The following is a 56,872-nucleotide window of genomic DNA, read 5'->3' on the forward strand; positions in this document are numbered from 1 at the left end:
AAGCCGGTCTGGGTGTCGAAGAAGGTGGTGCCGGCGGCGGGCGGGCCGGCGGAGGGGATCAGCTGGGCCTCGAAGGTGGCGAGGCCCAGCTCCGTGCGGAGCACTCCCTGGCAGTACTGGTCCACCAGGGGCGGCGTTTCGATCATCCGGGCATCCCGTTGCGGACGTGAGGAAGGGGCTTCCACACGTCCTAACGGGTGCGCGGGGTGTGAGGTGTTGCTCGCGCTGTTGACCGAGCGGGTGACGCGGAAGCGATCCGGCCAATGATCAGGCCAATGATCGACCGGGTCAGGCGGCCGGGTTCGCGGCTCCGCCGAGCTGCATGCCGGCCATCCGGGACCACTCGTACGGCCCCGTCCGCACCCGCGCGGCGAACTCTCCGTCGAACTCCTCGTGGAGGGTCAGCCCGGCCTTCTCCGCCGCGAGCCGCGCGGTGTCGTACGTCGGGGCCACCAGGTCGCCCCAGCTGCCGTCGGTGCCGACGAGGACGATCCGGGTGCCCGCCTGGCCGATGTGCGCGAGGTTGCCCTCGGCGCCGCCGTGCTGCTTGGCGAACGCGCCGATCTGCTTGGCCAGCTTGGCGGCCGTACGGTCCTGCTTCTTGTCCGCCGTGGCGGCGGTCCCCTCGGTGTCTGCCATGGGCAGCATGCTACCGGCCGGTAATGAACGAAGGAAGCATGAACGAGGGAGGCATCAGCGGAGGAAGGGATCCACGGCGACGGCGACGAAGAGGAGCGACACATAGGTGATCGACCAGTGGAACAGCCGCATCTCCTTGAGCTTCGCGCCCGTCAGGCCCGACTTGGCGCGCGCGTTGAGCCCGTGCGCCTCCCACAGCCACCAGCCGCCGGCCACCAGGGCGACCGAGGTGTAGAACCAGCCGGTGTACCCCAGCGGGGTCAGCAGCAGCGAGACGGCGACCATCACCCAGCTGTAGAGGACGATCTGCTTGGCCACGGCCCTGTTGCCCGCGACGACCGGCAGCATCGGCACGCCGACGCGCGCGTAGTCGTCCTTCACCTTCATCGACAGCGGCCAGTAGTGCGGCGGCGTCCAGAAGAAGATGACGAGGAAGAGGATGACCGCGGCCCAGGAGACCTCGTTCTTCACCGCCGACCAGCCGATGAGCACCGGCATGCAGCCCGCGATGCCGCCCCACACGATGTTCTGCGAGGTGCGCCGCTTCAACAGCATCGTGTAGACGACGACATAGAAGAGGAGCGCGCCGAGCGCGAGGGCGGCCGACAGCCAGTTGATCAGCAGCCCGAAGAACAGGGTCGACGCGATCCCGAGGGTGATGCCGAAGACCAGGCACTCGCGCGGGCTGACCATGCCGGTCACCAGCGGGCGTCCCGAGGTCCGGTCCATCAGCGCGTCGATGTCGCGGTCGATGTACATGTTCAGCGCGTTGGCGCCGCCCGCGGACAGGTACCCGCCGAAGCAGGTGGCGAGGACCAGCCACAGCGGGGGCACGCCCTGCTCGGCGAGGAACATCACCGGCACGGTCGTAATGAGCAGAAGCTCGATGATCCGCGGCTTGGTCAGTGCCACGAAAGCCATGGCCCGGGCCCCGAACGGCCGGTGGTTGGGGCTCGTCCCGAGCACCCCCGCTGGACGGGATTCGACGGCCGTCACGCACACCCCTGACAGAGAATCCAGCAAGCTCCGACGTGAACCCTTTTAAACATGAAGGTCCCGTAAAGGCTTGCGCGTACCACGCCACTCTAGACGTAGCCATTGGCTCGTCCCGCGCGGGGGTCGCCCCGTGTTGGTCCGATCAGTACCGAGACGTCACGAGCGGACCGCGGGTACTCGAATAGCTGCACGCTGTGGCGGGGGTAGGCTCGGAATCGCTCCGGTGCACCGTTCGTCACCGGGAACCAGACATGTGGAGAGGAGCCCTGACCCACGGTGAGCACCAAGCCGACGACCACAGAGCTCGACTGGACCGAACTGGACCAGCGTGCTGTCGACACCGCCCGGATCCTGGCCGCCGACGCGGTCCAGAAGGTCGGTAACGGCCACCCCGGCACTGCGATGAGCCTGGCCCCCGCCGCGTACACCCTCTTCCAGAAGGTGATGCGGCACGACCCGGCGGACCCGGAGTGGGTCGGCCGCGACCGTTTCGTGCTCTCCGCGGGCCACTCCTCGCTGACCCTCTACACCCAGCTGTACCTGGGTGGGTTCGGGCTCGAGCTGGACGACCTGAAGGCCTTCCGCACCTGGGGCTCCAAGACCCCCGGCCACCCGGAGTACGGCCACACCGCGGGCGTCGAGACCACCACCGGCCCGCTGGGCCAGGGCATCGCCAACGCGGTGGGCATGGCCATGGCCGCCCGCTACGAGCGCGGCCTGTTCGACCCCGAGGCCCCCGCGGGAGCCTCCCCGTTCGACCACATGATCTACGCGATCGCGGGCGACGGCTGCCTCCAGGAGGGCATCTCCCACGAGGCGTCCGCGCTGGCCGGCCACCAGAAGCTCGGCAACCTGGTGCTGCTGTGGGACGACAACCACATCTCCATCGAGGGCGACACGGAGACGGCCGTCTCCGAGGACACCCTGAAGCGCTACGAGGCCTACGGCTGGCACGTCCAGCGCGTCGCGCAGCAGGAGAACGGCGACCTCGACCCGAAGGCGCTGTTCGCCGCGCTGCAGGCCGCCAAGGCCGAGACGGAGCGCCCCTCCTTCATCGCGGCCCGTTCGATCATCGCCTGGCCGGCCCCGCACGCCCAGGGCACCGAGGCCTCGCACGGCTCGGCCCTCGGCAACGACGAGGTCGCCGCCACCAAGCGCGTGCTCGGCTTCGACCCGGAGCAGACCTTCGAGGTCTCCGACGAGGTCATCGCGCACACCCGCTCCCTCGGCGACCGGGGCCGCGAGGCCCGCGCCGCCTGGGAGAAGGAGTTCTCCGCCTGGCGCACCGCCAACACCGAGCGCGCCGCCGAGTTCGACCGCATCAACGCCAACGAGCTGCCCGCGGGCTGGGAGGACAAGCTCCCCGTCTTCGAAGCCGGCAAGGGCGTCGCCACCCGCGCCGCCTCGGGCAAGGTGCTCGAAGCGCTCGGCGCGGTCATCCCGGAGCTGTGGGGCGGCTCGGCCGACCTCGCCGGCTCCAACAACACCACCATCGACAAGAACTCCTCGTTCCTGCCGGTGGGCAACCCGCTGCCGGAGGCCGACCCGTACGGCCGCACCATCCACTTCGGCATCCGCGAGCACGCCATGGCCGCGGCCATGAACGGCATCGCCCTGCACGGCCACACCCGCATCTACGGCGGCACCTTCCTGGTGTTCTCCGACTACATGCGCAACGCCGTGCGCCTTTCCGCCCTGATGCACGTGCCGGTCACCTACGTGTGGACGCACGACTCCATCGGCCTCGGCGAGGACGGCCCGACCCACCAGCCGGTCGAGCACGTCGCCGCGCTGCGCGCCATCCCGGGCCTGAACGTGGTCCGCCCGGCCGACGCCAACGAGACCGCCGTCGCCTGGCGCGAGATCCTCAAGCGCCACACCAAGGTCTTCGGCAAGGGCGCCCCGCACGGACTGGCGCTGACCCGCCAGGGCGTGCCGACCTACGAGCGCAACGAGGACGCCGCCAAGGGCGGGTACGTGCTCTTCGAGGCGACGGGCCCCGACGGGCAGAGCGCGGCCGCTCAGGTCGTCCTCATCGGCACCGGCTCCGAGGTCCAGCTCGCCGTCGCCGCGCGCGAGGCCCTGCAGGCCGAGGGCGTCCCGGCGCGCGTCGTCTCGATGCCGTCCGTCGAGTGGTTCGAGGAGCAGTCCCAGGAGTACAAGGACAGCGTCCTGCCGCCTTCGGTCAAGGCGCGTGTCGCGGTCGAGGCCGGCATCGGCCTGACCTGGCACCGCTACGTCGGCGACGCCGGCCGGATCGTCTCGCTGGAGCACTTCGGTGCCTCGGCCGACGGCGCCGTGCTGTACCGCGAGTTCGGCCTGACCGCCGAAGCCGTGACCGCCGCCGCCCGCGCGTCGCTCGCCGCCGCCGCGCGCTGACTCCCGCACCCAGACCAGTAGGAGATGCAATTCTCATGACAGACGCACTGAAGCGCCTTTCCGACGAGGGCGTGGCGATCTGGCTGGACGACCTGTCCCGCAAGCGGATCACGTCCGGCAACCTGGCCGAGCTCATCGACCAGCAGCACGTGGTGGGTGTCACCACCAACCCGGCGATCTTCCAGAAGGCGATCAGCGGCGGCGAGGGGTACGGGCAGCAGCTCGCCGACCTGGCCGCCCGCAAGGTCACCGTCGAAGAGGCGATCCGCATGATCACCACGGCGGACGTCCGCGACGCCGCCGACATCCTGCGCCCGGTCTACGACTCGACCGAGGGCCAGGACGGCCGCGTCTCGATCGAGGTCGACCCGCGCCTGGCCCACGACACCGCGGCGACCATCGCCGAGGCCAAGCAGCTCGCGTGGCTGGTGGACCGTCCGAACACGCTCATCAAGATCCCGGCGACCAAGGCCGGCCTGCCGGCGATCACCGAGGTCATCGGCAGGGGCATCAGCGTCAACGTCACGCTGATCTTCTCGCTGGAGCGCTACCGCGAGGTCATGGACGCGTACCTGGCGGGCCTGGAGAAGGCGAAGGCCGCCGGCCTGGACCTCTCCAAGATCCACTCGGTCGCCTCCTTCTTCGTGTCCCGCGTGGACTCCGAGATCGACCAGCGCCTGGACGCCCTCGGCACCGACGAGGCCAAGGCCCTCAAGGGCAAGGCGGCGCTCGCGAACGCCCGTCTGGCCTACGAGGCCTTCGAAGAGGTCTTCTCCACCGAGCGCTGGGCCGCCCTGGACAAGGCGCACGCCAACAAGCAGCGCCCGCTCTGGGCCTCGACCGGCGTCAAGGACCCGGCGTACAAGGACACCCTGTACGTGGTGGACCTGGTCGCCCCCGGCACCGTGAACACCATGCCCGAGGGCACCCTCGAGGCCACCGCCGACCACGGCGTGGTCGAGGGCGACACCATCCGCGGCACGTACGAGCAGTCGCGCGCCGAGCTCGCAGCGGTCGCGAAGCTGGGCATTTCGTACGACGATGTGGTGCAGCTGCTCGAAGAAGAGGGCGTCGAGAAGTTCGCGGTGTCCTGGAACGACCTGCTGAAGTCGACCGAGGCGGAGCTTGAGCGCCTCGCCCCCACGGAGGCCTGAACACTTTGTCTGTAAACGGAGCGAACCCGCTTCGTGACGCACAGGACCGGCGGCTCCCGCGCATCGCGGGGCCGTCCGGCCTGGTCATTTTCGGCGTTACGGGTGACCTGTCGCGCAAGAAGCTGATGCCTGCCGTCTACGACCTCGCCAACCGCGGCCTGCTCCCGCCGGGCTTCTCGCTGATCGGTTTCGCCCGACGCGAGTGGCAGGACGAGGACTTCGCGCAGGAGGTTCACGACGCGGTCAAGCAGCACGCGCGCACCCCCTTCCGTGAAGAGGTCTGGCAGCAGCTCGTCCAGGGCTGCCGCTTCGTCCAGGGCGACTTCGACGACGACCAGGCGTTCGAGACGCTGAAGTCGACGATCGAGGAGCTGGACAAGGCGCAGGGCACCGGCGGCAACTTCGCCTTCTACCTGTCCGTCCCGCCGAAGTTCTTCCCCAAGGTCGTCGCCCAGCTCAAGAAGCACGGGTTGGCGGACCAGAAGGAGGGCTCCTGGCGGCGCGCGGTCATCGAGAAGCCGTTCGGGCACGACCTGGCCAGTGCACAGGAGCTCAACCAGCTCGTGCACGACGTCTTCCCGCCCAACGAGGTCTTCCGGATCGACCACTACCTGGGCAAGGAGACCGTCCAGAACATCCTGGCGCTCCGCTTCGCCAACACGATGTTCGAGCCGATCTGGAACCGGTCGTACGTCGACCACGTGCAGATCACCATGGCCGAGGACATCGGCATCGGCGGCCGGGCCGGCTACTACGACGGCATCGGCGCGGCCCGCGACGTCATCCAGAACCACCTGCTCCAGTTGCTGGCGCTCACGGCGATGGAGGAGCCCGGCTCCTTCCACCCCAAGGCTCTGGTGGCCGAGAAGCTCAAGGTGCTGACCGCCGTGGAGCTGCCCGAGGACCTGGGCAAGCACACCGTGCGCGGCCAGTACTCGGCCGCGTGGCAGGGTGGCGAGAAGGTCGTCGGGTACCTCGAAGAGGACGGCATCGACCCCAAGTCGAAGACCGACACCTACGCGGCGATCCGCCTGGAGATCAACAACCGCCGCTGGGCGGGCGTCCCGTTCTACCTGCGGACGGGCAAGCGCCTGGGCCGCCGGGTGACCGAGATCGCGGTCGTCTTCAAGCGGGCCCCGTACCTCCCGTTCGAATCGGGTGCGACCGAGGAGCTGGGGCAGAACGCCCTGGTCATCCGGGTCCAGCCGGACGAGGGCGTGACGGTGCGCTTCGGTTCCAAGGTTCCGGGCACCTCCATGGAGGTCCGCGACGTGACGATGGACTTCGCCTACGGCGAGTCCTTCACGGAGTCGAGCCCCGAGGCCTACGAGCGGCTGATCCTCGACGTGCTGCTGGGTGACGCGAACCTGTTCCCGCGCCACCAGGAGGTCGAGCTGTCCTGGAACATCCTCGACCCGATCGAGCGGTACTGGGACTCGCACGGCAAGCCCGCGCAGTACCCGTCGGGCACCTGGGGGCCGGTCGAAGCGGACGAGATGCTCGCACGAGACGGACGGAGCTGGCGCCGGCCATGAAGATCGATCTCACGGAGACCAACTCCAGCAAGATCAACGCCTCGTTGGTGCAGGCGCGCCGGGACATCGGCACGCCTGCCATCGGGATGGTGCTCACGCTGGTGATCGTGACCGACGAGGAGAACGCGTACGACGCGCTCAAGTCGGCGAACGACGCGTCCCGCGAACACCCCTCGCGGATCGTCGTCGTCATCAAGCGGGTCAGCCGCTCGCCGCGCAGCCGCCGCGATGCCCGACTCGACGCGGAAGTCCGCGTGGGGACGGACTCCGGCACCGGCGAGACGGTCGTGCTCCGCCTGCACGGCGAACTGGTCGACCACGCCCAGTCGGTGGTTCTCCCGCTGCTCCTCCCGGACGCGCCCGTCGTCGTCTGGTGGCCGGAGGGCGCTCCGCAGGACCTGGCGGGCGATCCCCTGGGGTCGCTCGGCCAGCGCCGGATCACGGACACCTACTCCGTCGAGGACCCGATCGGGGCGCTCGGCAGCCGGGCGGCGGCGTACGCGCCCGGGGACACGGACCTGTCCTGGACCCGGATCACCCCGTGGCGCTCCATGCTGGCGGCCGCGCTCGACCAGCAGGTCCACTCGGTGTCCTCGGCGACGGTCGAGGGCGAGGACGACAACCCGAGCTGCGAGCTGCTGGCGATGTGGCTCGCGGACCGGCTCCAGGTCCCCGTCAAGCGCACCTCCTCGGCGGGCCCCGGGCTCACCGCGGTGCGCCTGGAGACCAAGGACGGTGAGATCGTCCTGGACCGGGCCGACGGGGCACTGGCCACGCTGTGCATGCCGGGGCAGCCCGACCGTGCGGTGGCGCTGAAGCGCCGCGACACGGCCGAGCTGCTGGCGGAGGAACTCCGCCGCCTGGACCCGGACAACACCTACGAGGCCTCGCTGAAGTTCGGCGTGGCCCGCCTGGCCGCCACGGACGGACCGGCTCCCGCGAAGCCGGCGCCCGCCAAGGCGGAGTCTCCCGCCAAGGCCGGTGCTCCGGCCGCGAAGCCGGCTCCGGCCAAGGCCCCGGCGAAGAAGGCCGCAGCGAAGTAACGGCCCCGCTGCGCGGAGCTGTCCCCTACCCGCCCTTCGCCCGTTCCCCGGGGCGGGGCCCCGGTTTCGGGAAGGGGCGGGGTGGGGGAAAGCTCCGCGCAGCTGCGTCCGCACCCGTACGACCCCGAACTACCGACAAGGCGGCAGCACATGGGTATGACGACTCCCCAGGTCGTCGTCCACCGGGACAAGGAGCTGATGGCCCAGGCCGCGGCCGCCCGGCTGATCACGAAGATCGTGGACGCACAGGCCGCCCGCGGCACCGCGTCCGTGGTCCTCACCGGCGGCCGCAACGGCAACGGCCTGCTCGCCGCGCTGGCCGCGGCCCCGGCCCGGGACGCCATCGACTGGTCGCGGATCGACCTGTGGTGGGGCGACGAGCGCTACGTGCCCTCCGACGACCCCGAGCGCAACCACGTCCAGGCCCGTGAGGCCCTCCTGGACTCCGTCCCGGTGGACCCCGCGCGGATCCACGCCATGCCCGCCTCCGACGGCCCGTACGGGGCCGACGTGGACGCGGCGGCCGCCTCCTACGCGGCGGAGCTCCTCAAGGCCTCCGGCCCCGAGGACCACGGCCCGGTCCCCCGCTTCGACGTCCTGATGCTGGGCGTCGGCCCCGACACGCACGTGGCCTCGCTGTTCCCGGAGCACCCGGCGTCCCGCGAGACCGAGCGCACGGTCGTCGGCGTCCACGGCGCGCCCAAGCCGCCGCCGACCCGGATCTCGCTCACCCTCCCGGCGATCCGGGCGGCCCGCGAGGTCTGGCTCCTGGCGGCCGGCGAGGACAAGGCCGGAGCGGTGGCGATCGCGCTGGGCGGAGCGGGCGAGGTCCAGGCGCCGGCGGCCGCGGCGTACGGCCGCTCCCGCACCCTCTGGCTCCTCGACCGCGCGGCGGCCGCGAAGCTGCCGCCGGCCATGTACCCCCCGGCCTCCGCCTGACCCCGTACGACGCCCACGACGCGTACAACGCGAAAGGGCCCGCCCTCCCCACGGAGAGCGGGCCCTTTCGCCGTCGGACGGGCCCGGGTCAGCGGCCCCGCAGCGAGCGGTACGCGGCCACCAGCGCGCGCGTCGACGCGTCCAGGCCGGGTACCTCCGTGCCTTCGGCGAGCGCCGGCTCGACCCGCTTGGCCAGTACCTTCCCGAGCTCCACGCCCCACTGGTCGAAGGAGTCGATGTTCCAGACCGCGCCCTGGACGAACACCTTGTGCTCGTAGAGCGCGATCAACTGGCCCAGGACCGCCGGAGTGAGCTCGGTCGCCAGGATCGTGGTCGTCGGGTGGTTGCCCGCGAAGGTCTTGTGCGGGACCAGCGGCTCGGCGACGCCCTCCGCCCGGACCTCGTCCGCCGTCTTGCCGAAGGCCAGCGCCTGCGTCTGCGCGAAGAAGTTCGCCATCAGCAGGTCGTGCTGGGCCGCCAGCGCCGGCGCCAGTTCGGCCACCGGCCGCGCGAAGCCGATGAAGTCTGCCGGGATCACCCGGGTGCCCTGGTGGATCAACTGGTAGTAGGCGTGCTGGCCGTTGGTGCCGGGCGTGCCCCACACCACGGGCCCGGTCTGCCAGTCCACCGGGTTGCCCTCGCGGTCCACCGACTTGCCGTTGGACTCCATGTCCAACTGCTGCAAGTACGCGGTGAACCGGGAGAGGTAGTGGCTGTACGGGAGCACCGCGTGCGACTGGGCGTCGAAGAAGGCGCCGTACCAGATCCCCAACAGGCCCAGCAGCAGCGGTGCGTTCTCCTCGGGGGGCGCCGTGCGGAAGTGCTCGTCCATGGCGTGGAAGCCGCCGAGCAGTTCGCGGAAGGCCTCCGGGCCGATCGCCACCATCAGCGAGAGGCCGATCGCGGAGTCGAAGGAGTAGCGCCCGCCGACCCAGTCCCAGAACTCGAACATGTTGGCCGGGTCGATGCCGAAGCCCTCGACCTTCTCGGCGTTGGTCGACAGCGCCACGAAGTGCCGCGCCACGGCCGCCTGGTCGCCGCCCACGCCCGCGAGCAGCCACGCGCGCGCCGAGGTGGCGTTGGTGATGGTCTCGATCGTCGTGAAGGTCTTCGACGCGATGATGAACAGCGTCTCGTGCGGGTCCAGGTCCCGCACCGCCTCGTGCAGGTCGGCGCCGTCCACGTTGGACACGAAGCGCAGGGTCAGGCCACGGTCGGAGAAGGCGCGCAGCGCCTCGTACGCCATCGCCGGACCGAGGTCGGAGCCGCCGATGCCGATGTTGACGATGTTCTTGATGCGCTTGCCGGTGAAGCCGGTCCACTCCCCCGACCGGATCCTGCGGGCGAAGCCCGCCATCTTGTCGAGGACCGCGTGGACGCCGGGTACGACGTTCTCCCCGTCCACCATGACGACCGCGTCGGCCGGTGCGCGCAGCGCGGTGTGCAGCACCGCCCGGTCCTCGGTCGTGTTGATCTTCTCGCCCCGGAACATGGCCTCGCGCAGCTCGGACACGCCGGTCGCGGCGGCCAGTTCGCGCAGCAGTGCCAGCGTCTCGTCGGTCACGAGGTGCTTCGAGTAGTCGATGTGCAGGTCTCCGACCCGCAGGGTGTAGCCGGCGCCCCGGTCCGGATCCGCCTCGAACAGATCCCGCAGATGCGTCTGCCCCAACTCGTCCCGGTGCTTGCCGAGTGCGAGCCACTCGGGCGTCCGGTTGAGCCTCGTACGGCCCTCCCGTCGCCCACCACCACCCTCGCTCGACGCGCTTCGCGCGGCGGCCTTGTCTGCGTTCATCTCGGACATCTCCCACTTCCTGTCCTGTCGTGCCCCGCCGGTTCCAACCTAAGGGATGGGAAGGGGCACAACCGACACAAAGCGGCCCGGCCCGCAGGAGAGAAGACTCCTTCGGGCCGGGCCGGATGCCACGTCGATCGTCCGGTGGGGACGCGTCAGATCTCGCCGCGCAGCTTGGCGAGCGCCTCGGCGAGGATCGCCTCGCCGTCGGCGTCCGTGCGCCGCTCCCGCACGTACGCCAGGTGCGTCTTGTACGGCTCGGTGCGCGGCGGCGCGGGCGGGTTGTCCCGGTCCTGGCCGGCCGGGAACCCGCAGCGCGGGCAGTCCCAGGTATCCGGCACCTGCGCGTCGCTGGCGAAGCTCGGCTGCGTCTCGTGCCCGTTCGAGCACCAGAAGGAGATGCGCAGGCGGGGCGCGGACTCGCCGCGCTCGGCCTCGCCCATCGGCCCCGCTCCGACCCGACTACCACGAATCGCGTTGCCACTTGCCACGGTCGTAACTCCCTGCGTGATGGTGCCGCGGAACGTGAGTGGATTCCGTCGCGGGCGCCCAAGTCTACGTAAGGCCCAACGCCCGTCCAGGAGTGGAGTTACCCATTCCAGACAAGAACGCCGGACCTCATGATAGGCCGGGGGGAGCCGACCGGACTGCCGGAATGGCCAGAACGGTTCAGCTGCCGGACTTCATGAGCAGACCGAGCGCGACGATGCACGCGAACCAGAGCAGACCCACCACGACGGTGATGCGGTCGAGGTTGCGCTCCGCGACCGAGGAGCCGCCGACCGACGACTGCATACCGCCGCCGAACATGTCGGAAAGACCGCCGCCCTTGCCCTTGTGCATCAGCACGAGCAGCATCAGCAGGGCGCTGAAGACGACCAAGGCGATCTCGAACCCCAAAATCACGGCTGATTCCTACTTTCTGGGCTTACTGGCTTTCCGGCTTTCCCGCATCGCCGATGATGAGCACGGGGGCCGGCAGCTCGTCCAGCCTGCTGGCCCCCGCAAGGGTACGACGGATCCGTCCTACCGCATACTCACGATGAACGTCACTGGTCGCGGAACCGGACGATCTTCACGAACTCCTCCGCGTCCAGCGCCGCGCCGCCGATCAGGGCGCCGTCGACGTCGGGCTGGGCCATGATCGCGGCGATGTTGCCGGACTTGACCGAGCCGCCGTACTGGATGCGGACCTTGTCGGCCAGCTCCTGCGAGTAGAGCTCCGCGAGACGGACGCGGATGGCACCGCAGACCTCCTGCGCGTCCTCGGGGGTGGCGACCTCGCCGGTGCCGATCGCCCAGACGGGCTCGTACGCGATCACGATGGACTCGACCTGCTCGGCCGGAATGTCCTTGAGGCCGCCGTCGAGCTGGTTCAGCGTGTACTCGACCTGCTGGCCGGCCTTGCGGATGTCCAGGCCCTCGCCGACGCACAGGATGGGGGTGATCCCGTGCTTGTAGGCGGCCTTGACCTTGGCGTTGCAGATCTCGTCGCTCTCGCCGTGGTACTGGCGGCGCTCGCTGTGGCCGACGGCCACGAACGTGCACTTCAGCTTCGACAGCATCGGTCCGGAGATCTCGCCGGTGTAGGCGCCGGAGTCGTGGGCCGAGATGTCCTGGGCTCCGTACTTGATCTTCAGCTTGTCGCCGTCGACCAGGGTCTGGACCGAGCGGAGGTCGACGAAGGGCGGCAGCACCGCGACCTCGACGAAGTCGTAGTCCTTGTCGGCCAGGGCGAAGGCGAGCTTCTGGACGTGGGCGATGGCCTCGAGGTGGTTGAGGTTCATCTTCCAGTTGCCCGCCATCAGCGGGGTACGGCCGGCGGTGTTCTCAGTCATCAGGGTTCAGACCTCCAGTGCGGCGAGGCCGGGGAGCGTCTTGCCCTCGAGGTACTCGAGGGAGGCGCCGCCACCGGTCGAAATGTGGCCGAAAGCGTTCTCGTCGAAGCCGAGCGTGCGCACGGCGGCGGCCGAGTCGCCACCGCCGACGACGGTGAAGGCGCTGCTGTCGACGAGGGCCTGCGCGATGGCGCGGGTGCCGTTGGCGTAGTCGGGGTGCTCGAAGACGCCCACCGGGCCGTTCCAGAAGACGGTCTCGGCGTCGGCGATCTTCGAGGCGTACAGCTCGCGGGTCTTGGGACCGATGTCCAGACCCTCCTGGTCGGCGGGGATCTTGTCCGCGTCGACGGTGATGAAGTCCGCCGGAGCCTTGGTCTTCAGGTCCGGGAAGTCCTTGGAGGCGAGGATGTCGACGGGGAGGACCAGCTCGACACCGTTCTTCTCGGCGCGCTCCATGTACTCCTTGACGACGTCCACCTGGTCCTTCTGGAGCAGGGAGATGCCGACCTCGTAGCCCTTGGCGTAGAGGAAGGTGTACGCCATGCCGCCGCCGATGAGGAGGCGGTCGGCCTTGCCGAGCAGCTCGTCGATGACGGCGAGCTTGTCGGAGACCTTGGCGCCGCCGAGGATGACCACGTACGGGCGCTTGACCTCGGCGGTCAGCTTCTTCAGGACTCCGACCTCGGTGGCGATGAGGTAGCCGGCCGCGTGCGGGAGGCGCGCGGGAAGGTCGAAGACCGAGGCGTGCTTGCGGTGGACAGCGCCGAAGCCGTCGCCGACGTAGATGTCGGCGAGCTCGGCGAGCTGGTCCGCGAAGGCCCCGCGCTCGGCGTCGTCCTTGGCGGTCTCACCGGCGTTGAAGCGCAGGTTCTCGATGACGGCGACCTGGCCGTCGGCGAGGGCGGCCACGGTCTCCTTCGCGGAGGCGCCGACCGTGTCGGTGGCGAACGCGACGTCCACGGCCAGCAGCTCGCCGAGGCGGGCGGCGGCGGGCGCCAGCGAGAAGGCCGGGTCCGGGGCGCCCTTGGGGCGGCCCAGGTGCGAGGCAACTACCACGCGTGCGCCGGCCTCGGCGAGCTTCGCGATGGTGGGCTGCACGGCGCGGATGCGGCCGTCGTCGGTGATCTCACCGTTCGAGAGCGGCACGTTCAGGTCCGCGCGTACGAAGACACGCTTGCCGGACACGCCCTCGGCGAGAAGTTCGTCGATCGTCTTCATGCTGTTTTCTACTCCTTTTCCCAGCCCAGGACTCTACCCGTGCGGGACGAGAGGGGTACGAGACAAGCAACAGGGCCCGTACAGCGCTTCGTCGCGCTGCCCGAGCCCCGGTGCTCACATCGTGGTGCCTGCTGTGGTGCTTAGAGCTGACCGCCGACGAACACGGTCAGGTCGACGAGGCGGTTGGAGTAGCCCCACTCGTTGTCGTACCAGCCGATGACCTTGACGCTCTTGCCCTGGACCATCGTCAGGGAGGAGTCGAAGGTGCAGGAGTACGGCCAGTTCACGATGTCGGAAGAGACGATCGCGTCCTCGGTGTAGTCCAGGATGCCCTTGAGCTGGCCCTGAGAGGCCTTCTGGAAGGCCGAGTTGACCTCGTCCTTGGTGACTTCGCGCTCCAGCTCGATGACCAGGTCGGTCACGGAACCGGTGGGGACCGGGACGCGCATCGCGATGCCGTCGAGCTTGCCCGCCAGCTCCGGGATGACCAGCGCGGTGGCCTTGGCGGCACCGGTGGTGGTCGGGATGATGTTCTCGGCGGCGGCGCGGGCGCGGCGCAGGTCCGAGTGCGGGAAGTCCAGGATGCGCTGGTCGTTCGTGTACGCGTGGACCGTCGTCATCATGCCCTTGACGATGCCGAAGTTCTCCAGGAGGACCTTGGCCATCGGCGCCACGCAGTTGGTGGTGCAGGAGGCGTTGGAGATGACGTGGTGGTTGGCCGCGTCGTACTTCTCCTGGTTGACGCCCATCACGATCGTGATGTCCTCGTCCTTGGCCGGAGCCGAGATGAGGACCTTCTTCGCGCCGGCCGCGATGTGCTTGGCGGCGTCGGCCTTCTTGGTGAAGATGCCGGTCGACTCGATGACGATGTCGGCGCCCAGCTCGCCCCAGGGGAGGTTCGCGGGGTCGCGCTCGGCGAAGGTCTTGAAGGTGTTGCCACCGACGGTGATGGTGTCGTCGGTGTGGCTGACCTCGGCCTTGAGACGGCCCAGGATCGTGTCGTACTTGAGGAGGTGAACCAGGGTCGCGTTGTCAGTCAGGTCGTTGACACCGACGATCTCGATGTCCGCTCCCTGCTCCAGGAGCGCCCGGAAGTAGTTGCGGCCAATTCGGCCAAAACCATTGATGCCTACGCGGATCGTCACGAACCGATCTCCTCGTTGGTGCGCCGGCCTGTCCGCCAGCGAGCTGTATGGGATGTCCCCGACCGCTTACGACACTACCTCTCCGTGAGCTTCGGAGTGACATCGACCATCCTGAGACACGCCCCGAAGCCCCGCACTCCATGACGGGTACGGGACCTCGGGGACTTTGTGCCCGGTCACTCACGGTGAGCGCGTTCGGGGGCTCTGATCAGTGGTTCAGCGAGCGGAGCGCCTTACCGACGAGTAGGGCGCGGTCGGCCGCGGTCGGCACGTGTTCCAGGCCGAAGCCCAGGAGCACGGTGTCACGCGTAGTGACGGAGGCATAGGACTTGAACAGCTCGCCCGACCGGGACCAATCGCCCGGAACATCGGGGCTTCCGGCAGGTGCGCCCTGGGCGGTCCAGACACCAAACGAGGACTCGAAGCCCTCGGCCGCCTGGTCGGTGCCGCCGAGCGATACGCGGGCCTCGTCCGCGAAGACTCCGCGGCCGCCCGAGCCCGGGTCGGTGATGTAGGCGAGGGAGACCTCGACGGTCTTGCCCGCGTACGCGCTCAGGTCGAAGGAGACCTGCTTCCAGCCGCCGGAGGAGGCGGTGAAGGAGTTCCACGTGCCGGTGGTGCCCTGCGGGGTGCAGCCGCCGGCGTCGAGGGTGAGGTAGCGGCGCAGGAACGGGTGGCCGTTGATGAAGAACCCGGCCCCGCACTCCTCGGGAACGGTGGTGGTGGTCAGGCCGCTCGCCTCGGGCAGCGTGGTCCAGTCGTCGCCGCCCGCGGTACGGGACTCCAGGACGGCGTGGTCGTAGCCCTCCTCGGTGTTCCAGTTCAGCGCCATCTTGAGCTTGGGCTGGTCGGCCGCGGCGACCCCGGTGAGGTCGATGGTGCGGGTGAGGCGCTTCCAGTCGTCGTCCGCGTGCGTGGCCGAGGCCATCGAGGCGCCGGCGTACGGGGCGTACGGGTTCACGACTCCCGCGTACTGGCCCGACTGCGCGCTCGCGAACTGCGGGAACTGCGCCGCGGGCAGGGTGTCGGAGGTGACCGTGTAGGAGCCCGGGCGGTCGAGCGGGTTGCCCGTGGCGTCGCCGAGGGCGCCCTTGGCCCCGGCCAGGGAGCCCGCGCCGGTGAAGCCGGTGGGACCGGTGACCCCTGCGCGGCCGTAGGCCCCGAGGAAGTACTGGCTGAAGTCGTTGGTCACGGCGCGGCCGACCTGGGCGTTGCCGCCCGCCAGCTCGCCGGCCTCGATCAGCTTGCCGCCCTCGTTGAGGAAGTCCCGGACCGCCAGCTGGGTGTCACCGCCCGGGGACTTGGCCCCGGTGTAGTGGACGGCCGTACGGAAGTGGGAGAGCGCTCCGAGGTGGTGCGGTGCGCCCTGGACCGCCACGTCCCAGACCGCCGCGCTCTTGCCGTTGGCGCGCAGGGCGTCGACGTAGGACTGCGCGTGCTGCGCCGGGGCGCCCTCCTCGGCGATCACCAGCACGTCGGCGCGCGGCCGCTCGGCCACCGTGTAGGTGAAGTGCTCGCTGGAGACCTGCTTGCCGCGGTCGCGGCCGGTGAACCAGACCTCGACCTTGTCGCCGGGCTTGGTGCCGTCGACCTCGGCGCGGTACTCGTCGAACCAGTTGTTGTCCTCGCCGCCGTAGACCTCACCGCCCTTCCAGGCTTCGAGGTCCTCGTCGTGGGTGCGGCCCCCGTTGATCCGGTAGTTGAGTTCCTTGTCCTTCAGCGCCTTGCGGGCGGTGACGGAGACCTTCTGGTCCTCGCCGCGGGCCGCGTAGGAGGTGGTGAAGGGGTCGAGGGTGAAGTCGGCGGCGGTCAGGCCCACGGAGGACTTCGGCTGGTCCGGGCGCTCGGCGCTCTCGGCCACGGAGAGCGCGAAGTCGATGTTCTTGGCGAACTCGGCCTGGATGAGCTTCTCGTCGTCCGGGAAGTTGAAGCCGGAGGCGCAGTCCTCGGGCTTCCACCGGTCGTCCGGGTCGATCGCGGACGCCGTCTGGCAGGTGGTCATCTCCGGCGTGAACATCATCATGCCGTTGGCGTTGGCGGCATGGCCGTCGGCCTCGCCGTTGGTGGTGTAGAGCTCGGAGGAGACCTGGGGGTAGTAGCCGGGGACCGCGGGGTTCTCCGGGGTGCCGGCGAGCGCCTCGTAGGCGACGTCGTCGGGGGTGGGGGTGGCCACCTGCCAGCCCACGCCGTACAGGATCAGTTCGGCCGCGGAGTGGTAGTTGATGCCGTAGTCGAAGCCGATGCGCTTCTGGAACGTGTCGAGGGCGACGGTCTCGGGCTCGGAGGAGGCCTTGGCGCCGCGGTACGTCTCGCTCGACGGGTTGGGCGAGGAGCCCTCGTTGTCGTAGCCCCACTTGTAGGTGAAGTTGCGGTTGAGGTCGACGCCGTCGCCCGTGGTGATCTTGCCGTCGGCGTTGTTGTCGCGCAGGTTCTTGCGCCACAGCCGCTGGCCGTCGGGGGCGAAGGTGTAGTCGTAGCCGTCGGGGTTGGCGGAGAGCAGGAACCACAGCTCGGTGGAGTCCACCAGCTTGGTGACCCGCGCGTCCTTGCCGTAGTTGTCCAGGGTGTGGTGCATCAGCCGCCGGGTCATCTCGGGGGTGATCCACTCACGGGCGTGCTGGTTGGACATGTACAACGTGGAGGGCTTGGCGCCGTCCCTGGACTTCTTGGCGTTCTTCGTGACCTTCAGGGCGAGGATGTCCTTGCCCTGGACGGTCTTGCCGATGGAGACGACCTTGGTGAGGCCCGGATTCTCCTGGGCGGTGCGCAGGACCTCCTCCTGGAGCCCGCCCTTGCCGCTGTACGGGCGGAAGACGCCGTCGCCGGCCGCCAGCGAGCGCGCCGCGGCCTTGGCCTCGACCTTGCGCTCGGCGAGCGTGATCCCCTGCGCCGCCAGCTCCTTGGCCTGACCGCCGGTGAGGAAGAGCTCGACCTTGGCGGTCCCGGTCTCCGGGGCGCGCTCGGAGAGCTCGTGCGCGTCCTGCCCGGCCGCCAGGACCAGCGGGACCTGCTCCTTGGTGATGTCGGCGTCGTAGACCCGCACCTCGTCGGCGGCGGACGTGTCCGCCGCGCCGGGCTGGGGCTGGGCCGCTGCGGGTAGTGCGGCGAGTGTGGTGCCGAAGACGAATGCGCTTGCGGCGAGGATCGATCTCGCGCGGTGCCTCATGTGCCCCCCTGGGCGTCGTCTGCCACGAAAGCTCCCGTCTGCCACGAAAGCTCCGGACGACAGGCTCACGATCAGCCCATGCTCATGTCAATGGGGCCTACCGAAAAGGGGCCCGCACGAGTGATCGTGCGGACCCCTTCGGCAGCAGTGCCGTACTCCGACCGGACCTGCGTCCGGCCTGCGCGGCATCAGCCGGCCATGTGGTCGGCCAGCTCCTCGCTGTCGCTGAGGTCGAGGTTCGACTCGGTGCCCGGGATCCCGAGGTCTTGGGCCCGCTTGTCGGCCATCGCCAGCAGGCGGCGGATCCGGCCGGCGACCGCGTCCTTGGTCAGCGGCGGGTCGGCGAGCGCGCCCAGCTCCTCCAGGGAGGCCTGCTTGTGCTCCATGCGCAGCCGGCCGGCCGCGGCGAGGTGCTCGGGGACCTCTTCGGCGAGGATCTCCAGAGCTCGCTGGACCCGGGCTCCGGCGGCGACGGCGGCCCGCGCCGAGCGGCGCAGGTTGGCGTCGTCGAAGTTGGCGAGGCGGTTGGCGGTGGCGCGGACCTCGCGCCGCATCCGCCGCTCCTCCCAGGCCAGCACCGAGTCGTGGGCGCCGAGCCGGGTGAGCAGGGCGCCGATGGCGTCCCCGTCCCGTACGACGACCCGGTCCACGCCGCGGACCTCGCGGGCCTTCGCGGCGATGGAGAGCCGGCGGGCGGCGCCGACCAGGGCCAGGGCGGCCTCCGGACCGGGGCAGGTGACCTCCAGGGAGGAGGAGCGCCCCGGCTCGGTCAGCGAGCCGTGGGCCAGGAAGGCCCCGCGCCAGGCCGCCTCGGCGTCGCAGGTGGCCCCGGAGACCACCTGCGGGGGCAGACCCCGGATCGGACGGCCGCGGCCGTCCACGAGGCCGGTCTGGCGGGCGAGCTGGTCGCCGCCGGCGACCACGCGGACCACGTACCGGTTGCCCCGGCGCAGACCGCCCGGAGCCATGATCACGAGATCCGAGGAGTGTCCGAAGATCTCCAGGATGTCCTTGCGCAGGCGGCGGGCCGCGATCCCCGCGTCCAGTTCCGCCTCGATGACGATCCGGCCGCTCACCAGGTGCAACCCGCCCGCGAACCGAAGGATCGCCGAGACCTCCGCCTTCCTGCAGCAGGTGCGGGTGACAGGCAGGCGGGCGATCTCATCCTTCACCGCGGGCGTCATCGCCATGGGCCGATCCTTCCATGCATCCGAAAAATACGGTCGTACGCGGCGGCCAGCAGCTCCGGATCATGCTTCGGAGAGCCGTCCAGCCTGGCGACCGGCGCCAGCTCGACCGCGGCGCCGAACCGTTTTGCGGCATCGGCGAGGGACTCGCGATCGGGCACGGCAGCCTGATCGGCAAGCACCACGTCCAGGGCGAGTTTAGGGGCGTGTCGGGCCAAAACCTCCAAATGACGCTGCGGAGAGAAGCCCTCTGTTTCGCCGGGTTGTGGTGCGAGGTTCAGCGAGAGCACCTTTCTGGCCTTCGTCTCGACCAGCGCGTCGAGCAGTTCGGGCACCAGGAGGTGCGGAATCACCGACGAGAACCAGGACCCCGGACCGAGCACCACCCAGTCCGCGTCGAGCACCGCCGCGACCGCTTCCGGCACCGCCGGCGGATCGCTCGGCACCACCTGTACGGAGAGCACCTCGCCGGGGGTCAGCGCCACGGTGGCCTGCCCCCGTACGGTGTCCACGTCCTCGGGGCGGGCCGGATCGTGGCCCTTGACCAGGGCCTGGAGCTCCAGCGGGACCGCCGACATCGGCAGCACCCGGCCCTGGGCGCCGAGCAGCTTGCCGACCAGGTCCAGGGCCTGGACGGGGTCGCCGAGCTGTTCCCACAGGGCGACGATCAGCAGGTTGCCGACCGCGTGCTCGTGCAGGTCGCCCTGGGACTGGAACCGGTGCTGGATGACCCGCGCCCAGGTCTGGCCCCAGTCGTCGTCACCGCACAGCGCGGCCAGCGCCTTGCGGAGGTCGCCGGGGGGCAGGACCCCGAGCTCCTCGCGGAGCCTGCCGCTGGAGCCGCCGTCGTCGGCGACGGTGACGACGGCGGTCAGCTCGCCCGTGATCCGGCGCAGGGCGGTCAGCGAGGCCGAGAGGCCCATGCCGCCGCCGAGCGCCACGACCTTGGGCGCCGCCACCTCGGGGGCCTCGCCGCGGCGCAGGCCCGTACGGCCCGCGCCGCCCTCGCCCTTGCCGTTGGTCAGGCGGCGCAGGCGGCGGAGCCGCATGGTACGTCCGGTCACTCGCGCCCCATGTCCCTGTGGACGACGACGGTCTCGACTCCCTCGGAGGCGAGGCGGGCGGCGAGCTTCTCCGACATGGCGACGCTGCGGTGCTTGCCGCCGGTACAGCCGACCGCGATGGTCACGTACCGCTTGCCCTCGCGGCGGTAGCCGGTGGCGATGAGCTGGAGCAGCTCGGTGTACCGGTCGAGGAACTCCTTGGCGCCGGGCTGGCTGAAGACGTAGCCCGACACCTCCTCGTTCAGGCCGGTGAAGGGGCGCAGCTCCGGGACCCAGTGCGGGTTGGGGATGAAGCGGCAGTCGACGACGAGGTCTGCGTCGACGGGGAGCCCGTACTTGTAGCCGAAGGACATGACGGTGGCCCGCAGCTCGGGCTCCTCGTCGCCGGCGAACTGGGCGTCCATCTTGGCGCGCAGCTCGTGCACGTTCAGGCTGGAGGTGTCGATGACCAGGTCGGCGTCGCCGCGCAGCTCGCGCAGCAGGTCGCGCTCGGCGGCGATGCCGTCGACGATGCGGCCGTCGCCCTGGAGCGGGTGCGGGCGGCGGACCGACTCGAAGCGCCGGACGAGGGCGTCGTCCGAGGACTCCAGGAAGACGATCCGCCGGGTGACCCCGCGGGTCTCCAGGTCGGCGAGGGATTCGCGCAGCGCGTCGAAGAACTGGCGGCCGCGGACGTCGACGACGACGGCGATGCGCGCCACGTTGCCCTGCGAGCGGGCGCCGAGTTCCACCATGGTGGTGATCAGCGCCGGCGGCAGGTTGTCGACGACGAACCAGCCGAGGTCCTCCAGGCACTTGGCCGCCGTACTGCGGCCGGCCCCGGACATTCCGGAGATGATCACCAGCTCGGGGATGGCCGCCTCGGCGGTATCGCCGGGCTCCACTGTCGTGCCCGTACTCACCTGTGCTCCGTCTCGGTCGTACTCGGATGCGATGTCACGTCCGGAATCCTGCTCTGATCCTCGGTCGTGCCGGGTTTCGCGCTCGGTCATTGCTCGGTCCCCCGATCGGATGCTGCTCCCGCGGACGCGGGGGTCTCATCCTCAATGATCTCCCCGGTCGCCGTATTGACGGCGGGACCGGCGGGAACCGCCTGGGCGAGGGCCACGGCCACGGTCTCGGCCGTCTTGCGGCCTATGCCCGGGACCTCGCAGATCTGCTCGATTGTCGCCTGTCTCAGCTTTTTCACCGAACCGAAGTGCTTGATCAGGGCCAGCCTGCGGCTCTCGCCGAGCCCGGGGACCTCGTCGAGGGGGCCGGCCTTCAGGCGTTTGCCGCGCTTGTTGCGCTGGTACTGGATGGCGAACCGGTGGGCTTCGTCACGGACCCGCTGGAGCAGGTACAGGCCCTCGCTGCTGCGGGGCAGCACCACCGGGTCGCCCTCCCCGGGCAGCCAGACCTCCTCCAGGCGCTTGGCGAGGCCGCACACGGCGACGTCGTCGATCCCCAGCTCCTCCAGGGCCCGCTTGGCGGCGGCCACCTGGGGCTGCCCGCCGTCGACGACGACGAGCTGGGGCGGGTACGCGAAGCGCCTGGGGCGCCCGTCGTCCTCGGGCGCGTCCTGTCCGACTTCCCCGCTCGCGGTGGGGCCGGCGTCCTCGGGGGACCACTCCCCCGTCTTCAGCTTCTCCTGGAGATAGCGGCGGAAGCGCCGGGAGACCACCTCGTGCATGGAGCGGACGTCGTCCTGCCCCTCGAAGGATTTGATCTGGAAGCGCCGGTACTCGCCCTTGCGCGCCAGCCCGTCCTCGAAGACGACCATAGAGGCCACGACGTCGTCGCCCTGGAGGTGGGAGATGTCGAAGCACTCGATGCGCAGCGGCGCGCCGTCCAGCTCGAGCGCCTCGGCGATCTCCTCGAGGGCCCGCGAGCGGGTGGTGAGGTCGGCCGCGCGCTTGGTCTTGTGCAGGGCGAGGGACTGCTGGGCGTTGCGGTGGACGGTCTCCATCAGCGCCTTCTTGTCCCCGCGCTGCGGGATGCGCAGGCTCACCTGCGAGCCGCGCCGCTCGGCGAGCCACTGGCTCAGGGCCGGGGTGTCCTCGGGGAGCGCCGGGACCAGCACCTCCTTGGGGACGGCCTCGCCCTTCTCCTCCCCGTACAGCTGCTGGAGGGCGTGCTCGACCAGCCCGGCGGTGTCGACGGCCTCGACCTTGTCGGTGACCCAGCCGCGCTGGCCGCGGACCCGGCCGCCGCGGACGTGGAAGATCTGCACGGCCGCTTCGAGCTCGTCCTCGGCGACGGCGAACAGGTCGGCGTCGGTGGCGTCGGCGAGCACGACCGCGTTCTTCTCCATCGCCCGGCGCAGGGCCCCTATGTCGTCGCGCAGCCGGGCGGCCTTCTCGTACTCCATCTCCTCCGCGGCCTCGTGCATCTGCTGTTCGAGGCGGCTGAGGTAGGTGCCGGTGCGGCCGGCCATGAAGTCGCAGAAGTCCTCGGCGAGTTCCCGGTGCTCCTCGGGGGTGACCCGGCCGACGCAGGGCGCGGAGCACTTGCCGATGTACCCGAGCAGGCAGGGGCGGCCGATCTGCGCGGACCGCTTGAACACCCCTGCGGAGCAGGTGCGGACGGGGAAGACCCGGAGCATCAGGTCGACGGTCTCGCGGATGGCCCAGGCGTGCCCGTACGGGCCGAAGTAGCGCACGCCCTTCTTCTTGGGTCCGCGCATGACCTGGACCCGTGGATAGTCCTCGTTCATGGTGACGGCGAGGGAGGGGTAGCTCTTGTCGTCCCGGTACTTGACGTTGAACCGGGGGTCGAACTCCTTGATCCAGGAGTATTCGAGCTGGAGCGCCTCGACCTCGGTGGAGACCACGGTCCACTCGACGGAGGCGGCCGTGGTCACCATGGTGGCGGTACGGGGGTGCAGCCCGGCCAGGTCCTGGAAGTAGCTGGCCAGCCGTTGGCGCAGGCTCTTGGCCTTCCCGACGTAGATCACCCGGCGGTGCTCGTCGCGGAACTTGTAGACCCCCGGGGAGTCGGGGACCTGTCCCGGCTCGGGGCGGTAGCTGGAAGGGTCGGCCATGCCGACCACCCTACTGTCGCCCGCCGACAACCGGGCCCAGGCCGTCCCTCTTGGATCTTGTCGGTCAGGCAAGATCCGAAAGAGACGGCCGGGCCCCTCGGGGTGGCTACGCCCGCACCACCCGCTGCCGCCGGGCGCGCCGCGCGGCCACCGCGCCGGCCGCGCCCAGCGCCAGAGCCACGGCTCCGGCGGTCATCGGGAGCCCGGCGAGGGTGGACGCCGCGGTGGGGCTCGCCGTCGTGGCCGTGGCTTCCGTGGCCGTGGCTTCCGTGGGGGCGAAGCCACCGGCCTTGCCGGACTTGCCGTAGGCGGAGCCCGGCAGCTTGTCCCCGTAAGCCTTCACGACCCGCGTCCGGTAGGCGGCCAGGCTCGTTCCCTGCGCGCCGACGGCGGTCGCCGCGTCCTCGTCCAGGGGCAGCACCCGCTCGCCGCCGGCCACGTACCAGGCGTCGATCTGCGGTTCGCGGAACACGGTCCCGCCGGGGAGTTTCGCCGCGCCGAGCCGTGCGTAGCGGAACTCGTCGTCGCCGGTGGCGATGTTCACCACCTGCCAGCCCGCTTCGGTCTTCGCGGTCCACAGGGCTGCCTGCTGCCCGTCCGAGGAGACGGCCTTGCTGGCGAGGAACTCCAGCCGGGCCACGCCCGCGCCCGCCTCCCCCGCGACGAACTCCGGCGAGAGGTAGTGCACGGGAACGGTCTCGCCCTCGATGCGGGGCTGCGCGGCGGTGAGCGAGACCTTGCCCTCGCGGGCGAAGAAGCGGGACAGGGTGGCCAGGGTGTCGGGGGCCGCCGCCCTGCGTCCTGCGGCGGCCAGGTTCTCGGCGGTGGCGTTCTGGGGCTGTGGAACGGGCGCCGCGGACGCCTGGGTGGGGGCCAGGGCCAGTACGGCGGTCGCGGCGACGGCCGCGGCGGCGAGACGTGGATTCATGAGGTCACGCCCCGATCCGGTAGAGCGAGTGGGTCCAGGAGAAGGTGCTGTTGTCCACGTACCAGGCGTGGGAGGCCCAGTTGTAGCGGTCGCTCGAGGGCCACGGGTCTCCCCAGTACACCCAGCTGTTCGCGGTGTCGTAGCCGTAGATCACGTGCATGTGGCCACCGCCGTTGGACCACTGGATGCGGGTCTCGATCGGGCGGTTGGCGTTGATCTCGGTCTGGACGGTGGAGTACTGGAGCCAGCCGTTCACGTAGGAGCCGGCGTTGATGCCGGCCCAGCGCAGGCCGGTCTGCACGTTGCCGAGGGTGGCCTGGTTGTTGGGGCAGTCGTAGCCCTGCTGGCGGTTGAAGGCGGCGTTGCAGAACTGGTTCTGGGTGTAGGTGCGGCCGAACCAGGTGGCGATGGTGTTGCCGCCGGCGGCCCAGCACCAGTTGGTCTTCTGCTGGGCCTGCATGGTGATGTTCAGCCGCTTGTACGCCAGTGCCGAGCTCTCGGCGGGTGCGGCGGCGGCGGAGGTGGCGGTAGTGGTGCCCGTACCGGCGGCGTCATCGGCGGCGGTGGCGGCAGCGGTGGGCAGGGCGAGGAGCAGGGCGGTGATGAAGGCGGCGAGGGTGAGCCGCCGGTTTCTGTTGCGCATCGCGTTCCTCCCGAGGTGGGGAGTGGGGGTGGAGGAGCGCGTCCGGACGCTGTGGAGGAGCATCAGGGTGTTGTCGGGAACAGGTCAACACGCTTCAATACGGCGTGACATCGCGGTGTGAACGGTGGGGCCAGAGTGTGAACGTCCGCCGTCACCCCCCACCTGGCCCCACCGGGACCACGGGCGTCACCCGCCGGACCGCCCGCACCCCGCCGCGTGAACGTTCACAGGAGGAGCCGCCATGCGGTCGAGCGCGAACGGCACCCTCTCGGACAGCCCCCCGCCGGCCGGCTCCCCACCGCCCGGAACCGCTCCGGCCGGCCCCCCACCGGCCGGACCCGCTCCGTCCGGACCCGCTCCGGACAGTGCCCGCGCGGAGGCCGCCCGGGACCTGCCGCACCTGCTGCGCGACGGCCCCTTCCACCTCGCGCTCCGCGCCGCCCTCACCGCCCGCGGCCTGCCCCTGCACCGGGTGCAGCACCGGCTCGCCGCGCGCGGCATCAAGCTTGGGGTGACCAGCCTCAGTTACTGGCAGCAGGGCGCCCGGCGGCCGCGCCGCCCCGAGTCCCTGAAGGCCGTACGGGCCCTGGAGCAGATCCTGGACCTGCCCGAGGGCGCCCTGCTGCGGCTGCTGGCCGCGCCGGATCCCGCCGCGCCCGGCACGGCCCGGCCGCCCGCGCGTTCGTACCGGGCGCTGTTCAGCGTGGGCGCGGCCGTGGAGGAGCTGCTGGCCGGCATGGAACTGCCCGCCGACGGCGGCCTGCACACCGTCGGGCACCACGAGCGGGTGCGGATCGGGCCCGCCGGGCAACTGCTCGGCCGCGAATCGCAGCACGTCGTACGGGCCCACCGCGACGGGGTCGACCGGTACATCGCGGTCCACCACGGCGATCCGGGCTGCGATCCGGAGCGGATCCGGGTCCGGGCCGACGAGAACTGCCGGACCGGGCGCGTCCGCCGCCACCCCGAAGCGGAGCTGGTCGTCGCCGAGCTGCTCTTCGACGCCCGGCTGCGCGCCGGGGACACCTTCGTCTTCGGCTACGGCTTCGAGGACGGCACCGCCGGCCGCAGCACCGAGTACGTGCGCGGCTTCAGTTACACGGGCGGGCAGTACGTGCTCCAGGTCCGCTTCGACGAGGCGGCGCTGCCGGTGCGCTGCCGCCGCTTCACGCGCAGCGGGCCGGACGCTCCGCGCGGGCGCCTCGCGGACCTGAATCCGAGCGGGCCGCACCGGGCCGTGCACCTGGTGGAGCAGGGGGTGCGGCGCGGGATCCTGGGGATCGGCTGGGACTGGGAGTGAGCGAGCGCGCGGGCGCTGCGCCGGGTCAGCCCGCGATGAGCCTGCCGGCCTCGACCTTCACCGGGACCTCCGGCAGCGGGTCGGTGGCCGGGCCGCGCAGCACCTTGCCCGTGGTCACGTCGAAACGGCTGCCGTGGCAGGGGCAGTTGCCCTCACCCTCGATGATCTTGTCGAGGACGCAGCCGGAGTGGGTGCACTGGGCGCTGAAGGCCTTGTACTGGCCCGCCTCCGCGCAGCTGACCACGAGCTTCTTCTCCCGGAACAGCTTCGCGCCGCCGACCGGCACCTCGGCCTCCGCACCCAGCTCCACGGGCTCGGCGGGGACCGCCGGGGAGCCGTGGCCGCTGTTGGTCTCGGTGGAGCAGGCCGTGAGCGCAACGCCGCCGCCGACGGCTCCGACGATCGCGGCGGCGCCCTTGAGGACGGTACGGCGGGCGGCGGACTGCGAGGCGGACATGCGGTTCTCCCGGAGTGAGGATGGCGTGAGGATGCGGCGGGGCCGGCATCGGCCGGGCCGGGCCCGGCGGGCCCACCCGACGATACCCGCGCCCGATGGGATACCTTCCCCCGCGTGATCGTCGTCGGTGGAGAAGCCCTGATCGACCTGGTGCCCGTCGCACGGCCGCCGGGCGCCCTGCTGCCGCGGCCGGGCGGTGGACCGTACAACACGGCGGTCGCGCTGGGCCGGCTCGGCGTGCGGACCGCCTTCTGCTCCCGGATCTCGACGGACGGCTTCGGCGTCTCGCTGCTCGACGGACTGCGCGCCGCCGGGGTGGACCTCTCCCTGGTTCAGCGCGGACCGGAGCCGACGACGCTGGCCGTGGCCTCGCTGGCCCCGGACGGCTCGGCGGCGTACGGCTTCTACGTCGAGGGCACGGCCGACCGGCTGTTCCGGCTGCCGCCCGCGCTCCCCGAGGGGGCACGGGCCCTGGCGCTCGGCACCTGCTCGCTGGTGCTGGAGCCGGGGGCCGGCGCCTACGAGACCCTGCTGCGCCGGGAGTCCGGGCGCGGGCTGCTGACCCTGCTCGACCCCAACATCCGCCCGGCGCTGATCGCCGACCCGGCGGCCTACCGGGCGCGCTTCCTGTCCTGGCTGCCGCACGTCGGCGTGCTGAAGCTGTCGGAGGAGGACGCGGCGTGGCTGGGCGGCCGCGCCGGCGACTGGCTGGCGGCCGGGCCCGCGGCGGTGGTGCTCACCCGGGGCGCCGGCGGCCTGACGGTGTGGACGCGGGAGGGAGCGGAGCATTCGGTGCCCGCACGCCGGGTCCCGGTGGTGGACACCATCGGTGCGGGCGACACCGTGAACGCGGCCCTGCTGCAGCGGCTCGCGGCCGGTGCGGGCGGCCCGGGGCCGGTGGACTGGCCCGAGGTGCTGTCCTACGCCGCCGCGGCGGCCGCGCTGACGTGCACCCGTGCCGGCGCGGAGCCTCCGTACGCCTCCGAGCTCAGCGGAGCGCGGCCCACACCGTAGCGGCCACCGCGGGGGCGAACTCCTCTACCGGCCCGACCGTGTCGGGCCCGGAGAAGTGCAGGAAGAAGGCCCGCTGGAAGCAGGCGCCGAGCAGCAGGGCGGCGGCGGCCGCCGGGTCGGCGCCGGGGCGCAGCCGGCCCCGTTCGAGCTCGCGGGACAGATGGCCGGTGAGGGCCTCCAGCACCACGTGCGGACCCGCGCCGATGCTCCGTACGCCCTCGCGGTGGCGGGCCAGCAGGACGGGATCGGCGAAGAGCGATCCGGCCAGGGGCATGGCTTCGGCGTAGAAGAGCGAGGCGTACCGGGCGATCTCGGTCAGCCTCTCCTCCACCGGCTGGTCCCCCGGGTCGGTGGCCAGCGCCGCCATCATCGCGCCGGCGTTGGGGCGGCGCTCCATCAGCACGCGGACGAACAGTTCTTCCTTGTTCGCGAAGTACTTGTAGAGCGCGGCCTCGGAGCAGCCGGCCTCCCGGGCGATGGCCTTGGTGGTGGCGTTGGCCAGACCGGTGGTGCGCATCAGGGTTTCGGCCGCATCGAGCAGGCGTTCCGGAGTGGACCGGCTTGACTTTGGGGTGAGCATTCACTCACCATAACGGAAGGGGGGGTGAGTGAGCACTCACTCACCCCTCGTCTCGGTCATGCGTCACACGTCATGCGTCACGTGAATGTGGGAGCCAGGATGAAACTCACGGTGTTCGGAGCCACGGGCGGGGTCGGCCACGAAGTGGTCCGGCAGGCACTCGAAGCGGGTCACGAGGTGACGGCGGTCGTCCGCGACCCGGCGCGGCTGAACGTACCGGCGCACGAACGGCTGCGCGTGGAGGTGGTACGGGACCTGTCCGACGAGGACGCGCTCGTGCCGGTGCTGGAGGGGCAGGAGGCGGTGGTCTCCGCGCTCGGCCCGACGAGCAACAAACAGGCCAGGCTCACGCCGGTGGCGGGTCCTGCCCTGCGGTCGATCGTCTCCGCGATGGACCGGGCGGGGGTGAGCCGCCTGTCGGCGGTCAGTGCGGCGCCGGTGGGTCCGCTCGCCCCGGAGGACGGGGCGCTCACCCGGGTCCTGGTCTACCCGCTGCTGCGCAGGGCGCTGCGGGACCTGTACGCGGACCTCGCGGTCATGGAGGCGGCGATCGCCGCGAGCCGTACGCAGTGGACGGTGATCCGGCCGCCGCGGCTGCTGAACCGGCCGTTCACGGGGACGTACCGGCGGGCGGTCGACGCCAACGTTCCGGGCGGCAAGGTGATCGCCCGGGCGGACGTCGCGGACGCCCTCCTCACCACCCTGTCCGACCCTTCTACGTCGGGCCACGCCATCGGCGTCGCCGCGTAGCCCTCGGTCGGAGGTGCGACGCCCGGCCTCCCGGGGCGCCGCCTCGAACCCCGTGCCCCAAACCCCGGCGGGGCTGGATCCTGGCCGACATCGGCTTGGATCCGGCCCCGCCGGAGGGGGGTCACGCCTTGCGGGTCCGCGCGGCCTTCTTCGCGGGAGCCGGGGCCGCCGCCTTCTTGGCCGGGGCAGCCGCCGCCCTCTTCCGCGGCGCCGCCTTCTTCTTCGCCGGCCCGGCGGCCGTCTCCGCGTCGGAGACCCGGTCCGCGCCCAGGATGTCCCGCAGGAACTTGCCCGTGTGGCTCGCACCCACCGAGGCGATCTGTTCCGGCGTGCCCTCGGCGACGACGAGGCCGCCTCCGTATCCGCCCTCGGGGCCCATGTCCACGACCCAGTCCGCGGTCTTGACGACATCGAGGTTGTGCTCGATGACGATCACCGTGTTGCCCTTGTCCACCAGTCCCGACAACACCTTGATCAGCTTCGAGATGTCCTCGAAGTGCAGACCCGTGGTCGGCTCGTCCAGGACGTACACCGTCCGCCCCGTCGACCGCTTCTGGAGTTCCGAGGCCAGCTTCACGCGCTGCGCCTCGCCGCCCGAGAGGGTCGGCGCGGACTGGCCGAGCCGGACGTACCCGAGCCCCACCTCGTTCAGCGTCTTCAGGTGCCGCGAGATCGTCGGGACCGCCTCGAAGAACCCGGCGGCCTCCTCGATCGGCATGTTCAGGACCTCTGCGATGGACTTGCCCTTGTAGTGGACCTCCAGGGTCTCCCGGTTGTACCGGTCGCCGTGGCAGACCTCGCACGGGACGTACACGTCCGGCAGGAAGTTCATCTCGATCTTGATCGTGCCGTCGCCGGAGCAGTTCTCGCAGCGGCCGCCCTTCACGTTGAAGGAGAAGCGGCCCGGCAGATAGCCGCGCACCTTCGCCTCCATCGTCTCCGCGAAGAGCTTGCGGACGTGGTCGAAGACACCGGTGTACGTGGCCGGGTTGGAGCGCGGGGTCCGGCCGATCGGCGACTGGTCCACGTGCACGACCTTGTCGACGAGGTCGTCGCCGTCCACCCGCGTGTGCCGTCCCGGCACCGAACGCGCGCCGTTGAGCTCGCGGGCGAGGTGCGTGTACAGGATGTCGTTGACCAGCGTCGACTTGCCGGAGCCCGATACGCCCGTCACCGCCGTGAGCACGCCCAGCGGGAAGGACACGTCGATGTCCCGGAGGTTGTTCTCCTTGGCGCCGTGGACCGTGAGCTTGCGCGCCGGGTCCACGGGACGGCGTACGTCGGGGAGCGGGATGGACCGCTTGCCGGACAGGTACTGGCCGGTGATCGACTCGGGGTTCTTCAGCAGCTCCTTCAGCGACCCGCTGTGCACCACCTTGCCGCCGTGCTCGCCGGCGCCCGGGCCGATGTCCACGACCCAGTCGGCCACCTTGATGGTGTCCTCGTCGTGCTCGACGACGATGAGCGTGTTGCCCATGTCCCGCAGCCGGACCAGGGTCTCGATCAGCCGGTGGTTGTCCCGCTGGTGCAGGCCGATGGACGGTTCGTCCAGGACGTACAGCACGCCCACCAGCCCGGAGCCGATCTGCGTGGCGAGGCGGATGCGCTGGGCCTCGCCGCCCGAGAGGGTGCCGGCGGCGCGGTTGAGCGAGAGGTAGTCCAGGCCGACGTCGACGAGGAAGCGGAGCCGCTCGTTGACCTCCTTGAGGACCCGCTCGGCGATCTTCTTGTCGCGGGCGTCGAGCTTCAGCCGCCCGAGGAAGTCCGCGCACTCGCTGATCGACATCGCGGCGACGTCCGCGATCGAGCGGTCCATCACCGTCACCGCGAGCACGATCGGCTTGAGCCGGGTGCCCTGGCAGGTGGGACACGGCACTTCGCGCATGTAGCCCTCGAAGCGCTCGCGGCTCGCGTCGCTCTCGGATTCCGAGTGCCGCCGCTTCACGAACGGCACCGCGCCCTCGAATGCCGTGGTGTAGGCCCGCTCGCGCCCGTACCGGTTGCGGTAGCGGACCTCGATCTGCGTCTTGTGGCCGTACAGCAGGGCCTTCTTCGCCCGCAGCGGCAGCCCGGCCCAGGCGATGTCGGTGCGGAAGCCGAGCTCCGCGGCGAGGGCGCCGACGAGCCGCTGGAAGTAGTCCTTGGTGTGGCCGAGCGACCACGGCGAGACCGCGCCCTCGTCCAGGGACTTGTCCTCGTCCGGGACGATCAGCTCCGGGTCCACCTCCATGCGCGTACCGATGCCCGTGCATTCGGGGCAGGCGCCGAAGGGCGAGTTGAAGGAGAAGGAGCGCGGCTCCAGCTCCTCGAAGGACAGGTCGTCGTACGGGCAGTAGAGGTGCTCGGAGTACATCCGCTCACGCTCGGGGTCGTCAGCGGCGAGGTCGACGAAGTCGAGGATCACCATGCCGCCCGACAGCCCGAGGGCGGTCTCCACGGAGTCCGTCAGCCGGCGCTTGGCGCCGTCCTTGACGGTGAGGCGGTCGATGACCACCTCGATGGTGTGCTTCTCCTGCTTCTTCAGCGTGGGCGGTTCGGAGAGCTGGATCGTCTCCCCGTCCACCCTGGCCCGGCTGTAGCCCTTGGTCTGGAGGTCGGCGAAGAGGTCGACGAACTCGCCCTTGCGCTCGCGCACCAGCGGCGAGAGCACTTGGAAGCGGCTGCCCTCCGGCAGCGCGAGCACCTTGTCGACGATCGCCTGCGGCGACTGCCGCGAGATCGGCCGGCGGCACTCGGGGCAGTGGGGCTTGCCGATGCGCGCGAAGAGCAGGCGGAGGTAGTCGTAGACCTCGGTGATGGTGCCGACGGTGGAGCGCGGGTTGCGCGAGGTGGACTTCTGGTCGATGGAGACGGCCGGGGAGAGGCCCTCGATGAAGTCGACGTCGGGCTTGTCCATCTGCCCGAGGAACTGGCGGGCGTACGAGGACAGCGACTCGACGTAGCGGCGCTGCCCCTCGGCGAAGATCGTGTCGAAGGCCAGGGAGGACTTGCCCGACCCGGAGAGTCCGGTGAAGACGATGAGCGAGTCGCGCGGCAGGTCAAGAGAAACGTTCTTGAGGTTGTGCTCGCGAGCGCCACGAACGATGAGACGGTCGGTCACGCCGGTCCGCACCTTTCTTGAGAGAGCGGGGGCACTGGCCCCCGTCCCAGGGTATTGGGGGGCGCCTCTGCGGTGGAGTGGGAGACTGGACTCCGAGCGTATAGCACGTGCATTCGATTTCCGGCACTCCGCAGCCCTCTTCACCCGATCGTGTGGCGAGGGCCGCTCGACCACTAGGCTCGGCCGCATGATGGATCATGCGCACGATCTGCGCTCCGTACGTGAGGCCACCGATCGGCTGCTGACCGCGGCCGCGAAGCTGGACAACGCGTCCCTGTCCGAAGAGTCACGCCTCCCCGGCTGGAGCCGCGGTCACGTCCTGGCGCACCTCGCCCGGAACGCGGACGCCCTGGTCGAGGTCTTCGAAGGTCGCCCGATGTACGAGAGCGCCACCTCCCGGGAGTCCGACATCGAGCGTGATGCGGGGCGTCCTCTGCTGGAACAGCTCGAAGACCTCCGGAATTCCGCGGACCGCTGGCAGGCCGTCGCCGAACGCCCGCAGGACTGGGCCCGCACCGTGGAACTGCGCAACGGGGTCACCGACACCGCGGCCCGGGTGCCCTTCCGGCGCCTGATCGAGGTCGAGCTGCACCACGTCGACCTCGACATCGGCTACGAGCTCTCCGACCTCCCCGCGGAGTTCACCGGCCGGGAGATCGAGTTCCTGGCGGACCGCTGGTCGGGCCGCCCGGAGGTACCGCCCACCGCCCTGTCCGCCACCGACGGGCGCCACTGGCGGACCGGCTCGGAAGGCGACCCGGCCGTCACCGTCACCGGCACCGCCGCCGCCCTCCTGGGCTGGCTGGCCGGCCGCGGGGACAAGGGAGCCTCGCTGACCACCGAGGGCGGCCCCCTGCCGGCCCTCCCTCCGCTCTAGGATCGGTTCATGACGTACAGCGGAGCGGTCAAGGTCGGCGGTCCGGCCGACGTGCACGAACTCTCGGACCTGATGATTTCCAAGGTCGCGGTGGGCCCGATGAACAACAACGCCTACCTGTTGCGCTGCCGGGCCACCGACGAGCAGCTGCTGATCGACGCGGCCGCGGAGCCGCAGACCCTGATCGGCCTCATCGGCGGCGGCGGCATCGCCTCCGTGGTCACCACCCACCAGCACGGCGACCACTGGGGCGCGCTGGCCGAGGTGGTCAAGGCGACCGGCGCCCGGACGTACGCGGGCCGCTACGACGCGGAGGGCATTCCGGTCCCGACCGACGTGCCCGTCGAGGACGGGGACACGATCACGGTCGGACGGGTCACGCTGACCGCCCGCCACCTGGTCGGCCACACCCCCGGCTCGATCGCGCTGGTCTACGACGACCCGCACGGCCACCCGCACGTGTTCACCGGAGACTGCCTCTTCCCGGGCGGCGTCGGCAACACGTGGGGCGACCCGAAGGCCTTCGCCCAGCTCGTCGACGACGTGGAGCACAAGCTCTTCGAACGGCTGCCCGACGAGACCTGGGTCTACCCCGGCCACGGCAACGACACCACGCTCGGCGCCGAGCGCCCCCACCTGGCCGAATGGCGCGAGCGCGGCTGGTAGCCGGCGGCGGAGAGGGCACCGGCCCGTCAACCTCGCGCCGGACCGCACTCCCTTCCGGTCATTGATGGCCGAACGCACGTCCTGAGGGGGCGGGGCGGGGTAATTGCTGCACCATGCAACAGGACCACCCCTCCCCCGCTCCCCTCCCCCGGGCCAAGCCCGTCCCGGCCGCCGCGCCATCCCCCTCCTCCCCCTCGATGCTCCGGCTCGCCTCGGCCTCCCTCGTCGGCACCGCCATCGAGTTCTACGACTTCTTCGTCTACGGCACGGCCGCCGCCCTGGTGCTCGGCCCGCTCTTCTTCCCCTCCTTCTCCCCGCTCGCCGGGACCCTCGCCGCCTTCGGCACCTTCGGCGTCGGCTTCCTCGCCCGCCCCCTCGGCTCCGCTCTCTTCGGCCACATCGGCGACCGGTACGGCCGCCGCCCGGTCCTGCTCGCCTCCCTGCTGCTCACCGGCCTGGCCACGGTGGCGGTGGGCTGCGTGCCCTCGTACGCCTCCATCGGGATGGCCGCGCCGATCCTGCTGGTCCTGCTGCGCTTCCTCCAGGGCCTCGGCCTCGGCGGGGAGTGGGGCGGCGCGGTCCTGCTGACCTCGGAGCACGCCCCCGAGGGGCGGCGCGGGCTGTGGTCGAGCTTCCCGCAGATGGGTCCTGCGGTGGGATTCCTGCTGGCCAATGGCCTGATGCTGACCCTGTCGAGCACGCTGTCCGACGGGCAGTTCGCCGCCTGGGGCTGGCGGGTGCCGTTCTGGGTGGCGGGGCTGCTGGCCCTGACCGGGCTGTGGCTGCGCCGCTCGGTGGAGGAGACCCCGCAGTTCCGCGCGCTGGCCGAGACCGGCCACCGGGCCGACGCCCCGCTGGCCGAGGTCCTACGGGGCCACTGGCGCCTGCTCCTGCTCACCGGCGGGGCCCTGGCCGTGGGCTACGCCGTCTTCTACGCGGCCACCACCTGGTCCCTCGCGTACGCCACCGAGCACCTCGGCGTGCACCGCTCCGTGATGCTGGCCTGCATCATGGTGGCCGTCGCGCTGAAGGGGGCGGCCACCCCGGTGATCGCGGTGCTCGGCGACCGCTACGGCCGGCGCCCGCTGTGCCTGGCGGGCTGCACGGCGTCCGCGCTGTGGATGTTCCCCTTCGTCGCCCTGCTGCGCACCGCGGACCCCTTGCTGATGACGGTGGGCCTGCTCGGCGCCCTGCTCGGCATGGTGACGATGTTCGCGGTGGTGGGCGCGTACCTGCCCGAGCTGTACGCCCCGCGGATCCGCTGCACGGGCGCGGCCGTCGGCTACAACCTCGGCGGGGTGCTGGGCGGTGCGCTGACCCCGATCGTGGCCACCGCCCTGGCGGACGGCTCCGGCCCGCCGTGGGCCGTAGCCGTGTACCTGACGGCGATCGCCCTGGTCTCGCTGGCCTGCTTCGCGCTGCTGCCGGAGACCAACCCGGTGGTCGTGCGGCAGCGGACGGGAGCGGACGCGGAGACGGAGAAGGGGGCGGCCGAAGCGGCCGCCCCCGTGTAGCCGCGGGGCCCGGATCCGGTCAGTCCTTCTGGGGAACGGTCGGCTTGTGGCCCGGGTACACGTGGTCGGGGGTCACGATGCTGGTGACCGCCTCCCCGAAGAGGGTGCTGGGCTCCTGGCCCTCGTACAGGTCGTCGGTGTTCAGGACGACGACCATGGTGGCCTGCTCCTCCGGCAGGTAGACGGTCAGCGTCTCGTATCCGGGCAGCGAGCCGTTGTGGCCGATCCAGCCCTGGACGTTGAAGATGCCGAGCCCGTAGCCGGCGCCGGGGATGATGCCGATCGGCTGGGTCTTCAGCCGCTCGGCCTGGGTCGCGGGGGTCAGCAGGGTGCCGGTGGCGAGGGTCTTCGCCCAGCTGCGCAGGTCCTCCAGGTCGGAGACCATCGCTCCGGCGGCCCAGGCCCAGGACGGGTCGAAGTCGGTCGCGTCCACGATCTTCCCGCCGGGCAGGTCGTTGGTGTAGCCGTGCGCGTGCGGCTCGGGGAACTCCTTGCCGACGGGGAAGAGCGTGCGGCTGCTCAGCCCGGCGGGCTTCACGACGTCCTGCCCGATGACGTCGTGGAGCGGCCGGCCGGTGATCTTCTCCACGAGCAGGCCGAGCAGGATCAGGTTGGTGTTGGAGTACTCGAACTTCGCGCCCGGCGCGAAGTTCACCGGGTGTTTGAAGGAGATGTCGAGCAGCTGCTGCGGCGTGAAGGTGGAGGTGCCGGTGAGGTCCTTGCCGAACCCCGGGTCTTCGCTGTAGTTGAAGAGCCCGCTGCGCATGCCCGCCAACTCGCGCAGGGTGATGCGGTCCCCGTTCGGGACGCCGCTGATGTACTTGCCGATCGGGTCGTCCAGGGCGAGCTTGCCCTGGTCCACGAGCTGGAGGAGGGCGGTGACCGTGAACGTCTTGGTCTCGCTGCCGATGCGGACCCCGAGATCGGGCGTCATGGGCGCGCCGGTCGCCGTGTCGGCCACGCCGAAGGACTTCACGTAGCTTCCCTTGCCGGGGGCCCACAGACCGACGGTCACGCCCGGCACCTCGGCCTGCTCCATCACCTGGCGCACGGCCGCGTCCAGTCGGGCCGTGACGGCCGGGGTGAGCTGCGGGAACTCCGTGTCGCCGTCCGGGGACGGCGCGGCGGACACGGAACGCGCCGGGGCGGTGGCCCCGTACGCGGTACCCGCGGCAGCCGGGACCAAGAGTGCGCCTGCGGCCGAGACGGCCACACAGGCCCTGCGCATGCGCATACGGGTCGGCCTCATCGCAGGGCCTCCTGTCGTACGACGGCCAAGGCAACATCCTCAGCCTAGGCCCGGGGCACCCCGGTCGCGCGGCGACCGGGGTGGCACAGGATCAGGCGTCGATGCGCTCCGGGCCGGCGGCCGCCTCGGCGGCGTCGGCTTCGGCCTGCTTCTTCGAGGCGATCAGGCTGGTGATCGTGGTGATCACCAGGACACCGCAGATGACGCCCAGGGAGACCGGGATGGAGATCTGCGGGACGTGCAGGCCCGACTCGTGGAGAGCGTGCAGCACGAGCTTGATGCCGATGAACCCGAGGATGACGGAGAGGCCGTAGCTGAGGTGGACCAGCTTCTTCAGCAGGCCGCCGATGAGGAAGTACAGCTGGCGCAGACCCATCAGCGCGAAGGCGTTGGCCGTGAAGACGATGTACGGGTCCTGGGTGAGGCCGAAGATCGCGGGGATCGAGTCCAGGGCGAACAGCACGTCGGTGGTGCCGATGGCGAGCATGACGACCATCAGCGGGGTCAGGACGCGCTTGCCGTTGTTCTGGATGAAGAGCTTGGTGCCGTGGTAGCGGTCGGCGACGCCGAACTTCTTCTCGATGGACTTCAGGAGGCGGTTCTCCTCGAACTCCTCGTCGTCCTCGTCCTTGCGGGCTTCCTGGATCAGCTTCCACGCGGTGTAGATGAGGAACGCGCCGAAGATGTAGAAGACCCACGAGAAGTTGGTGATGATCGCGGCGCCGGCGGCGATGAAGATGGCGCGCAGGACCAGGGCGATGAGCACGCCGATGAGCAGGACGCGCTGCTGGAGCTGTGAGGGGACCGCGAACTTCGCCATGATCAGGACGAAGACGAAGAGGTTGTCCACGCTCAGGGACTTCTCGGTGATGAAGCCTGCGAAGAACTCCTGCGAGGCCTGGCCGTTTCCGAACACCAGAAGGCCGAGGCCGAAGAGCACCGCGAGGACGATCCAGACGACCGTCCAGATGCCCGCTTCCTTCATGGAGACGTCGTGCGGCTTGCGGCCGATGAAGAAATCGGCGCCGATGAGGATGCTCAGACCGAGAATGGTCAGCACCCAGAGGGTCAACGAAACGTCCACTATTAACACGCCTCCGGCAGATGGCTCAGAACTTTGTCAGCGTCATCGCTGCCGGAGGTCTCTTCCACCCGGACGGCCAGGAGGCCGCGGGCCGGCGCCCCGGGACCGATTGCAGTCCGTATTGACGAGCACGCCGTAGCAGGAAAGCAGGAATACTCCCCTCCGCACTCACCAGGGTACCCGCCGTGGGCACCGAAGGTAAAGGGGACCCCAAGAACTGGTCAGTAGCCGGTCATCGAGGCCGGGCGGCGGACCGCCCGGCCGCCGCTACCGGGCGCCGCCCCTGGCCGCCGCGACCCGCTCCAATGCCTGGTCGAGGACCCGGCTGCCCTGCGGGGGCAGATCCGGCTCGAAGATCCAGGCGTGCTGGACCCACGGGTCGGCGAGGTGGTTGTCCGGTACGGGCGACAGCCGCATCAGCGAGCGCCACAGCGGGTCCAGCAGTGGCCCGTAGGCCGAGGCCTCGTCACGGTCCGCGACCATCAGCAGGTGCACGCCGACCGCCGGGCCCTCGTCGGCGAGGTAGCGCAAACGGGTGACGGCCCGGTCGTCGAAGCCGTGCGGGAAGTCGTGCACGATCAGGAGCTGGTCGGACGTGTCCACATCGGGCGGCAGGTCCTCCGGAGCCCCGGCCCGCACCGCCATCTGTACGAGGTCCACCCGGCGGGTCAGCCGCTCCAGGGTCTCGGTGACCCCCGCGGCTCCGGCGGCGGGCGCCCCGGCCAGCACTCCGGCGCGCACCAGCGGGGCCAGCGAGGCGGCCCCGGCTCCGGCCGCGTCGATGACGTGGACGGCGAACCGGTCGGCGGGGTGGGCGGCCAGCATCCGCGCCGCGTGCGCGACGGCCATGTCCATGGCGGCCCGGCGCAGCCGGTCGGTGTCCATCGCCATGGCCGACTCCGAGCCGGTGCGGCCGTTGTCGATCCACAGGCCGCGCTCCAGCGGGACCCTGACCAGCATGGGGATGCGCAGGTCCGGCCGCTCGGGCAGGTGGAGGTCGCCCAGGCGCAGGGCGAGGGGGGCCTCGGCGGGCACGGAGTGCGCCTGCCAGACCGGGTTGTCCCAGCGCGCGTACGCGGCGGGCAGCGCGGGCTCGACCACCTCGGACTCGGAGGTGAGCTGGACCAGGTCCCGGTCGAGCACCTCCTGCGCCCGCGCGACCAGTTCCTCGCGGCGGGCCCGGGCGGTGTCCCGGGCGGCGTTTCCGGAGCCGCCGAGGCGGTGGCGGGGGTCGGACAGCGCCTCGTCGAGCTCGCGGTCCATCCGGGAGTCGGCGAACTCCACGGCGCCCCGGTAGGCGGCGACGGCGCGGGCCAGGTCCTCGAACATGCCCCAGACCTGGTTGTAGAGCCGCTCCTCCATGGACCAGCCGCTCGCGTCCCCGGCGACGGGGCGGGGCGCCTCGCCCGGCCGCGGCGGCGTGGCCGGGCGCGGTCCGGGCTCGGGTGACTCGGTGCTGGTGCGGCGGCGCGGGTGGGCGTAGCTGATGGTGGCCGGACCGCCCGAGGTGTCCGTGCCCGGCTCCGGGGGCAGCGGCGGGGGTGTGGGAGCGGGGGGAACGTCCTGGGGCACCGGGGCCGGCGTCTGGGCCGCGGCCGGGGCCCGGAGTCCGCGCGGGACGGTCGGGGCCGGCCCGCCGGGCAGGGCGGCGAGGGTGACGTCCCCGGTCGGCGCCGCGCCCAGCGCGGCGGCGGCCAGTTCGGCCGCGGCCGGGGCGGGCAGCCCGGCGTCGGTCAGGAGCGCGCCGAGGCCGGCGGCGTACCCCTGGCCGACGGCGCGCACCTTCCAGGCGCCCTGGCGCCGGTACAGCTCCAGGGCCACGACGGCGGTCTCCGACTCCAATCCGGTCAGTGTGTACCCGGCGAGCTCCGCGCCCTCCGGGTCGGCCACGGACACGTAGGAGGCGGGGACCGCGCCGAAGCGCCCCGGGCCGCCGGGCGGCAGGACCAGGACGAAGCCGACCCGGTGGACGGCCGGTGCGACCGCGTCGAGGTCGACCGCTATGCGGTGCTGCCCGGAGGCGGCACCGGGTACTTCCAGTCCGGGCAGGGTGCGGGCGCCCGGGTGGGCGACCGCCCCGGGGCCGGCGAGCCGGCCCGCGTCGTCGCCGAGCTGGGCCAGGGCGAGCACGGGTGTGCCCGCCGAGACCCGGACCTCCACCCGGCTCCGGGACAGGGGGTGGTTCTGCCCCCGGACCAGTTCGGCCGTCATCGTGCAGCCCCTCCCCCGTACCCGTTCTTCCGCCGGGCCCTCGATCGTGCCCGGTCCTGCCCTGCTGTGCTGCTGTGCTGCTGTGCTGCTGTGCTGCTGTGCTGCTGTGTTGCGCTGCCGTGCTGCCGTGCTGCCGGTCCTGCTTACAGGTGCGGCAGGATCGCCGGCATCAGGTCCTGGAAGGTGCGGCCGTTGGCCGGGTTTCCGAGGGCCGTCATCTGCCAGCCGCTGCCGAGGCGCGACACCTTCGCCATGATCTGAGCGGTGTACTGGCCGCCACCGTCCAGTGTGTAGCGGGCCAGCTCCTGGCCGTTGGTCTCATCGACGATGCGGCAGAAGGCGTTCTCCACCTCCTGGAACGTCTGGCCGGTGAAAGAGTTCACCGTGAAGACGATCTGGTCGATGTGCACCGGCACGCGCTGCAGGTCGACGAGGATCGACTCGTCGTCCCCGCCCTGGCCGACGCCGCCGACGAGGTTGTCACCGGTGTGCTTGACCGAGCCGTCGTCGCTCTGCAGGTGCCGGAAGAAGACGACGTCCACGGGCTGCTTGTCGGCGAAGAGCACCGCCGACGCGTCGAGGTCGATCTCCCGGGTCCGCGAGCCGAACAGCCCCCGGCGCTTGGCCGCCTGCCAGCCGAGGCCCATACGGACCGCGGTCAGCGTGCCTCCGTCCGCCTTCTGCAGATTGATGGCCTGACCCTTGGTCATGTTGACCGTCACGCGCTGTCCCCTCTCCATAGCCCGCCCCCGATGGGGGTGCGCAGCGTGTACCTGCGGCTGTGCCAACCCTACTGACCGCCTCCGGGTCAGGCGAGGCCCGCTTCCTTCATCTGCCGTAGCTCCTTCTTCAGCTCGCCGACCTCGTCCCGGATCCGGGCCGCGACCTCGAACTGCAGCTCGGCGGCCGCGCCCCGCATCCGCTCGGTCATCTGCTCGATGAGTGCGGCCAGTTCGGCGGCCGGGCGGTCGGTCGCCACCACGGGGCCCTTCGCTCCCTTGGCCCCCCTGGCCCCGGCCTTTCCGCCCGCCGCGGCCTGCGCCGCCTTGCCGCCCAGCGCCGGGACGGGCGCCTTGAGGGCCTTGCCGTCCTTCGTCTGCCGGTAGCCGGTGCCGAGGAGCTCCTCGGTGTCGAGCTCCTCGCGGGCGATCGTGGCCACGATGTCGTTGATCTTCTTGCGCAGCGGCTGCGGGTCGATCCCGTGGGCCGTGTTGTAGGCGACCTGCTTCTCGCGCCGCCGGTTCGTCTCGTCGATCGCCTGGGCCATCGCCGGGGTGATGCTGTCCGCGTACATGTGGACCTGGCCGGAGACGTTGCGCGCCGCGCGTCCGATGGTCTGGATCAGCGAGGTCCCCGACCGCAGGAAGCCCTGCTTGTCGGCGTCGAGGATGGCCACCAGCGACACCTCGGGCAGGTCGAGGCCCTCGCGGAGCAGGTTGATGCCGACCAGGACGTCGTACTCGCCGGCCCGCAGTTCGCGCAGCAGCTCGATGCGGCGCAGGGTGTCCACGTCGCTGTGCAGGTAGCGGACCTGGATGCCGAGCTCCAGGAAGTAGTCGGTGAGGTCCTCCGCCATCTTCTTGGTGAGGGTGGTGACCAGGACCCGCTCGTCCTTCTCGACCCGCTGGCGGATCTCGTGCACCAGGTCGTCGATCTGGCCCTCGGTGGGCTTGACCACGACCTCCGGGTCGATGAGACCGGTCGGTCGGATGATCTGCTCGACGAAGCCGTCGCCGCGCGAGAGCTCGTACTTCCCCGGAGTGGCCGACAGGTAGACGGTCTGGCCGATCCGCTCCTGGAACTCCTCCCACTTCAGCGGCCGGTTGTCGAGGGCCGACGGGAGCCGGAAGCCGTGGTCGACGAGGGTCCGCTTGCGGGAGGCGTCGCCCTCGTACATCGCGCCGATCTGGGGCACGGTGACGTGCGACTCGTCGATGACGAGGAGGAAGTCCTCGGGGAAGTAGTCGATGAGCGTGTTCGGGGCGGAGCCGCGCTCGCGGTCGTCCATGTGCAGCGAGTAGTTCTCGATGCCGGAGCAGGAGCCGATCTGGCGCATCATCTCCAGGTCGTAGGTGGTGCGCATGCGCAGGCGCTGCGCCTCCAGCATCTTGCCCTGCTTCTCCAGCTCGGCGAGGCGCTCGGCGAGCTCGGCCTCGATGCCGCGGACCGCCTTCTCCATGCGCTCGGGGCCGGCGACGTAGTGGCTGGCGGGGAAGACGTAGAGCTCGCGGTCCTCGCTGATCACCTCGCCGGTCAGCGGGTGCAGGGTGGACAGGGCCTCGATCTCGTCGCCGAACATCTCGATGCGGACGGCCAGTTCCTCGTAGACCGGGAAGATCTCGATGGTGTCGCCGCGCACCCGGAAGGTGCCCCGTGTGAAGGCCACGTCGTTGCGCGTGTACTGGATGTCGACGAAGCGGCGCAGGAGCTGGTCCCGGTCCATCTCCTCGCCGACCTTGAGGGGGACCATCCGGTCCACGTACTCCTGCGGGGTGCCGAGACCGTAGATGCACGACACGGAGGCCACGACGATGACGTCGCGCCGGGTGAGGAGGGAGTTGGTCGCGGAGTGGCGCAGCCGCTCCACCTCCTCGTTGATCGAGGAGTCCTTCTCGATGTAGGTGTCCGACTGCGGTACGTACGCCTCGGGCTGGTAGTAGTCGTAGTACGAGACGAAGTACTCGACCGCGTTGTTCGGCAGGAGCTCGCGGAACTCGTTCGCCAGCTGGGCGGCGAGCGTCTTGTTCGGCGCCATCACCAGGGTGGGCCGCTGAAGCTTCTCGATCATCCAGGCGGTCGTCGCCGACTTGCCGGTTCCGGTCGCGCCGAGCAGCACGACATCCTTCTCACCTGCACGGATGCGCTTCTCCAGCTCGGCGATGGCCGCGGGCTGGTCGCCGCTGGGCGTGTAGGAGCTGACGACCTCGAAAGGCGCCACCGTGCGTTCGATCTTCGATACGGGCCGCATGGGTCAACCGTACGACCACCCACTGACACTCGGCGCCCGCCCGCCCCGGGCGGAGTCGTGCGGGCCTGGTCCGTTTGTCGTAGTTCGGTGGCGGCCCGGTGATCACCGACCCCATGATCGCCGTACGCGGCTCTCCCTGAAAGTGCGTCGGAAACGCACCGCCGCCCGTGCACGGCCGCAACGAATGCCGCTCCACGCCCGTTTGACGGCAGGAGCAGGGCCCATGACCCGAGGAGAACGTGCATGTACGTCCGATCCGCCGCCGCGGCCACCGCCGCCTTCCTGGGACTCACCCTGACCGTGTGCGGTGCGGGCTCCGCCTCGGCCGCACCCGGTCCGGACTGGCTGTCCAACCCGATCGTGTACGCCCACCGGGGGGCCTCGGCGTACGCCCCGGAGAACACCCTGGAGGCGATCGACCTCGCCATGGAAATGGGCTTCGAGTGGGTGGAGAACGACGTCCAGCGCACCAGGGACGGGGAGCTCGTGGTCATCCACGACGACACCCTGACCCGCACGACGGATGTCGAACAAGCATTCCCCGACCGCAAGCCCTGGCGGGTGAGGGACTTCACCGCTGCGGAGATCGCCGGGCTGGACGCGGGGAGCTGGTTCGGGCCGGAGTTCGCGGGGGCCCGCGTACCGACCCTGCGGGAGTACATGAACCGGGTCCGGCGCAACCAGCAGCGGCTGCTGCTGGAGATCAAGAAGCCGGAGCTCTACCCGGGGATCGAGCGGCAGACCCTGGACGTGCTGGGCGAGACCGGCTGGCTCGAAGAGAGCCGTGTGGCCCGCCGGCTGGTGGTCCAGAGCTTCAGCGCCGACTCGGTCCGCACCGTGCACGAGCTGCGCCCCGACCTGGTCACGGCCTTCCTCGGCACGCCGGCCGTCGCCGACCTGCCGCGGTACGCGGAGTTCACCGACCGGATCAACCCCTGGCACACCACCATCGACGGCGAGTGGGTCGCCGCGGTGCACAAGCTGCTCGGCGCCCACGGCAAGGCGCTGGAAGTGGACACGTGGATCGTGGACGACGCGGCGACCGCCCGGAAGGTCCAGGACATGGGCGTGGACGGCATCATCACCGACAAGCCGGACGTCGTACGGGAAGCGGTCGGCGGCTACTGACGCGCGCACGGCGCTGTCGGGGCTGTCAGCGCTGCCGGCACTGTCGGTGGAGCGCCGTACCGTGAAGAGGTGGACACTCCTGAGCCCCGCGGGCCGCACCTCGAATGGACCGTCGTCGACAGCGATATCGGTCCCCTGCTCCTGGCCGCCACCCCCGAGGGCCTGGTCAAGGTCGAGTTCCATGCCGGACCGGACCGGGCCGAGAAGCTGATCGGCGCGCTGGTCTCCCGGCTCGGCGCCGACGCCCGGCGCCCGCCGCCGGGCGACGAGGTCCTGCTGGCCGAGCCGATGCGCCAGCTCGACGCGTACTTCGCCGGTACGCTGCGCCGCTTCGAGCTGCCGCTGGACTGGCGGCTCAGCTCCGGCTTCAACCGGCAGGTCCTGCTGGAGCTGGACCGCTCCGTGCCCTACGGGGCGGTCGTGGGGTACGGCGAGCTGGCCGCCCGGGCCGGCGCCCCGGGCGCGGCCCAGGCCGTGGGCAACGCGATGGGCTCGAACCCGCTGCCGCTGGTGGTGGCCTGCCACCGCGTCGTGGAGAACGACGGGGGCATCGGCGGCTTCGGCGGCGGCGTGGAGACCAAGCGCCGCCTCCTCGCCCTGGAGGGGGTACTCCCCGAGCCGCTGTTCTAGGGCGCGCCGTGCTCCCGGTGCTCCCCGCGCTCCCGGAAACCCTGTTCCGCCCGCCCGGCGGGGAGTGCGAAACTGCGGCGGTGACCACTCCTTGCGCCGCGCCCGCACCTCCTCCGCATCCGTGTCGGAGGTGGACCGCGTGAGCATCTCGCCCGGCACCGGCCGGCCCGTCGTCACGGTCACCGCCGCCGACCTGCCCCGACTGCGGCGCCGCACCTCCGGGGTACTGATCGCCGGCCAGGTGCTGGGCGGGATCGGCGTGCCCATCAGCATCGCCCTGGCACCGGTCCTGGCCACCGAGGTCAGCGGTACGGAGTCGCTCTCCGGCTTCGCTTCGACCGCCTCCGTGATCGGCACCGCGGCCGTCTCCCTGCCGCTCGCCGCGCTGATGACCGCGCGCGGCCGGAGGCCCGGCCTGGTCCTCGCCTACGTGATCGGCGCGGCCGGGGCCGCCCTCGTCGTCCTCGCCGCCTCGGTCAAGAGCTTCCCGCTGCTGATGCTCGGCATGGCCGCCTTCGGAGCAGCCTCCTCCGCCAACCTGCAGGCCCGCTTCGCCGCCGCCGACCTCGCCGAGCCCGACCACCGGGCACGGGCGATCTCCGTCGTCGTATGGGCCTCCACCATCGGCGCGGTGCTCGGCCCCAACCTCTCCGCCCCGGCCAGCCGCAGCTTCGCCGGCACCTCCATACCCCCGATGGCGGGGCCCTTCATATGGGCCGGCGCCATCTTCCTGCTCACCGCCGCGCTGATCGGCGTACTGCTGCGCCCGGACCCGCTGCTGACGGCCCGCGCGCTCGCCCCGGCCGCGGACCAGACCCGCGCCGGGCGGTCGCTGCGCGCCGGCTTCGCGGCCGTCAAGGCTTCCCCGCGGGCCCGGCTCGCGCTGGTCACCATCGCGGTGTCACACACCACCATGGTCTCGATCATGGTGATGACGCCGGTCGACCTCGGGCACCACGGAGCCGGGCTCCAGCTCATCGGGCTGGTCATCAGCGGGCACATCGCCGGCATGTTCGGCTTCTCGCCCGTGATGGGCTGGCTCGCGGACCGGGTCGGCCGGCTGTCCGTCATCGGGCTCGCCGCCGGGCTGCTGTCCGTCGCCGCGCTGCTCGCCGGCACGGCCGACGGGAACCACGCCCAGAGCGCCGCCGGACTCTTCCTGCTCGGCCTGGGCTGGTCCGCCGGCATGGTGTCCGGCTCGGCGCTGCTGACCGACTCGGTGCCGCAGCCCGCGCGGGCCGCCGTACAGGGGCTGGGCGACCTCACCATGAACACGGCCGCCGGGGTCGGCGGCGCGGCCGCCGGGCTGGTCATGTCCCAGGCGGGCTACGGCTGGCTCAACGCGGCCGGCGCCGCCCTGCTGCTGCCGATGGCGGCGCTGGCTCTGTTCACCTCGCGACGCCGCCCGGCGAAGGACGCGGACAACGGCACGGGTACCGCTCAGTAGCTGATGTGGTAGGCCTTGCGGAGCGTCTCGTGGACGGTCCAGGTGGTCTTGTCGCCCTCCCGCAGGACGCACGCGGACCCGGGGCCGACCTCCAGGGTCTCGCCGCCTTCCACCTCGACGGTGGCGCGGCCGCTCACCACCACGAACAGCTCGTTCGCCTCGGTGTCGGTGACCACGCCCGGGGTGATCTGCCAGATCCCGCGCACCTGCGAGCCGTCCGGCGCCTCCCACAGCACCTTGCCCGTCACCACGGGGTTCCCGGAGACGATCTGGGCGGGGTCGAGCTCGTCCACTTCCAGCTCGGAGTCGGGAAAGTCCGGGACGGAGACGGCGAAGGAAGCGGGGGCGGGGGCGGGGGCGTCGCGGTGATCACTTGTGCTCATGGTCCGGGAGCCTAACCGGGGCGTCCGGCCGGCCGGGGTGACCAGAGCGTCCAGCGCGCGCCCGCCCCGCCCGTCATGCTGTCGCCCCTTTCGACGCGCCGCACACCCTTTTCGACGCGCCCCTCGCACGGCGCGGCCCTGGCGGGCCTCCCCGGCTTCGCGCCGCTGCGCCGGGCACCTTTTCGACGCGCCCCTCGCACGGCGCGGCCCTGGCGGGCCTCCCCGGCTTCGCGCCGCTGCGCCTGACTCCGTCCGGCGGTGGCCCGTCGGGGTGCTCGCCACCGCCGTCCCGGCGTTTGGCCCGGTGGGCGGGTGCGGGTGGGGCGGCCCTGCGGGGCGAAGTCCCCTACCCACCCTTCCACCGTTCCCCGGGCTCCGCCCGGACCCGCGCCTCAAACGCCGGCGAGGCTGAGAGGGCCCCCGGTCCGCGAAGCCGGACGGGCCGGGTGTGCCCCCGGTCCGGAAACGCCGGACGGGCCGGGTGTGCCCCCCAGTCCGGAAACGCCGGACGGGCCGGGTGTGCCCCCCAGTCCGGGGACGCCGGACGGGCTGGAGATGCCGCAGTGCGGGCTTCGGCACGGGGCCAGGAGTTCCCGTACAGCCCGGGTATCGCTCCGCGCCCGCTGTGAACCGGCTTCAGGCGAGGCCTACGGAATCCAGCCCCGCCGGGGGTGTTCTCAGCCTCGCCGGCGTTTGAGGCGCGGGGTCTGGGGCGGAGCCCCAGGGGGTCCGGGCGCGGCCCGGGTCCCGCTTCCAGCCCGTCCGGCGTGTGAGGACCGGGGTCCGGGTCAGGGCCGGCCCTGGGAACGGTGGAAGGGCGGGGAGCGGACTTCGCCCCGCGCAGCGGCACATCCGGGGACGGCCGGGGCTCGGGTCCGTGCCGGTGAGGCGGTGACCGGGCGCGGTCCGGGCGGGCGGGCGCGCTCGCCGGTCGGCGTGCGGCAGGTCGTGGCGGTCGGCGAGTTCGGCGTAGAAGGCCCCGGGGTCCCGGGAGACGGGTGCGTCCCGAGGGCGTGCGGGCACGCTACCGGGGCGGGTTCGCGCCGGTGCGGCGTCCGGGCGTTTGGGGTCCCGGATCGCGTGCCAGGGATGGGGACATGTCACAGCACACAGCATCTGAGCACACGGCCCCGGCCCTGACCCCGGTCCCGGTCCTGTCGGAAGAAGTGCGCGAGGCGCTCGACCGCGGACAGCCCGTCGTGGCGCTGGAGTCCACGATCCTCGCCCACGGCCTGCCCCGCCCGCGCAATCTGGCGGTGGGCCTGGAACTGGAGGAGCTGGTCCGGGCGGAGGGAGCCGTTCCGGCGACCATCGCGGTCGTCGACGGGGTGGCGTACGCCGGACTGGACAAGGCCCGGCTGGAGCGGATCGCGGGCGGCGGAGGCGTGCGCAAGCTCGGCCACCGGGACCTGGCCCCCGCCCTCGCCACGGGGGCGACGGGCGCCACGACGGTCTCGGCCACCGCCTTCCTCGCCGCGCGGGCCGGGCTGCGGGTCTTCGCCACCGGCGGGCTGGGCGGCGTACACCGGGACTGGACGCGCTCGCAGGACGAGTCGGCGGACCTGGCGCTGCTGGCACGGACCCGGATCACCGTGGTGTGCGCGGGGGTGAAGTCGATCCTGGACGTGCCCGCGACGCTCCAGCGGCTGGAGACGCTGGGGGTGGCGGTCCTCGGGTACGGGACCGATCGCTTCCCCGGCTTCTACCTGGCCGACTCCGGGGAGCCGGTGGACTGGACGGTGCACCGCCCGGAGGAGGTGGCGGCCGTGATGGCCGCTCAGGACCTCCTCGGTGGCGCGGAGTCGGCGCTGCTCGTGGCCAACCCCGTGGCGCGGGAGCGGCAGCTCGATCCGGAGCTGCACGACCGGGTGCTGGCCGAGGCGCTCGCGGAGTGCCGGGAGCGGGGCATCGCGGGGCAGGCGGTGACCCCGTTCCTGCTGGGGTTCCTGGTGCGCGCGACGGGCGGCGCCTCCCTGGAGGCCAACCTCGCGGCGGTACGGGGCAACGTCCGCCTCGGGGCCCGCATCGCGCGGGCCTGGGCGGCGCGGCCGTGACCGCGGCGCCGGCCGCTCCCGCCGTGCCGGGGGCGCTGCTGGTCATCGGGGACGTGGTGACGGATGTCGTGGCGGTGCACGCCGAGCCACTGGCTCCGGGTACCGACACCCCGGCCCGGATCCGGACCCTGCCGGGCGGCGCCGGGGCCAACGCCGCCTGCTGGGCCGCCCGCGCGGGCGCGGCGGAGGTGCGCCTCCTCGCGCGGGTCGGCGCCGAATCGGCCGGGTGGCACGAGCGGGCGCTGCTCGGCGCGGGGGTGCGGCCGAGGCTGGTGGTCGATCCCGCCGAGCCGACCGGGACGGTGGTCGTGCTGGTCGGCGAGGACGCGGAGCGGACCTTCCTGACCGACAGCGGGGCCTCGCTGCGTCTCTCCCCCGCCGACTGGGAGCCCGGGCTGCTGGACGGGGTCGCCCATCTCCACCTGTCGGGCTACCTGTTCTTCGCCGACGCGAGCCGGGAGCTGGCCCTGGCCGCGCTACGGGACGCCCGCGCCCGGTGCGTACCGGTGAGCGTGGATCCGGCGTCGGCGGGGTTCCTGGCCTCACTGGGTCCGGAGCGCTTCCTGGCGGCCGCGGCGGGGGCCGGCGTACTGCTGCCCAACGAGGACGAGGCGCTGCTGCTCGCGGGGTCGCGCGGGCCGGCCGGGGCGGCCGGGGTCGCGCGGGCGGCGGCGGAGCTGAGCCGGCGCGTGCCGTTGGTGGTGGTGACCCGGGGCGGGTCCGGGGCGCTCATCGCCGAGGACGGCCGGGTGACGGCCGAGGTCGCGGCGGAGAGCGCCGAGGCGGTGGATTCCACGGGCGCCGGGGACGCCTTCACGGGCGCGTTCCTCGCGGCCCGGCTGGCCGGAGCGGGCTCGGCCCGGGCCGCGGAGGCCGGCTGCCGGGCGGCCGCGCTGGCGGTGACCCGGCTGGGCGGGAGGCCGTAGGGAGCTGGGTCAGGAGGTGTACTGCTGGTCGAGGGAGTCGATGACGCCGGCGCCGTCCAGGTGGTAGCGGAAGACGCGGCCCTGGTTCGGGTGGGCGATCAGCCAGTCGATGAGCTGCTGGAGCGTGATCGGCTGGCTCACGGTGCTCGCGACGATGGGGGTGACGGCCGTGATCTTGGCGTCCTCGGCGATGTTGAGGAAGGTTTCCTTGCCGGTGGTCACGAAGGGGGCGGCGTCCGCGCCGGGGGCGGCGCACCCCCAGTTGCCGTGCTTGATGATCAGGCTGTGGACCCCGCCTTCGGGGGTGTAGCGGTGGACGGCGATCTCGTCGGGCGAGATCGGCATCCTGTGGTCGCAGGTGGAACCGGGTGTCGGGGCCTTCTTCGTGCCCCCCGGGGTGGCGGCCGAAGTGGCGGTGGGGGAAGGCTTCTTCGGCGCGGCCGACGGCGTCGAGGAGGGCGAGGCCGACGGCGAGGGGGTGCCCGTGGCCGCCGGGCTGGTGGCGGGACCCGCGGGGATTCCCGCCGCACCGGTCCCGTCGTCACCGTTGCACGCCGTGAGGGCCAAGGTCCCGCACAGGGCCAGTGCGGCGAGCGCCGCCTGCGCGCGCAACCGTCTCGCGCCCCGGACCGCCGTGCCGTGTCCACGCATTGCGTTCTCCCTCTGCCAAGGCGCCACCGCGATGGCCGCCGTCGAAGCGTGGCGTCAACGTAGCGCGCGGTTCCGGCCGGAGCGATGGCCGGAACCGATCGTCACCGTGCCGGAATCCCCCTGTTGCGGTTCCCGGACCTCCGTGACGGGGCGGGGGTGCGCAGGCATCCGCGCGGCTGCCCACGGCGTCAGCCGGTGCGCCCTCCGCGCAGGCCCGTCCAGGCCGGATGGCGCGGATCATCGGCCCGGACCAGGGCGTCGGCCCGGTCCGCCGGGCCGGTCTCGGCCTCGTAGCGCGCGAAGGCGGGGAGGGTCCAGCGTGCGGACTCCTCGGTGCGGCGGGCGAGCGCGCCCGGAGAGAGACCGATGTGGACGCTGAGGTCGAAGGGGAACCAGTGGCCCAGCAGCAGCGGGCCGTGCACGATGAGCACGCCGCCGGCCGGGAGTTCGGCGTAGGGGCTGCGGGTGGCCCGGTCGGTGACCGGGTCCCAGAGGTCGTGCAGCACCCGGCCGGTGCCGCCGGGGTCGGTCGGGCCGAAGACCTCCCGCCACAGCGCCGCCGTGTCGTACCAGCCGTCGAGGTAGGAGTCCACGTCCTCGCGGCCGAACTCGAAGCGGAGGGAGGCCGGGCGCAGGAAGCCCTCGGCCGCCACGACCAGGGCCGAACGCCCGCGCAGGCGCAGCGCGTCGGCGAGCTCCGCCGCCAGCACGCCGGTGCGGGCGGCGGGCGCCCCGTCGATGCCGACCCGCCGCCATCCGCCCGCCGGGCGGCCCTCGCTCCCGCCCGCGTCGTTGCCGTTGTCTGTGGCGTTGTCGTTGTCGTCGTCTTCGAGGTGGCCGGCGAGCCGCTCGGCCATCCGCTGCCAGGTGATCGCTTCCAGCTGCACCAGCCCATTGTCAGTGGTCGCCCCTAACGTCTTTCACGAGGGATCACCGGCGCACAGGGGGCCGGTGGCCCGGCCTTGGGGAGGGGTCTGTCATGGCTCGGGAGACGACGTATCTGGAGCTGTCCCAGGAGGACGGCGGTGCCCACAAGTTCTACGAGGTCACCGTCGACGGCACCGCCGTCTCGGTGCGGTACGGGCGCATCGGCGCGGACGGGCAGCTGCAGAACTCCTCCTTCCCGACGGCCGAAAAGGCGCGGGCGGCCGCCGCCAAGAAGGTCGGCGAGAAGGTCCGCAAGGGCTACGCCCCAGCGGTGCGGGGCGTCCGCGCCGCCCGGTCGGTGACGCGCCGCCAGGTGACCTCGACCCCGTCCACCGCCCGCGCGGTGGCCCCGGTCCTGTGGCGTTTCCGTACGGGGTCCTCCGCCTTCGGGATCCACGTGGACGAGGACCGCTGCTGGGTCGGCAACCAGGCCGGAGACGTCTACACGCTGAGCCACAGCGGTGAGGTGCTGGCCCGGTACTCGCTGCCGGACGGGGTGAAGTGCCTGGTGGCGGACGAGTTCTGGATCTACGCGGGCTGTGACGACGGCACGGTGTACGACCTGTCCTCGAAGGTGCCGTTCGGGGCGTACGACATCGCGGCCGACGTGGACATCTTCTGGCTCGACATCCGCGAGGGCGTGCTGAACGTGTCCGACCGCAGCGGCGGGCTGACGGTCATCGACCACGAGGACGAGTTCCAGTGGTCGCGGCGCTCGGCCGGTGAGAACGCGTGGATGGTGCGGGCGGACGAGCGGGCGGTCTACCACGGCCACAGCCAGGGGGTGACGGCCTACGCCCCGGACGGCGGCGGGCAGTTGTGGCACACGAAGACCAACGGGTCGGTGCTGTTCGGCTGGCAGGAGGACCACGCGGTGTACGCGGGGACCGGTCGCAACACGGTGGAGCGGCTGTCGAAGGCGACGGGCGCGCTGGAGGCCTCGTACCGGTGCGACGCGGCGGTCTATTCGTGCGCGACCTCGCCGGACGGCCGGCACGTCTTCGCCGGCGACCTCGCGTCGTCCGTGTACTGCTTCGACGCCGACGGGCGGCGGCTGTGGAAGCTGGGCACCGGCAGCGGGGCCGCGCTGTCCATGCAGTACCTGGACGAGCGGCTGTACTTGGTCACCACGGACGGTTCGCTGGTGTGCGTGGACGCGAGCGAGGCCGCGATCGCGGCGGCCCGCGAGGGATCGGTTCCGACGGCCGTGGACGTGAAGTCGGCGGCCGCCCTGCCCGTCTTCACCCCGGCCGCCACCCCCGCCGCCGTGGCGACGGTGTCGGTGGCCTCGCTGCCCGCGGGCGGTGTGGTCGTGGAGTGCGTGCAGCAGGGCCAGCGGATGCGCGTCCAGGTGGTGTCGGGCGGGTTCGAGCCCTCCTGGAACGTGCAGTTCCCGCGCGGGATACGGGAGCCCGGCGCCCGGTACGTGGTGGACGGCCTGCATCCGGCGGCCGGAGGCTTCTACCGCGTGCGCGGGGAGATCCGCCGACTCGTCTGATCGGTGGCCGGGGTCACGGGAGCCGGGATCACGGGAGCCGGGATCACGGGAGCCGGGGTCACCGCGTCCGCGCGGGGCACGCACACGGAGTGGCCCCGGGCGGGGCCGCGGCGGGCAGCGCGAAGGGGTCGCCCTCGGCGAGGGCGGCGGTCACGCAGAGCACGACCGGCTCGGCGCCGAGGTTGCGGCCGAGGTGGACGTGGCGGCGGCCGGCGGGCTCGACGAAGCTCGTGCCGGTGTGATGGACCTCGACCGTGCCGTCGCGCAGGATCCGGGTCAGGGTGCCGGACTTGACCACCGCCATCAGCGCGACGCGATGGTAGTGCCAGCCGGTGCAGCCGCCCGGTTCTATCGCGACCTCTCTCACCACGAGGTCGGAGGCCACCTCCGCCTTCGGGCGCCGGCCCGCAGCCCTCGGGCGCCCCGCCGTCGCCTGCCGTCCCGCCATGTTTCCCTCCTCCATGGACCAGCCTCGGCCCACTCGGCTCACGTTAGGAGGACACCATGAGGTCAGGGAAGACTCTGTGAAACCGCAACTACCCATACTTACAATGTGATATACGGCCGGAACGGCGGTATCACTTCGTCATGAGCCTGGTCGTTTTCGAGTCGACGAAGCAGATCCACTGCGCGGAGTGCAGGCAGGGACCGCTGCGCCGCCTCGTCCGCGAGGCCGGCGTGCCCCGCTGCCTGGACTGCGCCGACCTCGGACACCTCGTCTACCTGCCGCGCGGGGACACGGCCCTCACCCGGCGGGCCCACGAGGCCAGTTCGCTGTCCGCCGTCGTCGTCCGCTTCCACCGGCGCCGCCGGCGTTACGAGCGCCTGGGGATCCTCGTCGAGGACGCCGCCCTGGCCGGCGCCGAGCGCGCCTGCCTCGCGGACGCCGAGGCGCGGGCCCGTCGCCGGGAGCGCGACCGGCTGCGCCGGGCCGCCGAGGACACCCGGTTCACGGCGGCCTTCGCCGCCGAGATCCTGCGGCTGTTCCCCGGATGCCCCACCGACCGGGCCCGGGCCATCGCCGCGCACGCCTCGGTGCGCGGCAGCGGCCGGGTGGGCCGCAGCGCGGCCGGCCGGGCCCTCGACCCGCCGGCCGTGTACGCGGCGGTACGGGCGGCCGTGCGGCACCTCGACACCGAGTACGACGCCCTGCTCATGGGGGGCGTGCCCCGGTTCGCGGCCCGGGCCCGGCTGGCGCCGCGGATCGACGCGATCCTGGACGGCTGGCGGTCGGCCTCCGAGGCGTCCGCCCGGGCTAGTTGAGCCGGAAGCGGCGGTAGAGCAGCACTCCGCCGAGCAGCAGGGCGCCGCCGCCGGACAGCAGGTAGCCGGCGCCTTCGGCCCCGGTGTGGGCGAGCGCCGAGGGGTGGTTGCGCGGCGGGGCCGGCGGGGTGACCGGCCGCACGGTGACGGGCGGCTGGACGGGCTCGCCGACGACCGGGGTCGGCCCGTTGACGGAGGTGTTGCCCACGGAGGGGTTGCCGACGCCGACGACGCTCACCGAGTTGCCGCTGATGTTGACCGGCACCTGGACGGGGAGCTGGAGCCCGTTGCCGGACAGCAGCCCGGGAGAATCCTTTCCGCGCCCATCGGCCACCGCACCGCGGCCGTGCCCGCCGTCTCCGTCGCGGCCGCTCCCCCCGCCGTTCCCCGCACCGTTTCCGGCGCCGGGTTTCGAGGGGTGCGAGGGGTCGGACGGCCGCGGCCCGGGATGACCCGGCCCGCCCGGCCTCCCGCCGCCCTGGTCCGCGTTGACGCACCGGTTCCCGGTTGCCGGGTTGAGCACGCCGACCACGCTCACGGTGTTCCCGCACACGTTCACCGGGGCGTGCACCGGCAGTTGCAGCAGATTCCCCGACAGCACCCCCGGCGAACGCACGGCCTGTCCGCCCGCCTCCGCGTCGGCGTGGGCGAAGCCGCCCGCACCCGCGACCGCGAGTCCACCCCCCGCAACCACCGCCGCGATCAAGCCATTCCGACGACTGTGACGCATCAGTTTTCCTGCCTTCCGGAAGGGTCCACGGGCCGTGCACCCGTACCGGAAACAACGCCGTAACCCCATTCGGGTTATAGCGCCGGTAGGCATTTCACTCCATCGTGTACTGGGTAATCCCTACTTCATGACTCGCCCGCTGCTCCTCCTCGACGTGGACGGCCCCCTCAACCCGTTCCGGTCCCGCCTCGCAGGTCTCCGCGGATACACCAGCCACCGCATGCGTCCGAGCATCTGGCTGTCCTACCGCGCACCGGAATCCCGCAGTTCCAGGCGCGGCCTGCGGGTGCGCCTGCACCCGGCCCACGGCGCCCGGCTGCTGGCCCTGCCCTACGAACTCGCCTGGGCCACCGCCTGGACGCACGAGGCCAACACGCTGATCTCCCCGCACATCGGACTACCCGCTGATCTTCCTGTCATCGAATGGCCGGAACCCTTCATCCGTGACCCCGACGGCCTCTTCTGGAAGACCCGCCCCCTCCTGGAATGGGCGGCCGGCCGCCCCTTCGCCTGGGTCGACGACATGATCACGCCCCGGGACCGCGCCTGGGTCGCCGCTCACTACCCGGCCCCGGCCCTGCTCCTGCGCATCCACCCCCGCCACGGGCTGCGCCCGCAGGACTTCACCACCCTCGGCCGCTGGGCGGCCGGACTCAGCCCAGCAGCGCCGTGACCGGGTCCGGGGAGGGGTGGCGGCCCGTGGGCCACCAGTCGTCGTCGCCCAGCCGGTTCTCGTAGGAGTACCAGAGGCCGTCACGACCGAGCCTGAGCTGGCGGGAGGTGCCCGTGAGCCGGTTGCGGTCGGGGCGGAACGAGCCCTGGGCGGCGGCGATGAGCGCCGGACGGGCCCGGTCGAAGGGGCCGGCGGGCGGATCCCAGGGCTCTTCGAGGGCGAGCAGGGCGGGCAGACCGCCCTGCCGCCAGGCGGCCGCCCCCCGGGCCAGGTCGGTGGTGCTGCGCCCCGTGGCGCGGGCCAGCTCGCGGTAGAGCGCGCGGGCGGCGCCGGTGAGCCCGGCCGTGGGGTGGGCCGAGGCCAGCCGGACGGCGTCCTGCCAGCGGCTCAGCCCGGCCATCGGATCCTCGCCGGTGCGCAGCAGAGCCAGGGCGCGGGCGGCCGCGTCCCCGGCGAGCTGGTCCAGGGCGAGCGGGTCCGGGGCCGCCGGGTCGGCCGGATACGCGGGCGGCAGCCCGGCGGCGGACGGCGCCGCCAGCGGAGCGGGCAGCGGCGGCAGGACGGTGCGGGCGAGCGCGCCGCGGGCCGGTACGCCGGGGAAGTCCGGTGTCTCATCGGGTTGTTCGCGCGCGGCGTGGGCGGCGTTGCGGCGGGTGAGCTCCTCCAGCAGCTCCCGCTCACCGCGGCCGCGCAGCAGGAGCAGGACGAACGGGTCGGCGTCCAGGAGCCGGGCCGCGCGATAGCACAGGGCCGCGGCGTGCTTGCAGGGCGGGCGCGCGACGTCCGGGCAGGAGCAGCGCGGCACGAGCTCTCCCGCCCCGGGCAGGACCGACTCGGAGAGGGACTCCGGGACCTCCCGCTCCAGCAGCGCGGCGAGCGCCGTCGGATCGGCCACCACCGACTCCAGCAGCTCGCTCCACTCGGTGTCCGAGAAGGCGGGCAGGGACAGCTCGGTGCGGTACGGCCGCGGCCGGCTGCCCCGTACGTAGGCCACGATCCGGCCCGGGGTGACGGTGACGGCATCGACGTGCCCCTCGGCGGCGTACGTCCGCCCCCGGGTCAGGCGTGCTCCGTCGCGGGCCACCGCCTCCAGGGCGGACACCCAGGCCCGGCCCCACCAGCTGACGGCCTCCAGCCCGGGCGGCACGGTGTCGAAGGTGCGGCGGCGGTCGTCGCGCGCGGTGATCACGCGGGCCTGCGCAGGGAGACGAGGTCGGCCAGCTCGCGGTCGGTGAGCTCGGTCAGCGCCGTCTCGCCGGAGCCCAGCACGGCGTCGGCCAGCGCCCGCTTCGCCTCCAGCATTTCGGCGATCCGGTCCTCGACGGTGCCTTCGGCGATGATGCGGTGGACCTGGACGGGCTGGGTCTGGCCGATGCGGTAGGCGCGGTCGGTGGCCTGTTCCTCGACGGCCGGGTTCCACCACCGGTCGTAGTGGATGACGTGGCCGGCCCGGGTGAGGTTGAGGCCGGTGCCCGCCGCTTTGAGGGAGAGCAGGAACACCGGGACCTCGCCCGCCTGGAAGCGGTCCACGAGCTCCTCGCGACGCGGAACGGGCGTGCCCCCGTGCAGCAGTTGGTGGGAGATGCCCCGGGCCGTGAGATGGCGCTCGATGATCCGGGCCATCGTCACGTACTGCGTGAAGACCAGCACCGAACCGCCCTCGGCGAGGATCGTGTCGAGCAGCTCGTCGAGGAGCGCGAGCTTCCCGGAACGGTGCGTGATCCGCGGCTCGTCCTCCTTCAAATACTGCGCGGGGTGGTTGCAGATCTGCTTGAGCGAGGCCAGCAGCTTCATGATCATGCCGCGTCGCTCGATGCCCTCGCTCGCGCCGATCACCGCCATCGCCTCGTCGACCGCAGCCTGGTAGAGGGAGGCCTGCTCGCGGGTGAGGGACACGGGGTGGTCGGTCTCCGTCTTCGGCGGCAGCTCGGGGGCGATCCCGGGATCGGACTTCTTGCGCCGCAGCAGGAACGGCCGGACCAGCGCCGCCAGTCGGGCGACCGCCGCCTCGTTGCCCCCGTCCTCCTCCGTCTGGTGCTCCACCGGCCGGGCGTGCCGGGCCCGGAACGCGGTGAGCGGGCCGAGCAGTCCGGGCGTGGTCCAG

The 56,872-nt window shown here is 71.8% G+C and carries 50 protein-coding genes (2 of these 50 running past the window's edge); 19 read left to right on the plus strand and 31 right to left on the minus strand.

What is annotated here, in order from left to right; all coding sequences use genetic code 11:
* The 3 genes from AC6CKD_RS09185 to AC6CKD_RS09195 form a co-directional block, all read right to left on the minus strand.
* Positions 1-146, minus strand: partial view of an amidohydrolase family protein gene (locus AC6CKD_RS09185; protein WP_498326426.1) — the 5' portion only. Its footprint begins 970 nt before the window's first position; 146 of the gene's 1,116 nt are visible here — the first part of the coding sequence; the start codon lies at positions 144-146; its stop codon lies beyond the left edge, outside the window.
* 142 nt (positions 147-288) lie between these two features.
* Positions 289-639 (minus strand): hypothetical protein, encoded by a 351-nt coding sequence (locus tag AC6CKD_RS09190; RefSeq protein ID WP_498326427.1) that lies wholly within the window; start codon positions 637-639, stop codon positions 289-291.
* A gap of 54 nt (positions 640-693) precedes the next feature.
* Positions 694-1,641, minus strand: coding sequence for a heme o synthase (locus tag AC6CKD_RS09195; protein WP_498326935.1), 948 nt, complete (start codon positions 1,639-1,641; stop codon positions 694-696).
* A gap of 270 nt (positions 1,642-1,911) precedes the next feature.
* On the opposite strand from AC6CKD_RS09195, the gene tkt reads away from it, so the two are divergent.
* From tkt to pgl, 5 genes are all read left to right on the plus strand, one after another.
* Complete coding sequence (tkt, locus tag AC6CKD_RS09200; RefSeq protein ID WP_498326429.1) at positions 1,912-4,014, plus strand: transketolase; 2,103 nt, start codon at positions 1,912-1,914, stop codon at positions 4,012-4,014.
* Between the two features lie 35 nt (positions 4,015-4,049).
* Positions 4,050-5,168 (plus strand): transaldolase, encoded by a 1,119-nt coding sequence (gene tal / locus AC6CKD_RS09205; RefSeq protein WP_498326430.1) that lies wholly within the window; start codon positions 4,050-4,052, stop codon positions 5,166-5,168.
* Positions 5,169-5,173: 5 nt separating this feature from the next.
* The gene (gene zwf / locus AC6CKD_RS09210) at positions 5,174-6,703 is read left to right on the plus strand and encodes a glucose-6-phosphate dehydrogenase (RefSeq protein WP_498326431.1); all 1,530 of its coding nucleotides are present in this window, start codon (positions 5,174-5,176) and stop codon (positions 6,701-6,703) included.
* Complete coding sequence (gene opcA / locus AC6CKD_RS09215; protein WP_498326432.1) at positions 6,700-7,746, plus strand: glucose-6-phosphate dehydrogenase assembly protein OpcA; 1,047 nt, start codon at positions 6,700-6,702, stop codon at positions 7,744-7,746. The genes zwf and opcA overlap by 4 nt, the downstream gene beginning before the upstream one ends.
* A gap of 156 nt (positions 7,747-7,902) precedes the next feature.
* Positions 7,903-8,685 carry a 6-phosphogluconolactonase gene (pgl, locus tag AC6CKD_RS09220; RefSeq protein WP_498326433.1) on the plus strand — a complete coding sequence of 261 codons (783 nt, stop codon included), beginning with the start codon at positions 7,903-7,905 and terminating at the stop codon, positions 8,683-8,685.
* An 88-nt stretch (positions 8,686-8,773) separates the two neighbouring features.
* Here pgl and pgi read toward each other — a convergent pair whose 3' ends face one another.
* The 13 genes from pgi to AC6CKD_RS09285 form a co-directional block, all read right to left on the minus strand.
* Positions 8,774-10,477: a glucose-6-phosphate isomerase gene (gene pgi, locus AC6CKD_RS09225; RefSeq protein WP_498326936.1), complete on the minus strand. Its 1,704-nt coding sequence runs from the start codon at positions 10,475-10,477 to the stop codon at positions 8,774-8,776.
* A 155-nt stretch (positions 10,478-10,632) separates the two neighbouring features.
* Positions 10,633-10,968, minus strand: coding sequence for an RNA polymerase-binding protein RbpA (locus tag AC6CKD_RS09230; protein ID WP_007263454.1), 336 nt, complete (start codon positions 10,966-10,968; stop codon positions 10,633-10,635).
* 178 nt (positions 10,969-11,146) lie between these two features.
* Entirely contained in the window at positions 11,147-11,383 is a 237-nt protein-coding gene (gene secG, locus AC6CKD_RS09235) for a preprotein translocase subunit SecG (protein WP_478684666.1), read from the minus strand.
* A gap of 143 nt (positions 11,384-11,526) precedes the next feature.
* Entirely contained in the window at positions 11,527-12,315 is a 789-nt protein-coding gene (tpiA, locus tag AC6CKD_RS09240) for a triose-phosphate isomerase (RefSeq protein WP_498326435.1), read from the minus strand.
* Between the two features lie 6 nt (positions 12,316-12,321).
* Complete coding sequence (locus AC6CKD_RS09245; RefSeq protein WP_498326437.1) at positions 12,322-13,533, minus strand: phosphoglycerate kinase; 1,212 nt, start codon at positions 13,531-13,533, stop codon at positions 12,322-12,324.
* 140 nt (positions 13,534-13,673) lie between these two features.
* Positions 13,674-14,678 (minus strand): type I glyceraldehyde-3-phosphate dehydrogenase, encoded by a 1,005-nt coding sequence (gap, locus tag AC6CKD_RS09250; protein WP_243338363.1) that lies wholly within the window; start codon positions 14,676-14,678, stop codon positions 13,674-13,676.
* A 208-nt stretch (positions 14,679-14,886) separates the two neighbouring features.
* Entirely contained in the window at positions 14,887-17,844 is a 2,958-nt protein-coding gene (locus tag AC6CKD_RS09255; RefSeq protein ID WP_498326438.1) for a M14 family metallopeptidase, read from the minus strand.
* Positions 17,845-18,032: 188 nt separating this feature from the next.
* The gene (whiA, locus tag AC6CKD_RS09260; RefSeq protein ID WP_498326440.1) at positions 18,033-19,034 is read right to left on the minus strand and encodes a DNA-binding protein WhiA; all 1,002 of its coding nucleotides are present in this window, start codon (positions 19,032-19,034) and stop codon (positions 18,033-18,035) included.
* Entirely contained in the window at positions 19,025-20,095 is a 1,071-nt protein-coding gene (locus AC6CKD_RS09265) for a gluconeogenesis factor YvcK family protein (protein WP_498326442.1), read from the minus strand. Before AC6CKD_RS09265 ends, whiA begins: the two co-directional genes overlap by 10 nt.
* The gene (gene rapZ, locus AC6CKD_RS09270; RefSeq protein ID WP_478684671.1) at positions 20,092-21,087 is read right to left on the minus strand and encodes an RNase adapter RapZ; all 996 of its coding nucleotides are present in this window, start codon (positions 21,085-21,087) and stop codon (positions 20,092-20,094) included. The genes AC6CKD_RS09265 and rapZ overlap by 4 nt, the downstream gene beginning before the upstream one ends.
* On the minus strand, positions 21,084-23,117 hold the full coding sequence (uvrC, locus tag AC6CKD_RS09275) for an excinuclease ABC subunit UvrC (protein WP_498326443.1): 2,034 nt from the start codon (positions 23,115-23,117) through the stop codon (positions 21,084-21,086). Before uvrC ends, rapZ begins: the two co-directional genes overlap by 4 nt.
* A gap of 106 nt (positions 23,118-23,223) precedes the next feature.
* Entirely contained in the window at positions 23,224-24,045 is an 822-nt protein-coding gene (locus tag AC6CKD_RS09280; RefSeq protein WP_498326444.1) for a hypothetical protein, read from the minus strand.
* 4 nt (positions 24,046-24,049) lie between these two features.
* Positions 24,050-24,688: a papain-like cysteine protease family protein gene (locus tag AC6CKD_RS09285; RefSeq protein WP_498326445.1), complete on the minus strand. Its 639-nt coding sequence runs from the start codon at positions 24,686-24,688 to the stop codon at positions 24,050-24,052.
* A gap of 241 nt (positions 24,689-24,929) precedes the next feature.
* Between AC6CKD_RS09285 and AC6CKD_RS09290 the strand changes: the two genes are divergently transcribed.
* Positions 24,930-25,988, plus strand: coding sequence for a hypothetical protein (locus AC6CKD_RS09290; protein WP_498326446.1), 1,059 nt, complete (start codon positions 24,930-24,932; stop codon positions 25,986-25,988).
* Between the two features lie 25 nt (positions 25,989-26,013).
* On the opposite strand, the gene AC6CKD_RS09295 is transcribed toward AC6CKD_RS09290, so the two are convergent.
* Complete coding sequence (locus AC6CKD_RS09295; protein ID WP_498326447.1) at positions 26,014-26,445, minus strand: Rieske (2Fe-2S) protein; 432 nt, start codon at positions 26,443-26,445, stop codon at positions 26,014-26,016.
* Between the two features lie 114 nt (positions 26,446-26,559).
* Between AC6CKD_RS09295 and AC6CKD_RS09300 the strand changes: the two genes are divergently transcribed.
* Positions 26,560-27,459, plus strand: a complete 900-nt coding sequence (locus AC6CKD_RS09300; protein ID WP_498326448.1) for a carbohydrate kinase family protein — start codon at positions 26,560-26,562, stop codon at positions 27,457-27,459.
* Here the strand turns inward: AC6CKD_RS09300 and AC6CKD_RS09305 are convergent.
* Positions 27,434-28,039 (minus strand): TetR/AcrR family transcriptional regulator, encoded by a 606-nt coding sequence (locus tag AC6CKD_RS09305; protein WP_498326449.1) that lies wholly within the window; start codon positions 28,037-28,039, stop codon positions 27,434-27,436. The two genes, AC6CKD_RS09300 and AC6CKD_RS09305, sit on opposite strands and share 26 nt — an antisense overlap.
* Positions 28,040-28,138: 99 nt before the next feature.
* On the opposite strand from AC6CKD_RS09305, the gene AC6CKD_RS09310 reads away from it, so the two are divergent.
* The gene (locus tag AC6CKD_RS09310; protein ID WP_498326450.1) at positions 28,139-28,789 is read left to right on the plus strand and encodes an NAD(P)-dependent oxidoreductase; all 651 of its coding nucleotides are present in this window, start codon (positions 28,139-28,141) and stop codon (positions 28,787-28,789) included.
* A 121-nt stretch (positions 28,790-28,910) separates the two neighbouring features.
* Here the strand turns inward: AC6CKD_RS09310 and uvrA are convergent, their stop codons facing one another.
* The gene (gene uvrA, locus AC6CKD_RS09315; protein WP_498326452.1) at positions 28,911-31,889 is read right to left on the minus strand and encodes an excinuclease ABC subunit UvrA; all 2,979 of its coding nucleotides are present in this window, start codon (positions 31,887-31,889) and stop codon (positions 28,911-28,913) included.
* 187 nt (positions 31,890-32,076) lie between these two features.
* On the opposite strand from uvrA, the gene AC6CKD_RS09320 reads away from it, so the two are divergent.
* From AC6CKD_RS09320 to AC6CKD_RS09330, 3 genes are all read left to right on the plus strand, one after another.
* Positions 32,077-32,766 carry a maleylpyruvate isomerase family mycothiol-dependent enzyme gene (locus tag AC6CKD_RS09320; protein WP_498326454.1) on the plus strand — a complete coding sequence of 230 codons (690 nt, stop codon included), beginning with the start codon at positions 32,077-32,079 and terminating at the stop codon, positions 32,764-32,766.
* A gap of 9 nt (positions 32,767-32,775) precedes the next feature.
* On the plus strand, positions 32,776-33,432 hold the full coding sequence (locus AC6CKD_RS09325; protein WP_498326455.1) for an MBL fold metallo-hydrolase: 657 nt from the start codon (positions 32,776-32,778) through the stop codon (positions 33,430-33,432).
* Positions 33,433-33,629: 197 nt separating this feature from the next.
* A complete protein-coding gene (locus tag AC6CKD_RS09330) occupies positions 33,630-34,946 on the plus strand; it encodes an MFS transporter (RefSeq protein WP_498326938.1) in 1,317 nt (438 codons plus the stop codon).
* A 19-nt stretch (positions 34,947-34,965) separates the two neighbouring features.
* Here the strand turns inward: AC6CKD_RS09330 and AC6CKD_RS09335 are convergent, their stop codons facing one another.
* From AC6CKD_RS09335 to uvrB, 5 genes are all read right to left on the minus strand, one after another.
* A complete protein-coding gene (locus AC6CKD_RS09335; RefSeq protein WP_498326457.1) occupies positions 34,966-36,195 on the minus strand; it encodes a serine hydrolase domain-containing protein in 1,230 nt (409 codons plus the stop codon).
* Positions 36,196-36,286: 91 nt separating this feature from the next.
* Positions 36,287-37,279, minus strand: coding sequence for a TerC family protein (locus tag AC6CKD_RS09340; RefSeq protein ID WP_498326458.1), 993 nt, complete (start codon positions 37,277-37,279; stop codon positions 36,287-36,289).
* A 267-nt stretch (positions 37,280-37,546) separates the two neighbouring features.
* A complete protein-coding gene (locus tag AC6CKD_RS09345; RefSeq protein WP_498326460.1) occupies positions 37,547-39,490 on the minus strand; it encodes a TerD family protein in 1,944 nt (647 codons plus the stop codon).
* A gap of 143 nt (positions 39,491-39,633) precedes the next feature.
* Positions 39,634-40,212: a TerD family protein gene (locus AC6CKD_RS09350; protein WP_478684686.1), complete on the minus strand. Its 579-nt coding sequence runs from the start codon at positions 40,210-40,212 to the stop codon at positions 39,634-39,636.
* Positions 40,213-40,298: 86 nt separating this feature from the next.
* On the minus strand, positions 40,299-42,458 hold the full coding sequence (gene uvrB, locus AC6CKD_RS09355; protein WP_498326461.1) for an excinuclease ABC subunit UvrB: 2,160 nt from the start codon (positions 42,456-42,458) through the stop codon (positions 40,299-40,301).
* A gap of 243 nt (positions 42,459-42,701) precedes the next feature.
* Here uvrB and AC6CKD_RS09360 point away from each other — a divergent pair, with 243 nt between their 5' ends.
* The 3 genes from AC6CKD_RS09360 to AC6CKD_RS09370 all read left to right on the plus strand — a co-directional run bounded on the left by AC6CKD_RS09360 (position 42,702) and on the right by AC6CKD_RS09370 (position 45,663).
* A complete protein-coding gene (locus tag AC6CKD_RS09360) occupies positions 42,702-43,586 on the plus strand; it encodes a glycerophosphodiester phosphodiesterase (protein ID WP_498326462.1) in 885 nt (294 codons plus the stop codon).
* Between the two features lie 69 nt (positions 43,587-43,655).
* Positions 43,656-44,216 (plus strand): methylated-DNA--[protein]-cysteine S-methyltransferase, encoded by a 561-nt coding sequence (locus AC6CKD_RS09365; RefSeq protein ID WP_498326463.1) that lies wholly within the window; start codon positions 43,656-43,658, stop codon positions 44,214-44,216.
* A gap of 145 nt (positions 44,217-44,361) precedes the next feature.
* The gene (locus AC6CKD_RS09370; RefSeq protein WP_498326939.1) at positions 44,362-45,663 is read left to right on the plus strand and encodes an MFS transporter; all 1,302 of its coding nucleotides are present in this window, start codon (positions 44,362-44,364) and stop codon (positions 45,661-45,663) included.
* Here AC6CKD_RS09370 and AC6CKD_RS09375 read toward each other — a convergent pair.
* Positions 45,657-46,046 (minus strand): cupin domain-containing protein, encoded by a 390-nt coding sequence (locus tag AC6CKD_RS09375; RefSeq protein ID WP_327252156.1) that lies wholly within the window; start codon positions 46,044-46,046, stop codon positions 45,657-45,659. The two genes, AC6CKD_RS09370 and AC6CKD_RS09375, sit on opposite strands and share 7 nt — an antisense overlap.
* A gap of 1,097 nt (positions 46,047-47,143) precedes the next feature.
* Between AC6CKD_RS09375 and AC6CKD_RS09380 the strand changes: the two genes are divergently transcribed.
* Both AC6CKD_RS09380 and AC6CKD_RS09385 read left to right on the plus strand, forming a co-directional pair.
* Positions 47,144-48,100: a pseudouridine-5'-phosphate glycosidase gene (locus tag AC6CKD_RS09380; RefSeq protein WP_498326465.1), complete on the plus strand. Its 957-nt coding sequence runs from the start codon at positions 47,144-47,146 to the stop codon at positions 48,098-48,100.
* Positions 48,097-49,026, plus strand: a complete 930-nt coding sequence (locus AC6CKD_RS09385; RefSeq protein WP_498326467.1) for a carbohydrate kinase family protein — start codon at positions 48,097-48,099, stop codon at positions 49,024-49,026. Before AC6CKD_RS09380 ends, AC6CKD_RS09385 begins: the two co-directional genes overlap by 4 nt.
* A gap of 9 nt (positions 49,027-49,035) precedes the next feature.
* Here the strand turns inward: AC6CKD_RS09385 and AC6CKD_RS09390 are convergent, their stop codons facing one another.
* Positions 49,036-49,677: a hypothetical protein gene (locus tag AC6CKD_RS09390; RefSeq protein WP_498326469.1), complete on the minus strand. Its 642-nt coding sequence runs from the start codon at positions 49,675-49,677 to the stop codon at positions 49,036-49,038.
* A gap of 188 nt (positions 49,678-49,865) precedes the next feature.
* Positions 49,866-50,564 carry a nucleoside/nucleotide kinase family protein gene (locus tag AC6CKD_RS09395; protein ID WP_498326470.1) on the minus strand — a complete coding sequence of 233 codons (699 nt, stop codon included), beginning with the start codon at positions 50,562-50,564 and terminating at the stop codon, positions 49,866-49,868.
* 92 nt (positions 50,565-50,656) lie between these two features.
* On the opposite strand from AC6CKD_RS09395, the gene AC6CKD_RS09400 reads away from it, so the two are divergent.
* Positions 50,657-52,102: a WGR domain-containing protein gene (locus tag AC6CKD_RS09400; RefSeq protein ID WP_498326472.1), complete on the plus strand. Its 1,446-nt coding sequence runs from the start codon at positions 50,657-50,659 to the stop codon at positions 52,100-52,102.
* A 58-nt stretch (positions 52,103-52,160) separates the two neighbouring features.
* On the opposite strand, the gene AC6CKD_RS09405 is transcribed toward AC6CKD_RS09400, so the two are convergent.
* Positions 52,161-52,550, minus strand: coding sequence for a cupin domain-containing protein (locus AC6CKD_RS09405; RefSeq protein ID WP_498326473.1), 390 nt, complete (start codon positions 52,548-52,550; stop codon positions 52,161-52,163).
* A 140-nt stretch (positions 52,551-52,690) separates the two neighbouring features.
* On the opposite strand from AC6CKD_RS09405, the gene AC6CKD_RS09410 reads away from it, so the two are divergent.
* Positions 52,691-53,365 (plus strand): DUF2293 domain-containing protein, encoded by a 675-nt coding sequence (locus tag AC6CKD_RS09410; RefSeq protein WP_498326474.1) that lies wholly within the window; start codon positions 52,691-52,693, stop codon positions 53,363-53,365.
* Here the strand turns inward: AC6CKD_RS09410 and AC6CKD_RS09415 are convergent.
* A complete protein-coding gene (locus tag AC6CKD_RS09415) occupies positions 53,358-54,059 on the minus strand; it encodes a chaplin (protein WP_498326475.1) in 702 nt (233 codons plus the stop codon). The genes AC6CKD_RS09410 and AC6CKD_RS09415 overlap by 8 nt on opposite strands.
* Before the next feature lie 163 nt (positions 54,060-54,222).
* Between AC6CKD_RS09415 and AC6CKD_RS09420 the strand changes: the two genes are divergently transcribed.
* Positions 54,223-54,768 (plus strand): hypothetical protein, encoded by a 546-nt coding sequence (locus AC6CKD_RS09420; RefSeq protein ID WP_498326477.1) that lies wholly within the window; start codon positions 54,223-54,225, stop codon positions 54,766-54,768.
* On the opposite strand, the gene AC6CKD_RS09425 is transcribed toward AC6CKD_RS09420, so the two are convergent.
* Together AC6CKD_RS09425 and AC6CKD_RS09430 are read right to left on the minus strand one after the other, a co-directional pair.
* The gene (locus tag AC6CKD_RS09425) at positions 54,749-55,957 is read right to left on the minus strand and encodes an SWIM zinc finger family protein (protein ID WP_498326478.1); all 1,209 of its coding nucleotides are present in this window, start codon (positions 55,955-55,957) and stop codon (positions 54,749-54,751) included. The two genes, AC6CKD_RS09420 and AC6CKD_RS09425, sit on opposite strands and share 20 nt — an antisense overlap.
* Positions 55,954-56,872: the final stretch of an SCO1167/SCO6262 family helicase gene (locus AC6CKD_RS09430; protein ID WP_498326479.1), read on the minus strand. It continues 1,958 nt past the right edge of the window; 919 of the gene's 2,877 nt are visible here — the last part of the coding sequence; the start codon falls outside the window, past its right edge; its stop codon occupies positions 55,954-55,956. Before AC6CKD_RS09430 ends, AC6CKD_RS09425 begins: the two co-directional genes overlap by 4 nt.

The organism is Streptomyces sp. GQ60 (genome assembly GCF_059758875.1).

Coding starts and splice junctions, on each gene's coding strand:
- AC6CKD_RS09255 (WP_498326438.1), bottom strand. CDS start 17,844: ATGAGGCACCGCGCGAGATCGATCCTCGCCGCAAGCGCATTCGTCTTC.
- AC6CKD_RS09190 (WP_498326427.1), bottom strand. CDS start 639: ATGGCAGACACCGAGGGGACCGCCGCCACGGCGGACAAGAAGCAGGAC.
- AC6CKD_RS09380 (WP_498326465.1), top strand. CDS start 47,144: ATGTCACAGCACACAGCATCTGAGCACACGGCCCCGGCCCTGACCCCG.
- tpiA (WP_498326435.1), bottom strand. CDS start 12,315: ATGACTGAGAACACCGCCGGCCGTACCCCGCTGATGGCGGGCAACTGG.
- AC6CKD_RS09310 (WP_498326450.1), top strand. CDS start 28,139: ATGAAACTCACGGTGTTCGGAGCCACGGGCGGGGTCGGCCACGAAGTG.
- AC6CKD_RS09375 (WP_327252156.1), bottom strand. CDS start 46,046: ATGAGCACAAGTGATCACCGCGACGCCCCCGCCCCCGCCCCCGCTTCC.
- AC6CKD_RS09330 (WP_498326938.1), top strand. CDS start 33,630: ATGCTCCGGCTCGCCTCGGCCTCCCTCGTCGGCACCGCCATCGAGTTC.
- AC6CKD_RS09410 (WP_498326474.1), top strand. CDS start 52,691: ATGAGCCTGGTCGTTTTCGAGTCGACGAAGCAGATCCACTGCGCGGAG.
- pgl (WP_498326433.1), top strand. CDS start 7,903: ATGACGACTCCCCAGGTCGTCGTCCACCGGGACAAGGAGCTGATGGCC.
- AC6CKD_RS09295 (WP_498326447.1), bottom strand. CDS start 26,445: ATGTCCGCCTCGCAGTCCGCCGCCCGCCGTACCGTCCTCAAGGGCGCC.
- AC6CKD_RS09280 (WP_498326444.1), bottom strand. CDS start 24,045: ATGAATCCACGTCTCGCCGCCGCGGCCGTCGCCGCGACCGCCGTACTG.
- tal (WP_498326430.1), top strand. CDS start 4,050: ATGACAGACGCACTGAAGCGCCTTTCCGACGAGGGCGTGGCGATCTGG.
- AC6CKD_RS09345 (WP_498326460.1), bottom strand. CDS start 39,490: ATGACGGCCGAACTGGTCCGGGGGCAGAACCACCCCCTGTCCCGGAGC.
- AC6CKD_RS09305 (WP_498326449.1), bottom strand. CDS start 28,039: ATGCTCACCCCAAAGTCAAGCCGGTCCACTCCGGAACGCCTGCTCGAT.
- pgi (WP_498326936.1), bottom strand. CDS start 10,477: ATGAACGCAGACAAGGCCGCCGCGCGAAGCGCGTCGAGCGAGGGTGGT.
- AC6CKD_RS09405 (WP_498326473.1), bottom strand. CDS start 52,550: ATGGCGGGACGGCAGGCGACGGCGGGGCGCCCGAGGGCTGCGGGCCGG.
- opcA (WP_498326432.1), top strand. CDS start 6,700: ATGAAGATCGATCTCACGGAGACCAACTCCAGCAAGATCAACGCCTCG.
- whiA (WP_498326440.1), bottom strand. CDS start 19,034: ATGGCGATGACGCCCGCGGTGAAGGATGAGATCGCCCGCCTGCCTGTC.
- AC6CKD_RS09325 (WP_498326455.1), top strand. CDS start 32,776: ATGACGTACAGCGGAGCGGTCAAGGTCGGCGGTCCGGCCGACGTGCAC.
- rapZ (WP_478684671.1), bottom strand. CDS start 21,087: ATGACCGAGCGCGAAACCCGGCACGACCGAGGATCAGAGCAGGATTCC.
- AC6CKD_RS09335 (WP_498326457.1), bottom strand. CDS start 36,195: ATGAGGCCGACCCGTATGCGCATGCGCAGGGCCTGTGTGGCCGTCTCG.
- AC6CKD_RS09360 (WP_498326462.1), top strand. CDS start 42,702: ATGTACGTCCGATCCGCCGCCGCGGCCACCGCCGCCTTCCTGGGACTC.
- AC6CKD_RS09245 (WP_498326437.1), bottom strand. CDS start 13,533: ATGAAGACGATCGACGAACTTCTCGCCGAGGGCGTGTCCGGCAAGCGT.
- AC6CKD_RS09400 (WP_498326472.1), top strand. CDS start 50,657: ATGGCTCGGGAGACGACGTATCTGGAGCTGTCCCAGGAGGACGGCGGT.
- AC6CKD_RS09390 (WP_498326469.1), bottom strand. CDS start 49,677: ATGCGTGGACACGGCACGGCGGTCCGGGGCGCGAGACGGTTGCGCGCG.
- AC6CKD_RS09285 (WP_498326445.1), bottom strand. CDS start 24,688: ATGCGCAACAGAAACCGGCGGCTCACCCTCGCCGCCTTCATCACCGCC.
- uvrB (WP_498326461.1), bottom strand. CDS start 42,458: ATGCGGCCCGTATCGAAGATCGAACGCACGGTGGCGCCTTTCGAGGTC.
- AC6CKD_RS09420 (WP_498326477.1), top strand. CDS start 54,223: ATGACTCGCCCGCTGCTCCTCCTCGACGTGGACGGCCCCCTCAACCCG.
- AC6CKD_RS09320 (WP_498326454.1), top strand. CDS start 32,077: ATGATGGATCATGCGCACGATCTGCGCTCCGTACGTGAGGCCACCGAT.
- AC6CKD_RS09290 (WP_498326446.1), top strand. CDS start 24,930: ATGCGGTCGAGCGCGAACGGCACCCTCTCGGACAGCCCCCCGCCGGCC.
- uvrC (WP_498326443.1), bottom strand. CDS start 23,117: ATGGCCGACCCTTCCAGCTACCGCCCCGAGCCGGGACAGGTCCCCGAC.